Source organism: Mesorhizobium sp. WSM4808 (genome assembly GCF_055811675.1).
In genome coordinates this window covers 300,448-349,063 of the sequence record NZ_JBVVQX010000007.1, presented here as the reverse complement: position 1 = coordinate 349,063, position 48,616 = coordinate 300,448, and the positions used below count along the sequence as shown (strand labels likewise).

Annotated in this window: 48 protein-coding genes and 1 pseudogene (1 of these 49 cut by a window edge); 23 read left to right on the top strand and 26 right to left on the bottom strand. The window is 63.8% G+C overall.

Annotation, left to right across the window (positions count from 1 at the left end; all coding sequences use genetic code 11):
* The 3 genes from AC0L2U_RS15860 to AC0L2U_RS15850 form a co-directional block, all read right to left on the bottom strand.
* A partial coding sequence (locus AC0L2U_RS15860; RefSeq protein WP_473602166.1) for a biotin/lipoyl-containing protein occupies positions 1-464 on the bottom strand: 464 nt, incomplete at its 3' end.
* 1 nt (position 465) lies between these two features.
* Positions 466-1,479 (bottom strand): alpha-ketoacid dehydrogenase subunit beta, encoded by a 1,014-nt coding sequence (locus tag AC0L2U_RS15855; RefSeq protein WP_292661450.1) that lies wholly within the window; start codon positions 1,477-1,479, stop codon positions 466-468.
* 3 nt (positions 1,480-1,482) lie between these two features.
* On the bottom strand, positions 1,483-2,715 hold the full coding sequence (locus tag AC0L2U_RS15850; protein WP_292661452.1) for a 3-methyl-2-oxobutanoate dehydrogenase (2-methylpropanoyl-transferring) subunit alpha: 1,233 nt from the start codon (positions 2,713-2,715) through the stop codon (positions 1,483-1,485).
* Between the two features lie 447 nt (positions 2,716-3,162).
* On the opposite strand from AC0L2U_RS15850, the gene holA reads away from it, so the two are divergent.
* Positions 3,163-4,209 carry a DNA polymerase III subunit delta gene (holA, locus tag AC0L2U_RS15845; RefSeq protein ID WP_292696911.1) on the top strand — a complete coding sequence of 349 codons (1,047 nt, stop codon included), beginning with the start codon at positions 3,163-3,165 and terminating at the stop codon, positions 4,207-4,209.
* Between the two features lie 209 nt (positions 4,210-4,418).
* Here the strand turns inward: holA and AC0L2U_RS15840 are convergent, their stop codons facing one another.
* The 5 genes from AC0L2U_RS15840 to mnmE all read right to left on the bottom strand — a co-directional run bounded on the left by AC0L2U_RS15840 (position 4,419) and on the right by mnmE (position 10,544).
* Positions 4,419-5,309, bottom strand: a complete 891-nt coding sequence (locus AC0L2U_RS15840; RefSeq protein ID WP_292661455.1) for a ParB/RepB/Spo0J family partition protein — start codon at positions 5,307-5,309, stop codon at positions 4,419-4,421.
* A 69-nt stretch (positions 5,310-5,378) separates the two neighbouring features.
* Positions 5,379-6,179 carry a ParA family protein gene (locus tag AC0L2U_RS15835; protein WP_081738757.1) on the bottom strand — a complete coding sequence of 267 codons (801 nt, stop codon included), beginning with the start codon at positions 6,177-6,179 and terminating at the stop codon, positions 5,379-5,381.
* A gap of 52 nt (positions 6,180-6,231) precedes the next feature.
* Positions 6,232-6,864, bottom strand: coding sequence for a 16S rRNA (guanine(527)-N(7))-methyltransferase RsmG (gene rsmG, locus AC0L2U_RS15830; RefSeq protein WP_128363698.1), 633 nt, complete (start codon positions 6,862-6,864; stop codon positions 6,232-6,234).
* Positions 6,861-8,741, bottom strand: coding sequence for a tRNA uridine-5-carboxymethylaminomethyl(34) synthesis enzyme MnmG (gene mnmG / locus AC0L2U_RS15825; RefSeq protein ID WP_473602165.1), 1,881 nt, complete (start codon positions 8,739-8,741; stop codon positions 6,861-6,863). The genes rsmG and mnmG overlap by 4 nt, the downstream gene beginning before the upstream one ends.
* A 471-nt stretch (positions 8,742-9,212) precedes the next feature.
* Positions 9,213-10,544, bottom strand: a complete 1,332-nt coding sequence (mnmE, locus tag AC0L2U_RS15820; protein WP_473602164.1) for a tRNA uridine-5-carboxymethylaminomethyl(34) synthesis GTPase MnmE — start codon at positions 10,542-10,544, stop codon at positions 9,213-9,215.
* A gap of 64 nt (positions 10,545-10,608) precedes the next feature.
* On the opposite strand from mnmE, the gene AC0L2U_RS15815 reads away from it, so the two are divergent.
* A complete protein-coding gene (locus tag AC0L2U_RS15815; RefSeq protein ID WP_473602163.1) occupies positions 10,609-12,627 on the top strand; it encodes a thioredoxin domain-containing protein in 2,019 nt (672 codons plus the stop codon).
* 241 nt (positions 12,628-12,868) lie between these two features.
* Here the strand turns inward: AC0L2U_RS15815 and rho are convergent, their stop codons facing one another.
* From rho to hemE, 3 genes are all read right to left on the bottom strand, one after another.
* Positions 12,869-14,134, bottom strand: coding sequence for a transcription termination factor Rho (gene rho / locus AC0L2U_RS15810; protein ID WP_127268017.1), 1,266 nt, complete (start codon positions 14,132-14,134; stop codon positions 12,869-12,871).
* Between the two features lie 230 nt (positions 14,135-14,364).
* Positions 14,365-14,901, bottom strand: coding sequence for a protoporphyrinogen oxidase HemJ (gene hemJ / locus AC0L2U_RS15805; protein WP_473602162.1), 537 nt, complete (start codon positions 14,899-14,901; stop codon positions 14,365-14,367).
* The gene (gene hemE / locus AC0L2U_RS15800) at positions 14,901-15,932 is read right to left on the bottom strand and encodes a uroporphyrinogen decarboxylase (protein ID WP_473602161.1); all 1,032 of its coding nucleotides are present in this window, start codon (positions 15,930-15,932) and stop codon (positions 14,901-14,903) included. Before hemE ends, hemJ begins: the two co-directional genes overlap by 1 nt.
* 405 nt (positions 15,933-16,337) lie before the next feature.
* Between hemE and AC0L2U_RS15795 the strand changes: the two genes are divergently transcribed.
* The 5 genes from AC0L2U_RS15795 to dnaQ all read left to right on the top strand — a co-directional run bounded on the left by AC0L2U_RS15795 (position 16,338) and on the right by dnaQ (position 20,465).
* Positions 16,338-17,159, top strand: a complete 822-nt coding sequence (locus AC0L2U_RS15795; RefSeq protein ID WP_127320737.1) for a pyruvate, water dikinase regulatory protein — start codon at positions 16,338-16,340, stop codon at positions 17,157-17,159.
* 284 nt (positions 17,160-17,443) lie between these two features.
* Positions 17,444-18,043 carry a Maf-like protein gene (locus AC0L2U_RS15790; protein ID WP_473602160.1) on the top strand — a complete coding sequence of 200 codons (600 nt, stop codon included), beginning with the start codon at positions 17,444-17,446 and terminating at the stop codon, positions 18,041-18,043.
* The gene (locus AC0L2U_RS15785; protein WP_473602159.1) at positions 18,036-18,878 is read left to right on the top strand and encodes a shikimate dehydrogenase; all 843 of its coding nucleotides are present in this window, start codon (positions 18,036-18,038) and stop codon (positions 18,876-18,878) included. Before AC0L2U_RS15790 ends, AC0L2U_RS15785 begins: the two co-directional genes overlap by 8 nt.
* Positions 18,875-19,474 carry a dephospho-CoA kinase gene (gene coaE / locus AC0L2U_RS15780; RefSeq protein ID WP_473602158.1) on the top strand — a complete coding sequence of 200 codons (600 nt, stop codon included), beginning with the start codon at positions 18,875-18,877 and terminating at the stop codon, positions 19,472-19,474. Before AC0L2U_RS15785 ends, coaE begins: the two co-directional genes overlap by 4 nt.
* A gap of 289 nt (positions 19,475-19,763) precedes the next feature.
* Positions 19,764-20,465 carry a DNA polymerase III subunit epsilon gene (gene dnaQ, locus AC0L2U_RS15775; RefSeq protein ID WP_473602157.1) on the top strand — a complete coding sequence of 234 codons (702 nt, stop codon included), beginning with the start codon at positions 19,764-19,766 and terminating at the stop codon, positions 20,463-20,465.
* 131 nt (positions 20,466-20,596) lie between these two features.
* Here the strand turns inward: dnaQ and AC0L2U_RS15770 are convergent, their stop codons facing one another.
* Positions 20,597-20,884, bottom strand: coding sequence for a GIY-YIG nuclease family protein (locus AC0L2U_RS15770; RefSeq protein ID WP_292337956.1), 288 nt, complete (start codon positions 20,882-20,884; stop codon positions 20,597-20,599).
* 253 nt (positions 20,885-21,137) lie between these two features.
* Positions 21,138-21,635 carry a protein-export chaperone SecB gene (secB, locus tag AC0L2U_RS15765; RefSeq protein ID WP_023813420.1) on the bottom strand — a complete coding sequence of 166 codons (498 nt, stop codon included), beginning with the start codon at positions 21,633-21,635 and terminating at the stop codon, positions 21,138-21,140.
* Between the two features lie 176 nt (positions 21,636-21,811).
* On the opposite strand from secB, the gene AC0L2U_RS15760 reads away from it, so the two are divergent.
* Positions 21,812-22,285, top strand: coding sequence for a hypothetical protein (locus AC0L2U_RS15760; RefSeq protein WP_127331952.1), 474 nt, complete (start codon positions 21,812-21,814; stop codon positions 22,283-22,285).
* A 31-nt stretch (positions 22,286-22,316) separates the two neighbouring features.
* On the opposite strand, the gene AC0L2U_RS15755 is transcribed toward AC0L2U_RS15760, so the two are convergent.
* Positions 22,317-22,814, bottom strand: a complete 498-nt coding sequence (locus AC0L2U_RS15755; RefSeq protein WP_128308818.1) for an FxsA family protein — start codon at positions 22,812-22,814, stop codon at positions 22,317-22,319.
* Between the two features lie 217 nt (positions 22,815-23,031).
* On the opposite strand from AC0L2U_RS15755, the gene AC0L2U_RS15750 reads away from it, so the two are divergent.
* From AC0L2U_RS15750 to AC0L2U_RS15735, 4 genes are read left to right on the top strand one after another with little or no spacing between them, the layout of a single operon-like run.
* A complete protein-coding gene (locus tag AC0L2U_RS15750; protein WP_023813422.1) occupies positions 23,032-23,739 on the top strand; it encodes a Tim44/TimA family putative adaptor protein in 708 nt (235 codons plus the stop codon).
* A gap of 25 nt (positions 23,740-23,764) precedes the next feature.
* Positions 23,765-24,889 (top strand): murein transglycosylase A, encoded by a 1,125-nt coding sequence (mltA, locus tag AC0L2U_RS15745; protein ID WP_473602156.1) that lies wholly within the window; start codon positions 23,765-23,767, stop codon positions 24,887-24,889.
* The gene (locus AC0L2U_RS15740) at positions 24,886-25,416 is read left to right on the top strand and encodes a Smr/MutS family protein (protein WP_292337959.1); all 531 of its coding nucleotides are present in this window, start codon (positions 24,886-24,888) and stop codon (positions 25,414-25,416) included. Before mltA ends, AC0L2U_RS15740 begins: the two co-directional genes overlap by 4 nt.
* A 25-nt stretch (positions 25,417-25,441) precedes the next feature.
* The gene (locus tag AC0L2U_RS15735) at positions 25,442-25,810 is read left to right on the top strand and encodes a helix-turn-helix domain-containing protein (RefSeq protein WP_027040326.1); all 369 of its coding nucleotides are present in this window, start codon (positions 25,442-25,444) and stop codon (positions 25,808-25,810) included.
* 84 nt (positions 25,811-25,894) lie between these two features.
* Here the strand turns inward: AC0L2U_RS15735 and AC0L2U_RS15730 are convergent, their stop codons facing one another.
* The 4 genes from AC0L2U_RS15730 to AC0L2U_RS15715 all read right to left on the bottom strand — a co-directional run bounded on the left by AC0L2U_RS15730 (position 25,895) and on the right by AC0L2U_RS15715 (position 29,414).
* Positions 25,895-26,122, bottom strand: a complete 228-nt coding sequence (locus tag AC0L2U_RS15730) for a hypothetical protein (RefSeq protein WP_127414144.1) — start codon at positions 26,120-26,122, stop codon at positions 25,895-25,897.
* 571 nt (positions 26,123-26,693) lie between these two features.
* Entirely contained in the window at positions 26,694-27,311 is a 618-nt protein-coding gene (locus AC0L2U_RS15725) for a transglutaminase-like cysteine peptidase (protein WP_027040328.1), read from the bottom strand.
* Between the two features lie 232 nt (positions 27,312-27,543).
* Complete coding sequence (locus tag AC0L2U_RS15720; RefSeq protein WP_128364337.1) at positions 27,544-28,821, bottom strand: polyhydroxyalkanoate depolymerase; 1,278 nt, start codon at positions 28,819-28,821, stop codon at positions 27,544-27,546.
* Between the two features lie 233 nt (positions 28,822-29,054).
* On the bottom strand, positions 29,055-29,414 hold the full coding sequence (locus tag AC0L2U_RS15715) for a septal ring lytic transglycosylase RlpA family protein (RefSeq protein ID WP_127268049.1): 360 nt from the start codon (positions 29,412-29,414) through the stop codon (positions 29,055-29,057).
* Positions 29,415-29,723: 309 nt separating this feature from the next.
* On the opposite strand from AC0L2U_RS15715, the gene AC0L2U_RS15710 reads away from it, so the two are divergent.
* Positions 29,724-29,909 (top strand): hypothetical protein, encoded by a 186-nt coding sequence (locus AC0L2U_RS15710; RefSeq protein WP_164781829.1) that lies wholly within the window; start codon positions 29,724-29,726, stop codon positions 29,907-29,909.
* A gap of 56 nt (positions 29,910-29,965) precedes the next feature.
* On the opposite strand, the gene AC0L2U_RS15705 is transcribed toward AC0L2U_RS15710, so the two are convergent.
* The 4 genes from AC0L2U_RS15705 to AC0L2U_RS15690 form a co-directional block, all read right to left on the bottom strand.
* Positions 29,966-30,757, bottom strand: a complete 792-nt coding sequence (locus AC0L2U_RS15705) for an ATP-binding cassette domain-containing protein (protein WP_127808561.1) — start codon at positions 30,755-30,757, stop codon at positions 29,966-29,968.
* A gap of 10 nt (positions 30,758-30,767) precedes the next feature.
* Positions 30,768-31,544 (bottom strand): ABC transporter permease subunit, encoded by a 777-nt coding sequence (locus AC0L2U_RS15700; RefSeq protein ID WP_127808559.1) that lies wholly within the window; start codon positions 31,542-31,544, stop codon positions 30,768-30,770.
* On the bottom strand, positions 31,541-32,704 hold the full coding sequence (gene ssuD, locus AC0L2U_RS15695) for an FMNH2-dependent alkanesulfonate monooxygenase (RefSeq protein ID WP_164749061.1): 1,164 nt from the start codon (positions 32,702-32,704) through the stop codon (positions 31,541-31,543). Before ssuD ends, AC0L2U_RS15700 begins: the two co-directional genes overlap by 4 nt.
* A gap of 91 nt (positions 32,705-32,795) precedes the next feature.
* Positions 32,796-33,749, bottom strand: a complete 954-nt coding sequence (locus tag AC0L2U_RS15690) for a sulfonate ABC transporter substrate-binding protein (RefSeq protein ID WP_128289781.1) — start codon at positions 33,747-33,749, stop codon at positions 32,796-32,798.
* Between the two features lie 284 nt (positions 33,750-34,033).
* On the opposite strand from AC0L2U_RS15690, the pseudogene AC0L2U_RS15685 reads away from it, so the two are divergent.
* A pseudogene (locus AC0L2U_RS15685) lies at positions 34,034-34,320 on the top strand (GIY-YIG nuclease family protein).
* Between the two features lie 150 nt (positions 34,321-34,470).
* Here the strand turns inward: AC0L2U_RS15685 and AC0L2U_RS15680 are convergent.
* The 4 genes from AC0L2U_RS15680 to tauA all read right to left on the bottom strand — a co-directional run bounded on the left by AC0L2U_RS15680 (position 34,471) and on the right by tauA (position 37,530).
* On the bottom strand, positions 34,471-34,656 hold the full coding sequence (locus AC0L2U_RS15680) for a hypothetical protein (RefSeq protein ID WP_127269227.1): 186 nt from the start codon (positions 34,654-34,656) through the stop codon (positions 34,471-34,473).
* Between the two features lie 31 nt (positions 34,657-34,687).
* Positions 34,688-35,548, bottom strand: coding sequence for an ABC transporter permease subunit (locus tag AC0L2U_RS15675; protein ID WP_128364610.1), 861 nt, complete (start codon positions 35,546-35,548; stop codon positions 34,688-34,690).
* Complete coding sequence (locus AC0L2U_RS15670) at positions 35,545-36,354, bottom strand: taurine ABC transporter ATP-binding protein (protein ID WP_292702429.1); 810 nt, start codon at positions 36,352-36,354, stop codon at positions 35,545-35,547. Before AC0L2U_RS15670 ends, AC0L2U_RS15675 begins: the two co-directional genes overlap by 4 nt.
* Before the next feature lie 162 nt (positions 36,355-36,516).
* Positions 36,517-37,530 carry a taurine ABC transporter substrate-binding protein gene (tauA, locus tag AC0L2U_RS15665; protein WP_128289784.1) on the bottom strand — a complete coding sequence of 338 codons (1,014 nt, stop codon included), beginning with the start codon at positions 37,528-37,530 and terminating at the stop codon, positions 36,517-36,519.
* A gap of 693 nt (positions 37,531-38,223) precedes the next feature.
* Here tauA and AC0L2U_RS15660 point away from each other — a divergent pair.
* The 9 genes from AC0L2U_RS15660 to AC0L2U_RS15620 form a co-directional block, all read left to right on the top strand.
* On the top strand, positions 38,224-38,700 hold the full coding sequence (locus tag AC0L2U_RS15660) for an RrF2 family transcriptional regulator (protein WP_127398778.1): 477 nt from the start codon (positions 38,224-38,226) through the stop codon (positions 38,698-38,700).
* Positions 38,701-38,731: 31 nt separating this feature from the next.
* Entirely contained in the window at positions 38,732-40,066 is a 1,335-nt protein-coding gene (locus AC0L2U_RS15655) for an FAD/NAD(P)-binding protein (protein WP_127808551.1), read from the top strand.
* Positions 40,067-40,478: 412 nt separating this feature from the next.
* Positions 40,479-41,900 (top strand): pyridoxal-phosphate dependent enzyme, encoded by a 1,422-nt coding sequence (locus tag AC0L2U_RS15650; RefSeq protein WP_127269717.1) that lies wholly within the window; start codon positions 40,479-40,481, stop codon positions 41,898-41,900.
* Positions 41,897-43,078, top strand: a complete 1,182-nt coding sequence (locus AC0L2U_RS15645) for a trans-sulfuration enzyme family protein (protein WP_473602154.1) — start codon at positions 41,897-41,899, stop codon at positions 43,076-43,078. The genes AC0L2U_RS15650 and AC0L2U_RS15645 overlap by 4 nt, the downstream gene beginning before the upstream one ends.
* A gap of 246 nt (positions 43,079-43,324) precedes the next feature.
* Positions 43,325-44,296 (top strand): GlxA family transcriptional regulator, encoded by a 972-nt coding sequence (locus AC0L2U_RS15640; RefSeq protein ID WP_292702422.1) that lies wholly within the window; start codon positions 43,325-43,327, stop codon positions 44,294-44,296.
* A 322-nt stretch (positions 44,297-44,618) separates the two neighbouring features.
* A complete protein-coding gene (locus AC0L2U_RS15635) occupies positions 44,619-45,923 on the top strand; it encodes a M24 family metallopeptidase (RefSeq protein WP_473564950.1) in 1,305 nt (434 codons plus the stop codon).
* A gap of 355 nt (positions 45,924-46,278) precedes the next feature.
* Positions 46,279-46,959 carry an isochorismatase family protein gene (locus AC0L2U_RS15630; protein ID WP_128289838.1) on the top strand — a complete coding sequence of 227 codons (681 nt, stop codon included), beginning with the start codon at positions 46,279-46,281 and terminating at the stop codon, positions 46,957-46,959.
* Positions 46,956-47,912, top strand: coding sequence for an alpha/beta hydrolase (locus AC0L2U_RS15625; RefSeq protein WP_128289834.1), 957 nt, complete (start codon positions 46,956-46,958; stop codon positions 47,910-47,912). Before AC0L2U_RS15630 ends, AC0L2U_RS15625 begins: the two co-directional genes overlap by 4 nt.
* Before the next feature lie 424 nt (positions 47,913-48,336).
* Positions 48,337-48,616, top strand: partial view of an ABC transporter substrate-binding protein gene (locus tag AC0L2U_RS15620; RefSeq protein ID WP_473602153.1) — the beginning only. 1,361 nt of this gene lie beyond the right edge of the window; 280 of the gene's 1,641 nt are visible here — the first part of the coding sequence; its start codon is at positions 48,337-48,339; the stop codon falls past the right edge of the window.

The following is a 48,616-nucleotide window of genomic DNA, read 5'->3' as shown; positions in this document are numbered from 1 at the left end:
CCCCCACCCCTAACCCCTCCCCACAAGGGGGAGGGGGATTCGGTCGCCGCCGCTTCCCCGCCTTCGATTCCTTTGGGATTTGCTGATGACGATGAGGTAGGTTTTGCTCCGCCCTTGGAAGCTGTGGCGCCTCCTCCTCCCCCTTGTGGGGAGGGGTTAGGGGTGGGGGTAGATGCCGCTGTGACCTCTGGCGATTTCGTGTCTGCGACAACATTCCCCTCGCCCGCCACCTTCAGCCGCACGATGGGCGAGCCGATCGCCACCGTGTCGCCGATCTCGGCGCCCAGCCACAGGATTTCGCCATCGACCGGCGATGGGATTTCGACCGTCGCCTTGTCGGTCATGACGGCGGCAAGCACAGTGTCCTCGCGCACCATGTCGCCGATCTTGACGTGCCATTCGACCAGCTCGGCCTCGGCGACACCTTCGCCGACATCGGGCAGCTTGATGATGTGTTCGCCCATCTCAGGCTCCCATGGTTTCAAGCAGGGCACGGCCGACCCGGGCGGGACCGGGGAAATAATCCCACTCCTGCGCATGCGGATAGGGCGTGTCCCAGCCGGCGACCCGCGCCACCGGCGCTTCGAGGTGATAAAAACAGTTTTCCTGCACCAGCGCCGACAGTTCGGCGCCGAAGCCGGACGTCAGCGTCGCCTCATGCACGATGACGCAGCGCCCGGTCTTCTTGACCGAGGCGACGATCGTGTCGAGGTCGAGCGGCAAAAGCGTCCTGAGATCGATGATCTCGGCATCGATGCCCGTTTCTTCGACGGCCGCCTGCGCGACATAGACCATGGTGCCGTAGGCGAGCACCGTGATGGCGGAACCCGGCCGGCGGATCGCCGCCTTGCCGAGCGGCACAGTGTAGTGGCCGTCGGCGACCTCGCCGAGCTCATGTTTCGACCACGGCGTCACCGGCCGGTCGTGATGGCCGTCGAACGGACCATTGTAGAGCCGCTTCGGTTCGAGGAAGATCACCGGATCGGGGTCTTCGATCGCCGCGATCAAGAGCCCCTTGGCGTCGTGCGGGTTGGACGGCACCACGGTCTTCAGCCCCGACACATGGGTGAACAACGCTTCCGGGCTCTGGCTGTGCGTCTGGCCGCCGAAGATGCCGCCGCCGGTCGGCATGCGCACCACGATCGGGCAGGTGAAATCGCCATTGGAGCGGTAGCGAAGACGCGCTGCTTCCTGGGTCAGCTGGTCGTAGGCCGGATACATGTAGTCGGCAAACTGAATCTCCACGCACGGCTTCAGCCCATAGGCGGCCATGCCGATGGCCGAGCCGACAATGCCGGATTCGTTGATCGGCGCATCGAAGCAGCGGCTCTTGCCGTATTTGGCCTGCAGGCCCTGCGTGCAGCGGAAGACGCCGCCGAAGAAGCCGACATCTTCGCCGAACACGACGACTTTGTCGTCGCGCCCCATCGATACATCCATGGCCTCGCGAATGGCCTCGATCATGGTCCGTCTCGGCATGGCTCAGACTCCCGCCTGCTGGCGCTGGCGTCTGAGATGCGGCGGCATCTCGGCATAGAGCCCTTCGAACATGTCGCGCGTCGACGGCTTGCCGCCGGCATGCAGCGTGCCGTGGCTTTCCGCTTCCTTCTGCGCGGCGATGACCGTGTCGAGGATTTCCGCCTCGGCCTGCGCGTGCCTCTCGTCCGACCAGACGCCGAGCGCGATGAGATGGTTCTTCAGCCGCACGATAGGATCGCCGAGTGGCCAGGCGTCGGATTCGGTCTTCGGCCGATAGGCCGAGGGGTCGTCCGAGCTCGAATGCGCGCCGGTGCGGTAGGTGACATATTCGACCAGCGTCGGCCCGAGATTCTTCCTCGCCCGCTCCGCCGCCCATTTGGCCACCGCATGGACGGCGAGATAGTCGTTGCCGTCGACGCGCAGCGACGGGATGCCGAAGCCTAGGCCACGGGCGGCGAACGTGCCGGAACCGCCGCGCGCGATGCCTTGAAAGGTCGAGATCGCCCACTGGTTGTTGACGACGTTGAGCACCACGGGCGCCTTGTAGGTGGAGGCGAACACCAGCGCCGAATGGAAATCGGATTCGGCGGTCGAGCCGTCGCCGATCCAGGCGGCTGCGATGCGCGAATCGTTCGAGATCGCCGAGGCCATCGCCCAACCGACCGCCTGGATGTACTGCGTTGCCAGATTGCCGGAGATCGAGAAGAAGCCGTGCTCCTTCGACGAATACATGACCGGCAATTGCCGGCCCTTCAGCGGGTCGGCCTCGTTGGAATAGATCTGGTTCATCATCGTGACCATCGGGTAGCCATCGGCGATCAGCAGCCCGGCCTGGCGATAGGTCGGAAAGTTCATGTCGCCGGGTTCGAGCGCCTTGCGGAAGGCACAAGCGACAGCCTCTTCGCCCAGATGCTGCATGTAGAAGGAGGTCTTGCCCTGCCGCTGCGCCATCTGCATGCGCGCATCGAAGGTCCGCAGCGTCATCATGTGGCGCAGGCCGGCCAAAAGTTCCTCATCGGAAAGCAGTCCGGCCCAGGGACCGACGGCCTCGCCAGTGCGGTTCAGCACGCGGATGATCGAGAAGGCATGATCGCGGATGGTACGCGGATCGACATCGATCTCGGGGCGCGGCACCGAGCCGGCCTTCGGGATCGGCACATTGGAAAAATCGGGCGTTCCGCCCGGCCGCACTTCCGGTTCCGGAACGTGAAAACGCAACATCCCAGCATCGGCCATGACCTTTGTCCTCCAATGTTGCCTGGTGCCGATATTTGCATATCTGCACCGCCAGGCCAGTGCGAATTCGTCGGGTAGCCTTCGGACGTCGGTTCCGGCCGCGCCGGCCGATCCAGCCTCCCGCGCACCAAGATGAAGATATGTCCGCGAAATTTCTTGTCGATGTTGGGCGCCGGCGCGCAATTAGAGAGAAGGTCGGGCCGGGTTTGCCGGCAGATAAGGTGATTGGGGAAGCGCGAAGCGTAATCTCCCCCCTTGAGGGGGAGATGTCGCCGAAGGCGACAGAGGGGGTCGCCGCGCATGGAGCGCCAACTTCTTCTTTCGGCGCATGAATGTCGCATCCAGTCGAACCGACCCCCTTTGGCCTGCCGGCCATCTCCCCCTCGAGGGGGGAGATCACGCACACCCCGGTTCACCCCACGCCCGCATCATGCTAACCAACCCGCCATGGCACAGAAGAAAGCGTACGAGGTCGACGGCTGGCTCGCGAAGCCGGACCAGCGCATTTCGATCGTCCTGCTTTACGGCCCCGATCGCGGCCTCGTCTCCGAGCGGGCGAAGGCGTTTGCCGGCAAGACCGGCCTGCCGCTCGACGATCCCTTCTCGGTGGTCAGGCTGGAGGGTTCGGAGGTCGACCGCGACGAGGGCCGGCTGCTCGACGAAGCCCGCACCGTGCCGATGTTTTCCGACCGGCGGCTGCTGTGGGTGCGCAATGCCAGCGGCCAGAAGGCATTGGCCGACGACGTCAAGGCGCTGACGGCGGAGCCTGCGCGCGATGCGATCATTCTCATCGAGGCCGGCGATCTCAAGAAAGGCGTCGGATTGCGCGCCATCGTCGAGGCGGCCGACAACGCCATGGCGCTGCCTTGCTATGCCGATGAAGCGCGCGACATCGACGGCGTCATCGACGCCGAACTGAGCAAGGCCGGCATGTCGATGACCATGGAGGCGAGACAGGCGCTGCGCCGCAATCTCGGCGGCGACCGGCTGGCCTCGCGCGGCGAGATCGAGAAGCTCGTGCTCTACGCCCATGGCCAGAGCGAGATCGGGCTGGAGGAGGTCAAGGCGATGTCGGGCGACGTCTCCGGCGCGTCTTTCGACGACGCGGTCGACGCGCTCCTCGAAGGCAAGATCGGCGACTTCGACATCGCCTTCACTCGCCATTGCCAGTCCGGCGGCCAGCCCTTCCTGGTGCTGTCCTCGGCGATGCGGCAGTTGCAGCAGATCCAGATCATGCGCGGCCAGATGGAGTCCGGCAACCGCAACGCCGCCTCGGTCGTCGCCGCCGCCCGCCCGCCGGTGTTTTTCTCCAGGCGCAAGCTGGTCGAGAAGGCGCTGGAGCGCTGGAGCACCGACGCGCTCGGCCGCGCCCTGACCCGGCTGCAGACGGCGGTGCTACAGACACGGCGACGGCCGGACCTTGCCGTGGCGCTGGCACGGCAGGCGCTGCTGGGGATTGCGGTGGAAAGCAGTAGGTTGGCGCAGCGCGGCTGATCTCCCCCCTCGAGGGGGAGATGTCGCCGAAGGCGACAGAGGGGGTCGTTGCGCGTGGAGCGCTGGCCTCCTATTCGTTTCCACAAGGGCGCCGGCGCTTGGTGTGAGGCGACCCCCTCTGGCCTGCCGGCCATCTCCCCCTCAAGGAGGGAGATTAGCGGCGTCGCCGATTTCGCCAAAACCCGGCCTGAAGATAATTCGCCGGCTAATTATCGTTCCTGCTTCAGCCGCCTGCACAACTCATCGAGCTGTTCCAGCGAGCGATAGGCTACCCGCAGCGTGCCGCCTCTGCCCTTGTGATCCACCGACACGATCATGCCGATCGTATCGGTCAACAGTTTTTCCAGCGCCAGCGTGTCGGCGTCCTTTTCGTCAGGACTTGGCGCCGGCCTGGCTTCCCTGGCGCTGCTGGTGCCGGCCGGCATCTGCGCCAGCGCTTCGGCCTGGCGCACCGAAAGTCCTTCTTCGACGATGCGCTTGGCAAGGCCCGCCGGATCTTCCGCCGTCACCAGCGTGCGGGCATGACCCGCCGACAGCGCGCCGTCGACCAGCATGTCGCGAATCACGTCCGGCAGCTTCAAGAGCCTGAGCGTGTTGGCGACATGGCTGCGGCTTTTGCCGATCACCTGGCCGAGATCGGCCTGGGTGTAGCCGTGCTCGTCGATCAGCTGCTGATAGCCGAGCGCTTCCTCGACCGCGTTGAGATCGGTGCGCTGGACGTTCTCGATGATCGCCAGTTCGAGTGCGGTGCGATCGTTGACCTCACGGATGATGACCGGGATCTCGGACAGCCCGGCGCGCTGCGCTGCACGCCAGCGCCGCTCGCCGGCGATGATCTCGTAGCGTCCGGCCTGTATCGGCGAAGGCCGCGCCACCACCGGCTGGACGACGCCGTGTTCGCGGATCGACTGGGCGAGGTCGGTCAGCTCGGCGTCGCCGAAATGCCGGCGCGGATTCTTCGGATTGGGGGTCAGGAACTCGATCGGCACCTTGCCGTCGGCGCTCATGCCAGGTTTTTCAGGCGCTACTGGGCGATCGATCTCGCCGATCAGCGCCGCTAGCCCACGCCCAAGTCTCTTTCTCGAAAGATCTTCGCTCATCTTTATTCCAGTTGGCTATTCCAAATCGTTTCGGTATCGAATCGGCTCTTAACTATGCATCCGGCCTCATCAAGCGGCGCGTAACTTGCGCTCGCGGCGGATCACTTCCGATGCCAGTTGCAGATAGGCCTGGCTGCCCGAGCATTTCAAATCGTAGAGGATCGCCGGCTTGCCGTAGGACGGCGCCTCGGACACCCGCACATTGCGCGGGATGATGGTCTCGTAGACCTTGTCGCCCATATGCGCCCGCACATCCTGCACGACCTGGTTGGCGAGATTGTTGCGGCCGTCATACATGGTCAGCACGATGCCTTGGATGGTGAGATCCGGATTGATCGAGCGGCGCACCTGCTCGACCGTCTCCAGCAACTGGCTGAGACCTTCGAGCGCGAAGAACTCGCATTGCAGCGGCACGAGAACAGAATCGGCCGCGGCCATTGAATTCAACGTCAAAAGGTTGAGCGATGGCGGGCAGTCGATCAGCACATAGCCGAACGGTGCGCCGCGCTCGGTCGCGGCGCGCAGCGCATTGCGCAGCTTCAGCACCCGGTCGGGCGCGGAGGCGATTTCCATTTCGATGCCGAGCAGGTCGAGCGTCGACGGCACGATCGACAGGCCCGGCACGGCTGTGGGGATGGCCGCGGCTTCCAGCTCCAGCTCGCCGGTCAGCACGTCATAGGACGACACCGTCCGGTCCTTGCGGTCGATGCCCAGGCCGGTGCTGGCATTTCCCTGCGGATCGAGATCGACGATCAGCACCTTTTCGCCGATCGCAGCCAGCGCGGTCGCCAGATTGATGGCGGTCGTCGTCTTGCCAACACCGCCCTTCTGGTTGGCTACGGTGATGATTCGGGGGCCATTCTTCATCATGGGTTTATGCCAGAAATTCATTTTGGGCGCCAAATCGCCTGTCAGTGACGGATCAGACAGGTCGCAGGTTAGACAATTCCAGGATGACGCCGCCAACGTCGGTCACACTTGGATGTTCTACCAGATCGAAGGACCATCGGTGAACGCTTTCTTGCACTTCGGTGCGGTAATCCCGGCCTTTGTGGAACAGGCCGCGCCCGCCGGAAATCAGCCAGGGCGCCGACAGCTCCAGCAAGGTCGAAAGCGGAGCCAGCGCCCGCGCCGTGACGATTTGCGGCGTCGAAACAAGCGCGTGGCTGTCATCTATGCGGCGCGCCACGACCCGCGCCGGCAGGCTGAACTGGCCGACGACGGTCTGCAGGAAGGACGCCTTTTTGCGATTGCTTTCAACTAGGTCGATGCTGGCGCCGTCGCGTTCGGCCAGCAGGAACGCCATCACAAGGCCTGGAAATCCACCGCCCGAGCCGAGATCCACCCAGCGTGTGGCAACGGGTTCTATGCGCCCGAGTTGGGCGCTGTCCAGGATATGGCGCTGCCAGACATCGCCCGACGTCGACTGCGCCACCAGGTTGATGCTGCGGTTCCATTTTTGGAACATCTGCTCGAACGCCACCAGCCGATCGAATGTTTCACGTGAAACCGGGCCTGCCGCGTCCTGCAGGCTCCCTAGGGAAATACTACTCACGCAACATCCTTTTGTAGGCGCTGGGCGCTCTCTGCATGGCGGACATGCGCGACAATGATCGCCAGCGCCGCCGGCGTCATGCCTTCCATGCGCTGGGCATCGGCGATGGAGCGCGGCCGCCGCGCCTGCATCTTCTGCTTCAGCTCGTTCGACAGACCCGGCACTCCGGCGAAATCGACCGTCTCGGGGATCAGCCGGCTCTCCTCATGACGGATCTGCGCCACGTCGGTCTTCTGGCGATCAAGATAGACAGAATACTTCGCTTCCGTCTCGAGGCGCTCCGCCGTCTTGCCGTCGATCGCCGCAAAGCGCGGATCGACGCCAGCCAGCCAAGCGACGTCGACGTCGGGATAGGAAAGCAATTCATAGCCGGACCGGCGCACGCCATCCCGGTTGATGTCCAGCCCGTGCCGCGCCGCCTCATTCGGCGTCATGGCGAGCGACTTCGCCAAATCCCGCGCCTCATCCAGGCTTTGCATGACCTGCCCGTAGCGCTGCATGCGCTGTGCCGAGGCGATGCCCAGTTTCGCAGCCATAGGCGTCAGTCGCTCATCGGCATTGTCGGCACGCAGCGATAGCCGGAACTCGGCCCGTGACGTGAACATCCGGTAGGGCTCTGCGATGCCGCGGCTGGTCAAATCGTCGACCATCACGCCGATATACGCCTCGGTGCGGCTGAGCACGATTTGCTCGCTCCCCGCCGCCCGCCGCGCCGCGTTGAGGCCTGCGAGCAGACCTTGCCCGGCTGCTTCCTCATAGCCGGTCGTGCCGTTGATCTGCCCGGCGAGGAAGAGACCACCGATGCGCTTCGTCTCCAGCGTCTGATGCAGTTCGCGCGGATCGACATGATCATACTCGATGGCATAGCCGGGCTGCAGCATGATTGCGCGCTCCAGCCCCGGAATGGTTTTCAATATATCGAGCTGCACATCTTCGGGCAACGAGGTGGAAATCCCATTGGGATAGACGGTATCATCGTCCAGCCCTTCCGGCTCCAGAAAGATCTGGTGCCCGTCCCTATCGCCGAACTTGACGATCTTGTCCTCGATCGACGGGCAATAACGCGGCCCGACGCCCTCGATCGAGCCGGAATACATGGCCGAGCGGCCAAGATTGGCGCGGATCAACTCATGCGTGGCCGGCGTCGTGCGGGTGATGCCGCACTCGATCTGCGGCCTGGTGATGCAGTCGGTCATCAGCGAGAACGGCACCGGATTCTCATCCGCGGCCTGGCTTTCCAGCGTCGTCCAGTCGATGGTCCGGCCATCGAGCCGCGGCGGCGTCCCGGTCTTCAGCCGTCCAAGCTTGAAGCCTGCGCGGTCCATCGTCGCCGAGAGCCCAAGGCTGGCCTGCTCGTTCATGCGGCCGGCGACAATCTTCTTCTCGCCAATATGAATGAGGCCGCGCAGAAAAGTCCCGGTCGTCAGGACGACCGCACCGCAGGCAAGCCGCCTGCCGTCGGCCAGGAGAACAGCCGTGATCCGCCCATCGGCGATCTCAAAATCCAGAACCTCGCCTTCAACCACGTCGAGATCGTTCTGCTGCCGAATCGCTTCCTGCATGGCAAGACGATAAAGCTTCCGGTCGGCCTGCGTACGAGGGCCGCGCACGGCGGGACCCTTGCGGCGGTTGAGCAGGCGGAACTGAATGCCGGCCGCGTCCGCCACGCGGCCCATCAGGCCATCCATGGCATCGATCTCGCGCACCAGGTGGCCCTTGCCGAGCCCGCCGATCGCCGGATTGCAGGACATGACCCCGATCGTATCAAAGCGCAGCGTCACCAGCGCGGTCTTGGCACCAGCGCGCGCGGCAGCGCTGGCCGCCTCGCAACCCGCGTGACCGCCGCCCACCACAACCACATCATAGTGATTGGTCATTTCCAAACGTCCCAGACTCAAAAGATTTGAGGGACACATGTCCCCGCGAGCCTTTGCTGTCAAGAAAACTCCGCGAGTCGTTTCACGTGAAACAGCCTTGCACCGCCATCGCGTGTGTTTCACGTGAGTCATCGGGGCACCGATGTTTCACGTGAGTCGCACCTTGCCGCTGCTCGAAGGTCTTACCCAAGCGTTCGCAACGTTCGTCATCCTAGGGCAAAGCAGGAGCGAAGCGACGTCGCGGAGACCCTAGGATCCATGCCGTGATCTTGGCCAAAGAGTACAGCGGATCAGAATTCTGCACCGTGGCGCGCGCTCAGAAGTCGCGGCATGGATCCTCGGGTCTGCGCCGCGTCGCTACGCTCCTTGCTCCGCCCGTGGATGACGAAGCGATGGGGCGTTCCAACGGTCCATCAAAATCTCTGCATCGACAACTGAGTCATTTTACGAAAGCGCATTGTTTCACGTGAGTCATTTCCCAATGCAGAACTGTGAGAAAATCACGTCCAGCATGTCCTCGACGTCGATGGCGCCGACAATACGGCCCAGGCGATCTGCTGCAAGCCGCAACTCCTCGGCGCGCAATTCCTGCCCGACAGTCCGGCCGTCGGTTGCGCGACGCAGGTGGCTATTCGCTTCGCCGAGCAATTCGACGTGGCGCAGGCGCGACGGCAGGACATCGCCGACGCTGCCGGCTGCTTTCGCTGCCCGCCGGCCGATTTCCCCCAGCAGTTCCTCGACGCCCGTCCCGTTCTTTACCGAAATGACAAGGGCATTATCCTCCGTCGCGTCGCTCGCCGCGCGGTTTTCCAACAGATCGAGCTTGGTGCCGACGCGCAAGGTCGGCGCCACACTCGGCAGCTCGCCGACATCTCGTGGGTTCGCGATGTCCTGCAGCAAGAGCAAGAGATCGGCGCCATGCGCCTTGGCCCTGGCCTTCTCGATGCCGATAGCCTCGACCTTTCCCGGCGCATCGTGCAGCCCGGCCGTATCTGTAAGCCGGACCCGCAGCCCCTGGAGATCAAGTGTCACTTCAAGCAGATCCCGCGTCGTGCCGGGTTCATCCGTTACTATAGCGGCATCCCGCCGCGCCAGGGCGTTGAACAGACTCGACTTGCCGGCGTTGGGCGCGCCAAGGATAACGACCTCGAAGCCGTCACGGATGATTTCGGCAGCACGAAATCCGGCAATGTGCCGGTCGATCTCGCCGATCATAGTTTTGACATCGGACCAAACCGTATCCGAAACGGAACCGGGGACATCGTCTTCATCGGCAAAATCGATCTCCGCCTCGATCATGGCGCGGGCGTGAACCAACCTGCGACGCCAGCCGAGATAGAGTTCGCTCTGAGCGCCTTCGGCATTTTGGACAGCAAAACGCCGCTGCGCCTCGGTTTCAGCGTTGACGAGATCCGCCAGGGCCTCGGTCTCAACCAGGTCGACCTTGCCGTTGAGAAAGGCGCGGCGCGTGAATTCGCCCGGTTCCGCGTGCCTGACGCCGTCGAAACCAGTAATCGTCTCCAGCATCCTGCCCACCACGGCGCGTCCGCCATGAACGTGGAATTCCGCCACATCCTCGCCGGTGAAACTGGCCGGATTGGGAAAGAAAACGACCAAGCCGTTATCGAGCACGGTTCCATCGGGCGCCCTGAATCTGCGCAAGACCGCGACGCGGGGCTTAACCATACCCCCGGCGATCGTTTCGACTACGAATCGAGTCTGTGGGCCGGAAATACGGATGACGGCGACGCCGGCCGGCAGCCGGCCGCTCGACAGCGCTACGATGGAATCGCCTGAAATCATTTGCCCGCTCTACCGAACCGCCCTAGCTTTACGCCCATCAGCCAATCGCACCCGAGTTTGCCCAGTGACGCTGCCAGCGCAAAACCTGCTTGCCGAAGAAGCCAGCCCCTATTTGCAGCAGCACAGCGGCAATCCCGTCCACTGGCGGGCCTGGTCGCCGGCTTCGCTCGAGGAGGCGAAGGCGCTGGACAGGCCGATCCTGCTCTCGGTCGGCTATGCCGCCTGCCACTGGTGCCACGTCATGGCGCATGAAAGCTTCGAGGACGATGGTGTCGCCGCCGTCATGAACCGTCTGTTCGTCAATATCAAGGTCGACCGCGAGGAACGCCCCGACATCGACCAGATCTATATGGCGGCGCTGTCCTCGATGGGCGAGCAGGGTGGCTGGCCGCTGACCATGTTCCTGACGCCGGACGGCAAGCCGTTCTGGGGCGGCACCTACTTTCCGCGCGAGCCACGCTACGGCCGCCCCGGTTTCATCCAGGTGATGGAGGCGGTGGACAAGGCCTGGCGCGAGAAGCGGGCGAGCCTCAACCAGAGCGCCGACGGCCTGACCACACATGTCCAGGCACGGCTCGCCGGCTCGCACGCGAAAACAGGGCTCGATCGCGACACGCTGGCTGAGCTTGCCAAGGGCATAGACGGCATGATCGACCGCGATCTGGGCGGCTTGCGTGGCGCGCCGAAATTTCCCAATGCACCGTTCATGCAAACGCTGTGGCTGTCCTGGCTGCGCGACGGCAACGCCAGCCATCGCGACGACGTTCTCAACAGCCTCGAACAGATGGTCAGCGGCGGCATCTACGACCATGTCGGCGGCGGGCTCAGCCGTTACTCGACCGATGCCGAATGGCTGGTGCCGCATTTCGAAAAGATGCTCTACGACAATGCCCAGCTGATCCGCTTCTGCAACTGGGCCCATGTCGCAAGCGGCAACGAGTTGTTCCGGGTCCGAATCGAAGAGACGATCGGCTGGCTGCTGCGCGAGATGCGCGTCGACGGCGGCGCCTTTGCCGCCAGTCTCGATGCCGACAGCGACGGCGAGGAAGGGCTGTTCTACACCTGGAGCCAAGACGAGATCGAGGCCGCCCTCGGCGACGATTCCGCCTTGTTTTTCAAACACTTCACGCTCTCCAGCCCGCACGGCTGGGAAGGCAAGCCGGTCGTCCACCAAACCCTGTCCCAGCAATCGCACTATGTGATCGATCGCGAAGAGATCGGCCCGCTCAAGGCGAAACTCCTCACCGTGCGGGAACAGCGGGTCAGGCCCGGTCTTGACGCAAAGACCCTCACCGACTGGAACGGCCAGATGATCGCAGCGCTTGCAGAGGCCGGCCGGTCGCTGGCGCGGCCCGACTGGATCGACGCGGCGGCAAAGGCCTTTGCCCACATCAGCACCGCCGGCCGCGACGGCCGTCTGCCGCATTCGATGCTCGGCGCCAGAAAACTATTCCCTGCTTTGTCCAGCGACTATGCCGCCATGGCCAACGCAGCGATCTCGCTGTTCGAGGCCACTGGGAATTGGAGCTATGTCGACCAGGCCGGCCAGTTTATCGAGCAGCTCGACCATTGGCACGCCGATACCGAAAAGACAGGTTATTACCTGACCGCCTCGGACAGCACCGACGTGCCGATCCGCATCCGCGGCGATGTCGACGAGGCCATTCCCTCCGCCACCGGCCAGATCATCGAGGCACTGGTCCGGCTGGCCTCCGTCACCGGCAATGTCGACCTGCAGGAAAGGGCCTGGCAAGTTGCCGAGCACGCCGCCGGCCGCGCGGCGCACCAGGCCTATGGCCAGGCCGGCATCGTCAACGCCTGCGCGCTGGCGATCGAGCCACTCAAACTGGTCATCGTCGATGCGCTTGACGATCCAAAGCTCGTTCCGATTGCGAATCGAAGTCCGGACCCCCGCCGCGTCGACGTTGTCGTGCCGATCGGTACGGGTACGAATCGACCCTTGCTGCCTGGCGGAATCCTGCCGCCGACCAACGAGGCGGGTGCATGGTTGTGTACTGGGCAGGTGTGTTTGCCGGTCGTGACGGATGCTGAAGAGTTGGAACGATTGTTGCGAGGGCTATAAGGGCAACGCTGCTCGATCAGCCCAAAATTGCGGCGCTGGCGCCGCCCCTCATTGCCCTGCCGGGCATTTCTCCCGTATAGGGACGGGGAGAAAGACGCCGTCATGGACGGTTTCGCCAATTTTCAAACGAGCGCCGAGGGTGCAGCCATCTCCCTTCTCCCCGTCACTATACGGGGAGAAGGTGCCGGCAGGCGGATGAGGGGCAGCGCAAGCAGTTGCCCGTTGGCCCTCGCCAGTCCTCTTACGTGTTCATCGAATCGAAGAAATCCGCATTGGTCTTGGTCTGCTTGAGCTTGTCGATCAGGAACTCGATTGCGTCGGTGGTTCCCATCGGCGCCAGGATGCGGCGCAGCACGAAGATCTTCTGCAGATCCTGCTTGGAAACCAGCAGGTCTTCCTTGCGGGTGCCGGACTTCAAGATGTCCATGGCCGGATAGATGCGCTTGTCGGCCACCTTGCGGTCGAGCTGGATTTCGCAGTTGCCGGTGCCCTTGAACTCTTCGAAGATGACTTCGTCCATGCGGCTGCCGGTATCGATCAGCGCGGTGGCGATGATGGTCAGCGAACCGCCTTCCTCGATGTTGCGGGCGGCGCCGAAGAAGCGCTTCGGCCGCTGCAGCGCGTTGGCGTCGACACCGCCGGTCAGCACCTTGCCGGATGACGGCACGACGGTGTTGTAGGCGCGGCCGAGGCGGGTGATCGAATCGAGCAGGATGACGACGTCGCGGCCATGCTCGACCAGGCGCTTGGCCTTCTCGATGACCATTTCGGCGACCTGCACGTGGCGCACCGCCGGCTCGTCGAAGGTCGAGGAGATCACCTCGCCCTTCACCGAGCGCTGCATGTCGGTCACTTCTTCCGGCCGCTCGTCGATCAGCAGCACGATTAGATAGCATTCCGGATGGTTGGCGGTGATCGAGTGGGCGATGTTCTGCATCAGAACCGTCTTGCCGGTACGCGGCTGCGCGTTGATCAGAGCGCGCTGTCCCTTGCCGATCGGCGCGACCAGGTCGATCACACGCGGCGAGATGTCCTTGGTGGTCGCATTCTCGATCTCCATCTTCAGCCGCTTGGTCGGATAGAGCGGCGTCAGATTGTCGAAGTGGATCTTGTGGCGGATCTTTTCGGGATCGTCGAAATTGATGGTGTTGACCTTCAGCAGCGCGAAATAGCGCTCGCCCTCTTTCGGGCTGCGGATCGGCCCTTCGACCGTATCGCCGGTCTTCAGCGAAAAGCGCCGGATCTGCGACGGCGAAATATAGATGTCGTCGGGACCTGGCAGATAATTGGCATTGGCGGAGCGCAGGAAGCCGAAACCGTCCTGCAGCACCTCGACCACGCCATCACCGATGATCTCGATCTCCTGGGCGGCCAGCTTCTTCAGGATCGCAAACATCAGCTCCTGCTTGCGCATGACGCTGGCGTTTTCGACCTCGAGCGATTCGGCATAAGCGATCAGCTCTGGCGGTTTCTTGTTCTTGAACTCGGCGAGTTTCATTTCTTGCATAGACGGACCTTGAATAGATGGAGTCTGGGTAGGCTTTGGGAAAATATCGGCGGGATGCGACAAATGCCGGGCGCGGCCGAAAACAATGAGGGGCGGCGCATGACGGGAAGGAAGACCCGTCTTTTATCGTCGGTCGGGTGAAAGAGCAAGCTGCGTTTTGCGTGACCTATGAAGGCTTGAAACGCATCACTGCCCGTCGTTGTCTCCTGGCCGTTTTTGAGCAGCATGCATCAGAACGGCTTGACCACCACCAGGATGACGATTGCGATCATCAGCAATGTGGGGATCTCGTTGATCATCCGCCAGTGCCTGGCCGGTTTTTCATTGCGGTCCTCGGCGAATTTGCGCACCGCGCCGGCCAGATATCCGTGAACTGCGGACAGCAAAAGCACCGCACCGATCTTGGCATGCAGCCAGCCGCCCTGGAAACCAAAACCCTTCCAGGCGAGCCACAGGCCGAACACCCAGGTGACGATCATCGCCGGGTTGATGATGCCGCGCAGCAGGCGCCGCTCCATCACCTTGAAGGTCTCCGATTGCACCGAGCCCTTCTCGGCATCGGCATGATAGACCAGCAGCCGCGGCAGATAGAGCATGCCCGCCATCCATGAGATGACGGCGAGGATATGGATCGCCTTTGCCCAGAGATAGAAGCTGTCGGGTGCCGCGAAATACAAAAGCGCGGTGAGAACGACCAGCACCGCGATACCTGACATCATCCGCATCATCGCCTGACCGGTGCTGTTCGTGTTTTTCATCTCAGCCATCAGCGTGTCGCGCTCCGCACCTGATTCACCATCGCCTCGACATGGGCGATCGGCGTCTCCGGCGTGATGCCGTGACCGAGATTGAAGATCAGCGGTCCGTCTCCCAGCGCTCCCAGGATCGCCTCGACGCCGTCGGATAGCGCCTTGCCGCCAGCCACGAGGCGCAAGGGATCGAGATTGCCCTGAACCGCACCCGAGCGCTGCAATTCCTTCGCTGCGATCAGGGGTACCGTCCAGTCGATCCCCAGCGCCGTCACGCCGGTCTTCTGTCGATAGGTCCGGTAGCGCGAACCGGCACCCTTGGGAAAACCGATGATCGGAACATCGGGATGAACCGCCCGCACCCGGCCAACGATCTCGGCCATTGGCTGAACGCAGAACAGGTCGAAACTCTCATCGTCCAGCACGCCGGACCAGGAATCGAATATCTGCACCACATCCGCACCCGCTTCGATCTGGCGGATGAGATAGGCGGCCGAATGTTCGGCAAGCACCTTCAGCAATCGTTGAAAGGCCACCGGTTCGCGATAGGCGAAAAGCCGCGCCGGCGCCTGGTCGGGCGTGCCATGACCGGCGATCATGTAGGTCGCCACCGTCCACGGCGCGCCGCAGAAGCCTATCAGGGTTGTCTCTTCGGGCAGTTTGGCCCGCAACCGGCGAACCGTCTCGTAGACCGGTTCGAGATTCACGTGAAACACCTTGCTTTCCAGAGCCAAAATCTCCGGCGCGGTGATCGGCGTCAGCAGCGGCCCTCTGCCCTCTTCGAAGCGGACGTCACGGCCAAGCGCATGCGGAACCACAAGGATATCGGAAAACAGGATCGAGGCATCGAAACCAAAACGCTCGATCGGCTGCAAGGTCACTTCGACCGCAAGGTCGGGATCATAGCAGAGGTCCAGGAACGAGCCCGCGCGTTTGCGTGTCTCCCGATACTCCGGCAGATAGCGTCCGGCCTGACGCATCATCCAGAGCGGAGGCGGAAAATGAGCCTTGCCCTTCAGGACATCCAGCATGATCCGGTTCTGGGGCATCGGGCGCTCGCTTCTCCCAGCCTCTTCTATAATCAAAGATTCTTATATCTAAGATTCTTCTGATTCTAAGAGTCTGTTGGTTCTGGTGGTTGTCACCTGTCCCGCTTTGCCCCGGAAAACACCAGCCAACATATTGTCGCGTGCTTCTTTTTCCCAGATGTAGGGTTCTGGGGATAGCTCTGAATCGATCAATCGAGTCAAAGTGTTAGGCACAGTGGTGAAAGGCAGGTCCTGTGGACGGACCGTAGTCGAAAAAAGCCGTCCCCAAACTTGTCCCCAGTCGCCCGACGAAGCTGACAGCGCATCGAATTGTGGACAAACTGCCATCTGATACAGTCGCCTCCGACAGGCCAGTCTTTTCATCCCGCTTTATCCACAGAAGCCCACAGCCCCAGGTGACCCCCTGTGAACAAACCCCAGAGCTTCTTCCACCTGCACCTGATTTCGGACGCGACCGGCGAAACGCTGCTTGCCGCCGGTCGGGCAGCTTCGGCGCAATACAAGGACGCGCGCGCCATCGAGCATATCTATCCGCTGATCCGCACCGAAAAGCAGGTGGCGAAGGTGTTCGAGGACATCGAGGAGGAGCCGGGCATCATCCTCTATACGGTCGTCGACCAAAAGCTGGCGCGTGGCATCGACGAGCGCTGCGCGGCCATGGGCCTGCCCTGTGTATCGGTGCTGGAGCCGGTGCTGACCGTGTTCCAGTCCTATCTCGGCACCCCGGCCGGCCGCCGCGTCGGCGCCCAGCATGTCCTCGACGCCGAATATTTCCGCCGCATCGACGCGCTCAATTTCACCATGGACCATGATGACGGCCAGTTGCCGCTCAACATGGACGATGCCGATGTGGTGCTGATCGGCATTTCTCGCACGTCGAAGACGCCGACCAGCATCTATCTCGCCAACCGCGGCATCAAGACCGCCAACATCCCGATCGTGCTTGGCGTGCCGGTGCCGGAAAGCCTGGTTGCCGCCAGCAAGCCGCTCATCGTCGGGCTGATCGCCACCGCCGAGCGCATCTCGCATGTCCGGCAAAACCGCATCCTCGGCAACAGCGGCTCGTATGAGGCATCGGATTATGTCGACCGCGCCGCAATCGGCGAAGAGCTCGCCTATGCCCGCAAGATCTGCACGCGCCATGGCTGGCCGATGATCGACGTCAGCCGCCGCTCGATCGAGGAAACGGCGGCGGCCATCGTTGCCCTACGGGGGAAGAATAGATAGATGAGCGAGGAGTGCGTTTTCCGAGTCTTCCCTGGCGGAAATTCGGCGCCGCCCCTCACCTGCCTGCCGGCATCCTCTCCCCGTATGGAGACGGGGAGAGGGGCGCTGTCGCCGATGGTATCGCCAATCACCAGCGTAGCCGGAAAGAGCGCCCGAGCTGAAGCTGCCCTTTCTCCCCGTCTCTATACGGGGAGAAATGTCCGGCAGGACAATGAGGGGCGGCGCCAACGCTACAGATTAGAGCTCAAACTCCAACCGCGCCTGTGTCTGCGCCCGAGTGCAAAATGACCGAAAAACTCATCCTCGCTTCCGGCAGTCCGTTCCGCAAGGCGATGCTGGTCAATGCCGGCGTCGACGTCGAGGCGGTGCCGGCCGATGTCGACGAGCGCGCGCTCGAGGGGCCTTTGCAGGATAGCGGCGTCTCGCCCGAGGACGTCGCCCTGGTGCTGGCCGAGGCCAAGGCCACAGAAGTCAGCGAGCGCAGGCCGTGCGCCCTGGTGCTGGGCTGCGACCAGACGCTGTCGCTTGGCGACGAGGTGTTCCACAAGCCGGCTGACATGGAAGGTGCCCGCCGTCATCTGCTGGCGCTGTCGGGCGGGACCCATCAGCTCAACAGCGCCGCGGTGCTGGTCCGCGACGGCAAGGTTTTGTGGCGGCATGTCGGCGTCGCCTCGATGACCATGCGCAAGCTCGACCCGGCCTTCATCGGCCGCCACCTCGCCCGCGTCGGCGCCAAGGCGCTGGGGAGCGTCGGCGCTTATCAGATCGAAGGCGAAGGCATTCAATTGTTCGAGAAAATCGAGGGCGATCATTTCACGATTGTCGGCCTGCCGCTTCTGCCGCTGCTGGCCGAACTGCGTGACCTGGGGGCGATCGATGGCTGAGGCGTCGAAAAAAGCCTTCGTGTCGGGCCATCCGGTCAAGCATTCGCGCTCGCCGAAGATCCATGGCCACTGGCTGGCCAAACATGGCATCGACGGAAGCTACCAAGCCATCGATGTCGCGCCGCAGGATTTTGCCGAGTTCGTGAAAACGTTGCAGGCAAACAATTACCGCGGCGGCAACATCACCATCCCGCACAAGGAAGCGGCCTTCGCATTGGCCGAACGCCGCGACCAGGCGGCGCAGGAAATCGGCGCCGTCAACACGCTGTGGTTCGAGGACGGCGTCCTGTGGGCCGGCAACACCGACGGTCACGGCTTTGCCGCCAACCTCGACGATCATGCACCGGGCTGGGCAAGCAAGGGTCCGGCGGTGGTGCTCGGCGCCGGCGGCGCGTCGCGCGCCGTCATCCATGCGCTGAAGCAGCGCGGCGTTGCCGACATCCGCATCGTCAACCGCACTGTGGCCCGGGCTATAGAGTTGCGCGATCGTTTCGGCGCCGGCGTGTCGGCGCATGGCATGGCGGCGACCGATGAACTGCTCGGCGATGCCGGCCTGCTGGTCAACACCACCGCGCTCGGCATGCATGGCAATGAAGGCCTGTCGGCCGATCCCGCCCGGCTGCCCGACCATGCCATCGTCACCGACATCGTCTATGTGCCGCTGGAGACGCCGCTTCTCGTGGCCGCCCGCGCGCGAAATCTGAAGGCGGTCGACGGCCTCGGCATGCTGCTGCATCAGGCCGTGCCCGGCTTCGAGCGCTGGTTCGGCGTCAGGCCGCGGGTGACGGCCGAACTCCGGGCGATGATCGTCGCCGATCTGGTGCCGAAGCCATGATCGTGCTCGGCCTCACCGGTTCGATCGGTATGGGCAAGTCGACTACAGCCAGGATGTTCACTGATGCCGGCGTGCCGGTCCATGATTCCGACGAGACGGTGCATCGCCTCTATGCCGGCAAGGCAGCCCCGTTGGTCGAGGCCGCCTTTCCCGGCACCACATCTGCCGGGGTGGTCGACCGGGCAAAGCTTGGCGCGCGCGTGCTCGGTGACGCCGCCGCGCTGAAGCGGCTCGAGGCGATCATCCATCCGCTGGTGCGCGCCGACGCCGATGCCTTTCTGGCCAGGCATCGTGGATCAGGCGCGCCGATCGCCGTCCTCGATATCCCCCTGCTGTTCGAAACCGGCGGCCGCAACCGCGTCGACAAGGTCGTTGTCGTCACTGCGCCGGCCGAGACCCAGCGCGCCCGCGTGCTGGCGCGGCCTGGCATGACGGAGGAAAAGCTGGCGTCGATCCTGGCCAAGCAGGTGCCGGATGCGGAAAAGCGGCGTCAGGCCGATTTCATCGTCGACACCGGCCAGGGGCTGGACGCCGCGCGCGCGGCGGTCAATGCGATCATCAGGCAGCTGATAGGAGTCGGCAAACCAGGCCGCTGACACTGGCTGATGTCGGCGCCGCCCCTCATCTGCCTGCCGGCATCTTCTCCCCGTATAGTGACGGGGAGAAGGACGCTGTTGCAAAGGATTTCGCCAATCTCCAAGGTTTCGGAAAGGGAGCCGAGGTTGCGGCCAGCCCCTTCTCCCCGTCACTATACGGGGAGAAGTGCCCGGCAGGGCGATGAGGGGCAGCGCAAACCTGTGGCGATTGTCCTAGGCAACGCCGTTTCTCATTGCCATTTTGTTCCGTTGTATGAATCTGCTCCCTTGGAGCGGAGCGACTGATTCGATGCGTGAGATCATCTTCGACACGGAGACCACCGGCCTCGATTCGCGCGACGACCGCGTCATCGAGCTTGGCGGCGTCGAGCTGGTCAACCGCTTTCCGACCGGCAGGACCTTCCACCACTACATCAACCCGCAAGGCCGCGCGATCCACGCCGAGGCGCAGGCGGTGCACGGCATCAGCGCGGCGGACCTCGCGGGCAAGCCGACCTTTGCCGAGATTGTGCAGGAGTGGCTGGACTTCACCGACGGCGCCAAGCTGGTCGCCCACAACGCCACCTTCGATGTCGGCTTCCTCAACGTCGAATTCGGCCGGCTTGGTCACCCGGTCATAGACAATGGTCTCGTCGTCGACACGCTGGCGCTGGCGCGCCGCAAGCACCCGATGGGTCCGAATTCGCTCGATGCGCTCTGCCGGCGCTACGGCATCGACAACACCAAGCGCACCAAGCACGGCGCCCTGCTCGATTCCGAATTGCTGGCCGAGGTCTATATCGAGCTGATCGGCGGCAAGCAGGCGGCCCTCGTCCTCGACAGCGCCACCGCACCGGCGCAAGGCGAGAATGTCCGCCAGATCGAAATCATCATCAGCCAGCGCCCGGCACCCCTGCCGCCGCGTGTCACCGAAGCCGAACGCGCCGCGCACACCGGCATGGTCGGGACGCTTGGCGAAAAGGCGCTGTGGCTGAAGGTTGCGGTTGGCTGAGCAACTACTGACCGAAACCCTCGCGTCTTCGTCATCCTAGGGCGGAGCAGGAGCGAAGCGACGTTGCGGAGACCCTAGGATCCATGCCGTGAAGTGGTGCAGTGCTCCGGCGGTGCAAGAAACCGAAACGGCTACCACCCCGTCCCGCGAAACAGCTCGAACCATTCCGGATTGGTCTTTTCGATCAATTCGATCTTCCATTGGCGCGGCCAGCGTTTCAGCGACTTCTCGTGCTGGATGGCATCGGTGATATCGAAAAATTCTTCGTACCAGACCAGCCGCTGAACACCGTAGCGGCTGGTGAAGCGCGAGCCCTCACCGGATTTGTGCTCCGGCATGCGGCGACCGAGATCGTTGGTGACACCGATATAGATGGTGCCGGCCTTCTGGCTCGCAGTCATGTAGACGTAGCCGGTCATCGTTTTAGCGTAGCGAGCATAGGCGCGGGGGCAAGCGCCATTCTGATCCGTTGCATTCTAAGGCGCACGTCACGGCATGGATCCTAGGGTCTGCGCTGCGTCGCTTCGCTCCTTGCTTCGCCCTAGGATGACGAAGACGGGAGGGCTAGGCCATTCGAAGGGCGCCGGCGCCTCAGCTATCTCTCCAGCACCTCAAACAGAAAACCCGGCGCGAGGCCGGGTTCTCAGAAAACAACAGCGATGGCAGCCGAGCTCAGCTCACCTTGACCTTGGACGCCTCGTCCTCGGCCAGCTTCTGCTGGAACATCTGTGCGAAGTCGATGGGGTCGAGCATCAGCGGCGGGAAGCCGCCATTGCGGGTTGCCTCGGCGATGATCTGGCGGGCGAACGGGAACAAAAGGCGCGGGCATTCGATGAACAGGATCGGCAGCATGTGCTCCTGCGGAAAACCTGCGATGGCGAACACGCCGCCATAGACCAACTCGACATTGAACAGCACTTCCTGGTCGAAGGACGCCTTGGCGTTCAGCGTCAGATTGACGTCGAACTGCTTGTCGGAGAGCGGGTTGGCGTTGACGTTGACGTTGATGGCGATGCCCGGCGCCTTGTCGCGACCGCGCAGCGAATTGGGCGCGCCGGGGCTTTCGAAGGACAGGTCCTTCACATATTGCGCCAGAACGTTGAGCGACGGCTGCGCCGCATTGCCGTTTCCGTTGGCTGCGCCGACCGGCGCGTCATCTTTGCTGGCCATAAGCCTTGTCCTCTTGCCTGGGCAGCGTCGCTGACCGAATTGAAATCGGGCGTTCGCTACCATGGCAGGGATGACAAGACAAGGTTTGCCGCCTTGCGGTAGTGGGTAGCGTCACATTTGATTTTCAGTTTCAATCACATGGCGTCAAACTGCTATTCTGCGCGTCGAGGGTCCAGATGATCACACCCAAAAATTTGACGGCCAAGCTGCGGTCGGTACCGCAAGCCAAGTCTATTTTCGACAAGATGGCTGAGTTGCCCCTTTGGGATGCCGCATACCTTCTCCTGAGGTCCGAATTTTTGCTCAATATGATTGAGTTCGATGCCGGACTTCGCAACGCGCCTTTCGTCGAAGATACTGCCGTGCCGCCTAAGCCGCTTATCGGCCCGCGCCGTACCATATTGAGATTCAATCCGCATGAAATGATGGTCCTTCGACTGAAGGCCGCCCACCCCGCCGCAACCGACGCCTGCCTCCTGGAAGCCATCGAGGCAGCCCGCGAGTTGCAAAGCCAAAAAGCATGGAAACTGATGATGGACGCCGATTTCTCTAGGGCGCGCTCAGCGACTACGTTGCAAGAGGAATGGCCCGGTTTCGAACAGAAGACCTACGAGTTGGCCTATCATGATTTCCGAGTGGCGAACCGATGATAGGTAGGGGTCTGCCGTCTTGGACGGCGCCCTAGTCGTCCTTCAGCCGCCGCCACGGCGAGTTGTGATCCGGGCCGCGCTTGAAATCGTCCTCGCGTGAATAATCGCCATCGTCGAGGTCGATGACCCTGTCGCGCCGGCCACGAAAACCGCCGGTCGAGAAATCGGTGGCGACGACAATGCGGCCCTTGAACCGGCTCCAGGCAAAATCGCGCAATGGCGGCAGGAACAGCAGCAGGCCGATGATGTCTGATATGAAGCCGGGGATGATCAGGAGGATCGCCGCAACCACGATCATGGCGCCGTGCGCAAGGTGGCGGCTGGGGTTCTGGCCGGCGGCCATCTCGGTGCGGATGCGGGCCATCACACCAAAGCCCTGGTATCGGAGCAAAAGCACGCCGGCGATGCTCGAGGCCAGCACGAGGCCGACCGTCGCCAGCGCGCCGACCTCGCGGCCGACGATGACGAAACCGGCGATTTCCAGCAGCGGAAGCGCGAGGAGAAAGAAGGGAAGCAGCGAAATGCGCAAGTCTTGCCAACCTTTTTCGATTGTTAGGATCGTTTCGATTGTTTTGGCCGCCAGCGAGCAATCGCCGCTGGCACTGAGGCTGTTAGATAGGTATGCCTGCCTTTGATTTGAATGATTGCGCCTTGCGTTCTATATGCTTTGAATGTTGAACGCTATGCGACCGTGGCCATTGGGCCTGACGGTCCGGCCACAGGGCAGGGATTGATTGGCGGAAGATATGGGATTCTTCGACTTCGGCACGATTTTCTTCCTGATTGCGGCGGTGGTCATCTTTTTCCAGCTGCGCAATGTGCTGGGCCGCCGCACCGGCAGCGAACGGCCGCCCTTCGATCCCTATTCGGCGGCTCGCACCGGCGACAAGGATGCCGCCCAGAAATCCGAAAACGTCGTCTCGCTGCCGCGCAAGCGCCCGCCAGGCGAGCCGGCTCCCGACACCTATGCCGCGATCGACGCTTTCGCCAAGCCCGATACCGACCTCAACAAGGGCCTGCGCACGATCAAGGACAATGATCCGTCCTTCGAGCCGAAGGGTTTCGTCGACGGCGCCAAGATGGCTTACGAGATGATCGTCATGGCCTATGCCGACGGCGACCGCAAAACGCTGAAGAACCTGTTGTCGCGCGAGGTCTATGACGGTTTTGTCGCAGCCATCGGCGAGCGCGAGGCCAAGGCGGAAAAGATCCAGTCCTCCTTCGTCGGCATCGACAAGGCCGACATCGTCTCGGCCGAGATGAAGGGCGGCGAGGCGCATGTCACGCTGCGCATCATCAGCGAGTTGATTTCGGCGACCCGCGACAAGGCAGGCGCGGTCATCGACGGCGACCCGGAAACCGTCGCCGAGGTCAAGGATGTCTGGACCTTCGCCCGCGACACGCGCTCGCGCGATCCGAATTGGAAGCTCGTCGCCACCGAGGAAGAAGACTAGTTCGGAAACACGCGGCGAGGCTCCGGTGTCGCTATCGCCTCTTTTTGTCGAGAAAGCCTTTGGCGACCTGCCCGGCTGGGACGATGACGACCATCTGGCGGCCTTCGCCGCCTTTCGCCGCTCGGCCTTCCATGTGCTGACCAAACCCTATCGCAGCGGTGCGCTCGGCGTCGGCTTCCAAGCTTTTGCCGATGCCTACGCGGAGGCGCGGACCGTTTCGCCGGCGAATCGGTCGCCGGTTTTGGCCCGCGAGGAAGCCCGCGCCTTCTTCGAGCGCCATTTTTTCCCGGCGCTTATCCCTGCCGAAAATGCCGGCGCCGGGCTCGTCACCGGTTTCTATGAACCGCAAGTCGAGGCGTCACCGGTGCGCACGGACCGATTTTCGGTGCCGTTGCTGTCGCGCCCGGCCGATCTCGTCGATATCGACGACGGAAACCGGCCGCCCGGCCAGGATCCCTACCTCGCTTTCGCGCGCCAGACGCCGAACGGGCCGGTCGAGTATCCCGACCGCGGCGAGATCGAGCGCGGCGCGCTCGACGGCAAGGGCCTGGAAATCGCCTGGCTGGCCGACAAGGTCGATGCCTTCTTCATTCACGTGCAAGGTGCCGCACGCCTCGCCATGACCGACGGCCGGCTTGTCCGCGTCACCTATGCCGCCAAATCCGGCCAGCGCTTCACCGGGCCCGGCAAGATCCTGAGCGAGATTGGCGAGATCCCGCTGGCGGAGGTGACGATGCAGTCGATCCGCGCCTGGTTCAAGGCGCATCCGGACCGCGTCGACGAGATCCTGTGGCAGAACCGCTCCTACATCTTCTTCCGCCCGGCCGATGTCGAGGACGCCGCCCTTGGCCCGATCGCCGCCGCCAAGGTGCCGCTGACGCCGGGCCGCTCGATCGCCGTCGACCGCCTGCTGCATACATTCGGCACGCCGTTTTACATCGACGCGCCGACGCTGACTGCTTTCGACGCAAAACCGTTCCGCCGCCTGATGATCGCGCAGGACACCGGCTCGGCCATCACCGGACCGGCGCGGGGCGACCTGTTCGCCGGTTCGGGCGATGCCGCGGGCGAGATCGCCGGCGTGGTCCGCAATGCCGCGGATTTTTATGCGCTGGTGCCGCGCGCGCTCGTTGCGGGTGCGGTCCGATGACCCGGCGCCCGGACAAGCTCAGCGAGGATGACCGGGTTCTTTGGAACCTGGTGGCGCGCACGGCCAAGCCGCTGAAGGGCAAATTCGCCGTCGACATCCCCGACATTGCCGCCGAGGCCAGGCCAAATCAGCCGCAGCCGGCGCTGGCCTCTGCCAACGCCGCAGGAGCCGCAAAGCCGAAGGCTCAGCATGTCACGCACCGCCTCGACGAGCCGACGCTGGACAAATTGTCGAAAGGCCGGCTGCCGATCGAGGGCCGTGTCGACCTGCACGGCATGACCCAGGACGAGGCTTATTCGCTGCTGTTTTCGTTCCTGCACCGGGCGCATGCCGGCGGCGTCCGCTATGTCCTGGTCATCACCGGCAAGGGCTCGTCCTCCGGCGGCGATGGCGTGTTGCGTCGCGCGGTACCGGCCTGGCTGTCGACGCCCGCCTTCCGGCCGCTCGTCTCCAGCCACGACCATGCCGCCCGCAACCATGGCGGTTCGGGTGCGCTCTATATCCGCCTGCGGCGGGCGCGCCTGTGAGGAGTTCTATCATGAGGGCGGGGACATGACCCCGTTCGGAGAGAAGCTGCGCACGCTACGAGGCGAACGCGGTGTCCGCCAGAAGGACATGGCGGCGGCGATCGGCGTCAGCGCCGCCTACCTGTCGGCGCTCGAACATGGCAGGCGCGGTGCCCCGACCTGGACGCTGATCCAGAAGATCATCGGCTATTTCAACATCATCTGGGACGATGCCGAGGAACTGGCGCGGCTGGCCGAGGCCTCGCACCCGCGTGTAAAACTCGACACGTCGGGTCTTTCCCCCGCCGCCACCGAGCTTGCCAATCTGCTGGCGGAAAACATCGAGAAACTCGACGAGGCGGAGCTTCGCCGCATCACCGCATCGATCCGCGCGGCGTTAAACCAGCGGCCGTAGTCTGACGGCCCGCGCCGGTGCAAAATTCGCCTGCTCACGAGGAAACTGCCCGCCGGCGGACCGCCAGCGGGCACAGTGGTGAGATCACTTCTTGCCGGCCGTGCCGCCATTACCGCCCCGGCCGTGATCGCCGTGGCCGTTGTTTCCACCACCCAGGCAGTCCGACGCCCCGGCATCACCGCAACAGCGGCCGGCCCAGAGGTCGTTGAGGTTGGTTTTGGAACAGCTGGTGGTCTGATCGGCCATGGCGGATCCGGCCATGCTCGACACCGCGAGAGCGGCAAGAAGGGTGTTTCGCAGAAAAGCAGTCATCTGAAGTCTCCATGGTTGGTTTCGGTTCACGGCTGTGTGTCGCAGGCCGGAGCGAAATGGTTCACGGAGAAATGCGAGATTATTAGAGGATGCGCGCGGCGCCGGGCCACGAGCGAGACGCTGGCGGGACAGCGCCCCCCTCTGCCCTGCCGGGCATCTCCCCCTCGTGGGCAGGGCTATCGGATATGGAACTCCTGAGATGTCTGCTTGGCACGGACCCCCACCCCTAACCCCTCCCCACAAGGGGGAGGGAGACTCCGGTCGGCGCTGACAACGGCAAACTGCCAATGTTTCAGACGCCAAAAGGATTGGATTGGAGTGCGCGGCAGCGTTCCCTCCCCCTTGTGGGGAGGGTTAGGGTGGGGTCCTTCTTCGCAAGAACCCATATGCGATAGCCCTGCCCGCAAGGGGGGAGATGGCGGCTTCGCGCCGGATCGCCTCTTCAACATTATTCAACGCAGGAAATTGGCGAAAGCGAAGGTAACATCCGATCTTCCCCCTTGAGGGGGAGATGTCCGGCAGGACAGAGGGGGGGCCAAGGATCGCCGATGCCGCCCTGTTCGCGCAGAAGCTACTGAACCGCGCCGACCAGAACCTGCTGGCCACCGCGGATCGAGACCCAGCGGCCGGTGTTGTCGATCGCCTGCCGCTTGAGGAAGCGGTAACCGGTCGCGTCCCATGGTTTGACCTTGTCGGTCAGATTGTCGAGCACATAGTCGCCCTCGTCGGTGCGCACCGTCAGCACGGCGTGGCCCTCGCCGTCGGGCTTGCGCACGACGGTGATCAGCAGATCGGCAAGCGATATGCTCATGCGTGAAAGCTGGCGCCGCTTTTCCAGCACATAGTCCTCGCAATCGCCGACGCCCTTGTCGGGATAGGCCCAGACCTCGTCCTTGCCGTAGATGTCCATGTCGCTCATCGGCTTGACGGCGGCGTTGACCCTGGCGGTGACATTGAGGAGCTTGCGCATCAGCCCGTCGCTCATCGGAGCCGGCGCCAGATTGGTCGGGCGGATCGAGCACTCGCCCGGATGCAGCTTGCAGAAATCATAGTGGCCGATCGGCTGCGAGGTGAGCCCCCCGGTCGCCATCGCTCCACCCGCCAAAGCCGGTGCCACCCAGCCTGCCGTCACTGCCAGCCCGGCCGCCACATACACGCGCAGCCGTTGCGCCATCGATGAGGAAATCATTGTCCCCGCTCACCCTTTGTTATTAACGAAAGGTTAAGGGGGATTTACAGTCCGTGTCAATTACGACGACGATCGGATTGTCGGCATGGTTACCCGAGGGGCTGGACAGCGGCACTTGTGCAACAGAATCGGCCAGCCAGCCGGCTTTTACCGGTCAATCTCACGGTTTGTCGCCGTTAAGCTTGGTTCTATGCAGGTCATCGTCCAAAATCCGCAATTTGGGCGACTTGCATTATCTCTTGGCGGCGCGGACCAGCTTCGGTTTCACCGCGACACGCTCCTGGCGGCCATAGCTGGTGATGAAGTCGACGATGCGCGGCACGATTTCGGAACGGAAGCGCGAACCGTTGAACACGCCGTAATGGCCAACCGCCGGCTGCATGTAGTGGGCATGCCGCTCAGCCGGGATATTGGGGCACAGATCATGCGCCGCCTTGGTCTGGCCAAGGCCCGATATGTCGTCGTTCTCGCCTTCGACCGTGAACAGCGCGACGTTGCGGATCGCCGACGGATCGATCCTGGTGCCGCGATGCGTCATCTCGCCCTTGGGCAAGGCCTGGCGCACGAAGACGGTATCGACGGTCTGCAGATAAAACTCCGCCGTCAGGTCCATGACAGCAAGGTACTCGTCGTAGAAATCGCGGTGCTTCTCGGCATTGTCGCCATCATGCTTCACCAGATGCATGAAGAAGTCCTTGTGGGCGATGATGTGGCGGTCGAGATTCATGCTCATGAAGCCGGACAGCTGCAGGAAACCGGGATAGACCTCGCGGCCGAAGCCCCGCACCGGCCAGGGCGCATGCATCACGACATTGTCGCGGAACCAGTCGATGCCCTTTTCCTGCGCCAGCAGATTTACCGCAGTCGGATTGCTGCGGGTGTCGATCGGGCCGCCCATCAAGGTCATGGTCGAGGGCACGAAGGGGTCGCCCTTCGTTTCCATCAGCGCCACGGCGGCCAGCACCGGCACCGAAGGCTGGCACACCGCCATCACATGCGTGTCCGGCCCCAGCGTGTGCAGCATGTCGATGACGTAATCAATGTAGTCGTCGAGATCGAATTGGCCGTCGGCAAGCGGCACCATGCGGGCATCGACCCAGTCGGTGATGTGCACGTCGGCATAGGGCAGCATCGCTTCCACCGTGCCGCGCAGCAGCGTCGCATAATGGCCCGACATCGGCGCCACGATCAGAAGCTTCGGATCGGGCTTGCGCCCGGCGGGCACGGCACGCTCGAAGCGGACGAGATTGCAGAACGGCTTCGACCAGACGGTCTTCTCGGCGACCTCGACGCTCTTCCAGTCGACCACGGTCTTGCTCAGGCCGAAGGCCGGCTTGCCGTAGCGGCGCGTGGTGCGCTCGAACAGTTCGGCCGTCGCCGCGATCGAACGGCCCCATTGCGTGTGGGAAAACGGATTGAGCGGATTGGAATAGAACATCCGCACCGCGTCGGCATAGAGGCGCGCGGGCTGCAAGGCGGCGTGGTTCATTTCATAGAGCTGGTAGAACATCGAGAACCCCGCTGCTGCCTGCGACCGAAGGGACGACGAGCAGCGCCGAGCCCTAGATGTCTCGCGGGGAAGTTAACAACTAATTGCTGCGATGCAATACGTCACGCTGCGTGACCAATGCATCTTTGGTTCAGGCCATGGAAATCGGGGCCGAACGGCGCCAGCCGGCTCAGTGTGCGGCTGCGAAATGTGTAGGTAATGTGTCCGGCCCCTCTTGCCGGACACAGGGAGCTCTAGACGCGCGCCATGCACACGGAAGTATGGCCGGAGCCGATGAAGCCGAGCTGGCCGGCGGCACCCTTCGACAGGTCGAGCACGCGCCCCTTGATGAACGGACCGCGATCGTTGATGCGCACGACGACGCTGCGGCCGTTGTTCTTGTTGGTCACCTTGAGCTTGGTGCCGAAAGGCAAGGTGCGATGCGCGGCGGTCAGCGCCGACGGGTTCATGCGCTCGCCCGAGGCGGTCTTGGAGTGCAGGGCATACCACGAGGCGCGGCCGCACTGGGCGGCGGCGGTCGCCGAAGAAGCGCCGACCATCAGGCCAGCAGCGATCGTTACCGCGACAAGCGCGGTCTGTTTTGGGTTCTTCATATTTGGGGGATGGCTCCGTTTTTGACAGACCCCAGCCGTTAGGTGCCAAATAAGGCGCGAAATGCGGCAGTGATCTGGCGGTTCCGTGGCAATGGCACACGTTTGGAGTCGCTGGGTAACAGTCTGTCAGGGATTTTCCGGCACGCGATGGTCAATCAATGATGATCTTTGTGCTGCGGTCAGACGTCCGTTTGACAAGATCGAACATTAATATCCAAGTAGAGACCGGCATGGTCGGGCCACTTCCTTCGGCTCTTTTATCGCTGCCCCGATGCTCCAACCAATCGACTTCGAAAGCGAGATCCGGCAATGAGGCTGACCAAAAATCTTCTGGCGTTGATTGCCCTTGCCATCGGCGCGCTGTGGTCGCTGCAAGGCGTCGGCGTGGTCGGCGGCAGCTTCATGACCGGCCAGTCGCAATGGCTGTATATCGGTGTCGTCACCATGCTGGTCGGGCTGGGGGGATTGGTGTGGGCGAACCGTTCTCGAGGGTGAGCTTCGAAGAAAGGTCGACCCCCACTCCGCCAATTGCGGCGCCGCCCCCAACAAACCTACCCGAACAGCCGATCCAGGATCTTGCCCTCCAGCCGGGCCAACTCCACCGAACCGCGCCGGCGCGGCCGTTCGACCGGGACATCCAGATCAAGCGCGATCCGGCCTTCGCTGATCACCACGACCCGATCGGCCAGCGCGACCGCTTCGGCGACATCATGCGTGACCAGCACGGCGGTGAACTTCTGCGCGAGCCAGATTCGTTCCAGAAGCTGCTGCATCTCGATGCGGGTCAGGGCGTCGAGTGCGCCGAGCGGCTCGTCGAGAGCCAGGATCTGCGGGTGGCCGACCAGCGCGCGGGCCAAGGCCACGCGCTGCTTCTGACCTCCCGACAGCACCGAAGGCCATTCGTCGGAACGGTCGGCAAGCCCGACCTCGCCTAGAATGTCGAGCGCGCGTTGCCTTGCCTCCGCGCCGGAAGCAATCCCGGTCAGCCCGACCTCGACGTTTTTCACCACGCTGGCCCAAGGCAGGAGCCGTGGCTCCTGGAACATGAAGCGCGTGCGGCTGTGTCCTTCCTCTTCGACGCCGAATGTCAGCGATCCCGATGTCGGCCGGTCGAGCCCGGCCAGAAGCCGCAAAAGCGTGCTCTTGCCGCAGCCGCTCTTGCCGATGACGGCAAGGAACTGTCCGGCCGGCACGTCCAGGTCGATGCCGTCGAGCACGGTCTTGTCGCCGAAGCGCTTGCCGGCTTGCCTGAAGGCAAAGGCCCGCTGCCCTTCGACGGAGCCGATCGGCCGCACCGGCGTGGCGACGAAGGAACGGGGTGCGGTCAGGCTGGCGGCGGTCATGGGCAATCTCTCATCCGTTCTGGAAGGCCGGATGCCAGCCGAGCGACAGCCGCTCGAGCAGGCGGGCGAGGCTGTCGGCGAGCTTGCCGAGCAGCGCGTAGATCAGGATCGACAGCACGACGACGTCGATCAGCAGGAATTCGCGCGCCTGCATGGCCATGTAGCCGAGGCCCGAACTGGCCGAAATGGTTTCGGCGACGATCAGCGTCAGCCACATGATGCCCAGGGCATAGCGCAGGCCGACGAAGATCGCCGGCAGCGCACCGGGCAGGATGACGCGGAAGAACAGGGCGCGCCGGTCCATGCCGTAGACGCGGCCCATCTCGACCAGTTGCGGGTCGACGCTCTGGATGCCGAGCAGCGTGTTGACGTAGATCGGAAAGAACACGCCGAGCGCCACCAGGAACAGTTTGGCTTCCTCGTCGATGCCGAACCACAGGATGACCAGCGGGATCAGCGCCAGGTGCGGGATGTTGCGGATCATCTGCAGCGTCGTGTCGGTCAGGCCGCGGCTGAGCGTCGACAGCCCGTTGGCAAGGCCAAGCGCAAAGCCGATCGAGCCGCCGATGGCGAAGCCGGCAAGGGCGCGCGCGGTCGAAACGCCGATGTTGCGGACCAGTTCGCCCGACAGCGTCAGCCGCCAGAAGGCCTCGGCGACCGCACTTGGCGCCGGCAGCACGTTGGCGGGCATGACGCCCGCGCGGCTGGCAATCTCCCAGCCGGCAATAACCAGCGCCGGGAGCAACCAGCCGATGGCATTGCCATGCAGGCGCGTGGCAAAGCTCATGACGAAGCCTGCAGGCGGTTGGCGCCATGGAAGCCGACCGAGAATTCGTTGGCGATGTTCTCATGCGCCCGCTGCCGCCTGGTGCCGAGCCCGAGTTTCGGGAACAGAAGCTCGGCGACGCGGTACGCTTCCTCGAGATGCGGATAGCCCGAGCCGATGATGGTATCGATGCCGATCGCCTGGTATTCGCGGATGCGCTCGGTGATCTGTTCCGGCGTGCCGACCAGCGCCGTGCCGGCGCCGCCGCGCACCAGCCCGACACCGGCCCACAGATTGGGCGAGACGACCAGCCTGTCACGGCGTCCGCCATGCAATTGCGCCATACGGCGCTGGCCGACCGAATCCATCTGGTTGAGGAAGCGCGCCTGCGCATTTTCGATCTGGGCGTCGGTGACATGGCTGATCAGCCGGTCGGCGGCGCGCCAGGCTTCGTCCTCGGTCTCGCGAACGATGAAATGCAGCCTGATGCCGAAGCGCAGTTTTCTGCCGCGCAGTGCCGCTTTTGCGCGCGCCGCGGCCAGCTTCTCGGCAACCTGCGCCGGCGGTTCGCCCCAGGTCAGATACATGTCGACGAGGTCGGCGGCGAGGTCCTGGCCTGCGTCCGACGACCCGCCGAAATAGAGCGGCGGCCGCTCCTGGTGCGGCAGAAGGTCGAGGCGGCCATTCTCGACGCGGTAATATTTGCCGTCGAAATTGACCCGCTCGCCGGACACCAGGCCGCGCCAGATGGTCAGGAACTCATGCGCCTGGGCATAGCGCTCGTCATGCGGCAGGAAGACGCCGTCGCCGGCGAGCTCGGTCGGGTTGCCGCCGACCACGACATTGAGCAGCAGGCGGCCATTGCTCAAGCGATCGAGGGCGGCGGTCTGGCGCGCGGCGAAAGTCGGCAGCGTGACGCCCGGCCGCAGCGCAACGAGAAACTTCAGCTTTTCGGTCAGCGTCGCGAGACCTGTCGCGGTGATCCAGGAATCTTCGCAGTTCTGACCCGTGGGCAGCAGCACGCCGGGAAAGCCGAGCCGGTCGACCGCTTGCGCGATCTCCTTGAAGTAGCCGAATTCGGGCGGTCGCTGCTGCTCCTCGGAACCGAGATAGGAACCGTCGCCATGCGTCGGGATGAACCAGAAGAAATCGAGCGGTGCGGTGCTGGCAGGCGCGGTCATGTCTGGCACAGTCACGGGCGGATCTCCTGTAGATATGGGTGCAAACGCAAATGGCGCCGGGCGTACTCACCCGGCGCCGTCAGGGGACAAGTTAGTTGCCGGGTGCCGTCCACACCGCGTCGGAGATGCGGACCGCTTTCGGGATCAGCCCGAGCTTGTAGAAGCGGTCGGCGGTGGCCTGCTGGCCGGCGATGATCTCGTCGGTGATCGGAAAGATGCCGAACTTGGTGCGGTTGGCGGCGATGATCTGCGCGTCGAGCGGCACACCGGTCACCTCATGCAGCGCCGCGGCCACCTTGTCGCGGTTCTGGTCGGCCCATTTCGCCGCCTCGCCAAGGGCCGATATCGTCGTTGTGATGGTTTCGGGGTGCGCCTTGGCGAAATCCTTGTTGGCGAGGAAATAGGTGTTGACCTTGAGCACCTCGCTGGAGCGGGCCAGCACACGCGGCAGGTAGCGGGTTTCGGCGATGGCGAAGAACGGATCCCAAACGCTCCAGGCATCGATCTGGTCGCTGGCGAAGGCTGCGGCCGCATCCGCCGGGCTGAGATAGACCGGCGTGATCTGGTCGAAGGCAATGCCAGCCTTTTCCAGTGCGGCGACAAGCAGATTATGCGCGCTGGTGCCCTTGCCGACACCGACGCGCTTGCCCTTGAGATCGGCGACGGACTGGATCGGCGACGCCGGCTTGACGAAGATCGCCTCGCCCTCGCCGTTCGACGGCAGCGCTGCCGCATAGACGATGTTGGCGCCGGCCGACTGGCCGAAGATCGGCGGTGCGTCGCCGGTCCAGCCGACATCGATGGCGCCGACATTGAGCGCCTCCACGAGCGGCGGACCGGCGGTGAACTCGACCCATTTGACCGTCACGCCCTTGTCTTCAAGGGCCTTTTCGATCACCTGCTGCTGCCTGGCGATCACCGGCAGGCCGGTCTTCTGATAGCCGATGCTGAGCTGCTTCAGCTCCTGCGCTGTGGCGCCGGATGACACGGCAACCGTCGCCGCCAGCAGGCCGATGCCGAAAACACGTCTCGTTAGATTGAACATTGATCCCTCTCCTTCGCTGCGGATCGGCGCCGGAAATGGCCTCGCCGGTTGGAAGATGGATCAGGCTAGGTAGTTCTATAAAGTTAGTAGAGGAATGATTTTGCGAGTTCGTTGCGAACGGCGGAAATATTTTCTGCAGCGACCCTTCCTTCGTCATCCTAGGGCGGAGCAAGGAGCGAAGCGACGCGGCGCAGACCCTAGGATCCATGCCGTGACGTTTGCCTTAGAACGCTACGGATCAGAATGGCGCTTGTCCGCGCACCGAGGCTTGTTACCCTGAAACCATGACCGGCTACGTCTACATGACCGCGAGTCAGAAGCGCGGTACGATCTACATCGGCGTCACCAACGATCTCGGCCGCCGCATGCCGGAGCACAAATCCGGTGAGGGCTCGCGCTTCACCAGTCGCTACGGCGTGCAACGCCTTGTCTGGTACGAGGAGTATTTCGACATCACCGATGCCATCCAGCGCGAGAAGTCACTGAAGCGCTGGCCACGTCAATGGAAGATCGATTGATCGAAAAAGCCAATCCAGAGTGGTTCGAGCTCTTTCGTGGAACCGGCTGGTAGGCGCTCGGTTTCTTTCACCGCCGGAGCATAACATCACCGTCGCGGCATGGATCCTAGGGTCTGCGCGCGTCGCTTCGCTCCTTGCTTCGCCCTAGGATGACGAAACCAGGGTTAGGCCGTCTTCGTGACATGAATCGTGCGCCACCCCCTTCACTGCGACCAATACTGCCAGGCCCAGTAAAAACTCTCGTCGCGTGGCGGCAGGCGGTCGCGCTCGGCGTCCCAGCGGACCGGCGTTGGCGATTTCGGTTGCTGTTCTGGCGGCTGGCTTTCCCTGGTCCAGGCGAGAAGCCAGTTACCGGCTTGGGCGAACAGCACGGCGGTGGAATGGGTCATCGTCATTCTCTCCTGCTCCTCTGGGCTCGGATCATTCGCGTCCCGCCCACGGGACGAGCACGCGCTCGATCCTGCGGATGGTGAATTCGAGCACGAAGGCGATGGCCGCGATCACCAATATGCCCATCACCACCACGTCGGTGACGAGGAACTGGGCGGCCGACTGGATCATGAAGCCAAGCCCGCGTGTCGCCGCCACCAGTTCGGCCGCCACCAGCGTCGACCAGCCGGCGCCGAGCGCGATGCGCAGACCGGTCAGGATCGACGGCAACGCGCTGGGCAGGATGACGTGGCGGACCACTTGGCGCTGGGTAGCGCCCAGCGAGCGCGCCGCGTTGATGCGTTCCTGCGAGACGCCGCGAACGCCGGACGCGGTCGACAGCGCCACCGGCGCCAGCATGGCAATGGCGATCACCAGGATCTTCGACGGCTCGCCGATGCCGAACCAGATGATGACCAGCGGCAGGTAGGCGAGCGGCGGGATCGGCCGCAGGAATTCCAGCAGCGGATCGAAGATGCCGCGCCCGATGGTGCTGATGCCGATGGCGAGACCAACCGGCACGCCAATGGCAAGGGCGGCGACCAGCGCGGCGAATACCCGGCCCAGGCTGGCGACGGCATGCTGCAGCAGCGTAGCATCGACGAAGCCGTCACGGGCGACGGTGATGAACTTGTTCCACACGGCGGCAGGCGAGGGCAGGAACACCGGTGACACCAGTTGCAGGCGGGCCGACAGCGCCCACAGCGCCAGCACCACCAGGATGGTCACCGCGCTGACCGCGCGCGCGGAAACGCCTTTGCGCTTCGGGCTGGGTCGTGACCACGGCACCGACAGGCCATCGGCCTCGTCGATCTTGTGCCCCGGTCGCTCCGTGTAGGAAGTAACGGTCATGCCGCCTCTCCTTCGAAGATCGCGTCGGTCAACTCGCCGCGCGCCATCGCAAAAGCCGGATCGGCCTTGATGGTGCGGACGGCTTCGCCCGATGCGTAGCGCCTGGAGAAGCCGGGTTCAAAAGTCCGCACCACGCGGCCCGGACCGGGCGCCAGCACGAGGATGCGGGTGGCCAGCACCAGCGCCTCCTCGATGCCATGCGTCACCATCAGCACGCCGACCTCGCTTGCCGTCCATAAATCGAGCAGCGTCGTCTGCATGCGCTCGCGCGTCAGCGCATCGAGCGCGCCGAGCGGTTCGTCGAGCAGCAGGAATTCCGGTTCGGCGGCGAGCGCCCGGGCCAGGCCGACGCGCTGGCGCATGCCGCCGGAAAGCTCCCAGATGCGCTTGTCGCCGGCGTCGGTGAGCTTCACCAGCGCCAGCAACTCATCGGCGCGCCGCGCCCGCTCGGCTGGCCTGACACCGCGCAGCCTGAGCGCGAAGGCAACGTTTTCGCGCGCCGTCAGCCATGGAAACAGCGCGTCGTTCTGGAACACCACCGCCCGGTCCGAACCAGGTGCGGTGATCGGCTTGCCGTTGATGGAGGCGCGCCCGCGTGCCGGCGCGACAAGGCCGGCGGCGACGTTGAGCAGCGAGGTCTTGCCGCAGCCGGACCGGCCCACCAGCACGACGAAATCGCCCTTGGCGACATCGATCGACACAAGCTCGACGGCAGGCTCCGCCTGGCCGTCATAGTGGATCGAGACCTTGTCCAGCACGAGATGGGGGTCCAGTACGAGATGGGGGTCGAGCACGAGATGCGGCATGGATGCCTCGCAATTTCGTTGAAATCCGACGGCCCCGGCGCTCGTCAGCGGTTCCGGGGCAGTCAACACGCGGCGTCAGGGAAGAAGCGCGCGGGCCGGGTTCAGAGCAATTCCAGGAAAAGTGTGAAGCGGTTTTCCGTCCGGAATTGCGTTAAGCGAGTACTAGTTCGAGGCAAGCGCCTCTGTGACGTATTTCGACGACACGTATTTCGAATAGTCCGGCAGCACGGCGTCGATCTTGCCTTGCTCCTTGAGGAAGGCGGATGTCGCTTCCACCGCCTTGACCGTGCCGCCGCCGAGGAATTTGTCGGAGGCCTGCTCTTCGAGCGTTGGGAAGACATAGCCCTTGAGCAGCTGCGGCACTTCTTCCAGCTTGGCGCCGGTGAGCTTGGCGATCGCGGCTGCCTGCGGCGACGACACCGACCAGGCGCCGGGTTTGGCGAGGAACTCGGCATAGGACGCGCCCGTCACCTTGACGAAGTCGCGCACCGCTTCCGGGTTCTTTTCGGCGAAGTCGGTGCGCACGATCCAGGCGTCGAAGGTTGGCGCGCCCCAGGCGGCGACCTGCGAGGAATCCACCACCACCTTGCCCGTCGTCTTGATCTGGCCGAGCGCCGGATCCCAGACATAAGCGGCGTCGATGTCGCCGCGCGAAAAGGCGGCGGCGATTTCCGGAGGCCTGAGATTGAGGATCTCGACCGACTTCGGATCCACGCCCTCATGCTTCAGCGCGGCGAGCAGGCTGTAGTGCGTCGTCGAGACGAAGGGCACCGCGACCTTCTTGCCGGCGAGGTCGGCGACTTTCTCGATGCCGGCGCCGTTGCGCGCCACCAGCGCCTCGGATTCGCCGATCAGGCCGACTATAAAGATGGTCTGGATCGGCAATTCGCGGCTAGCCGCCGCCGCCAGCGGGCTCGAGCCGACATAGCCGATATCGACCGAGCCGGAAGCGACTGCGGCGATGACATCGGCGCCGGAATCGAATTTGCGCCAGTCGATTACTGCCTTCGTCTCCTTTTCATAGGCGCCGTCGGCCTGCGGCACTTTCGAAGGCTCGACCACCGTTTGATAGCCGATGGTGATTTTGAGGTCGTCGGCATGGGCCGGGCCGAGGAAGGCCGCGCCGGCAAGCGCCGCCGACGAGAGGAGAACAATGCGTCGCGAAATGGTGAACATGAAGGGCTCCTGAAAGAGAAAAATCGGAATGCCCCATGATAGTCCGCTAATTCTATTAGGTTTGTAGAGTTAAATCCTTCCAACCGAGACGGGCTTGTTAGAAAAAAGCTGTCGGTGACGGAGCACCCGAGCGCATATGGCGGCTGCAACCGCCATCATCGCCCCGATGACAAATCGCATACGAACAAGAATGGCGCTCCGCGAGCCTCCCGGCTTCGTCATCCTATGGTCTGCGCGACGGAGCTTCGCTCCTGCTCCGCCCGTGAATGACGAAGTTAGGTACGCTTCGGTACTCAACTCTGTGCCGTTCACGCACGAATGATAGGTTCTTACCCAGGCCAATATCAGGCAAATCCATACCTCAAACAACGGCCCATTTAGAAAACCTATCCCGCGTGTTCGAGGGTAAGTATAGTAATCTTATCGACATTGAGACTGGAGGCGACGATGAGCAGTCACCATATCGCGACGATCGCGCCCTCAAAGTCGTGCGCTTTTGTGTCCCTGTGGGCACAAAGGCTGGCCAAAGTGGCCGGCGCGGCTTGAAAACAAAGCAAAATCAGCAGTTCTCGGCTTGTACATCATGTCACTAGAATTTATGTGTCATGCGGGCTTGGACGCGGCGGCAACGCCCGCCAGGCGTTTTGCAACCGATGGTTCCATGCCGTCGCATGCCAGAGAAATTTTGATTTCATGCTCACGAAAAAGGGTAAGTACGGCCTCAAGGCGCTTGTCCACCTCGCGCGATTGCCGGCCGGACAGCTCGCCTTCGTCAACGACATTGCCACCGGCAACAACATCCCGAAGAAATTTCTCGACGCCATCCTGGGCGAGTTGCGCAACGCCGGCTTCGTCCAGAGCCGCAAGGGCAAGGATGGCGGCTACCGCCTGGCGCGCGCTGCCGACGAAATCAAGGTCGGCCATGTCGTGCGCGTCCTCGACGGTCCGCTGGCGCCGATCCCCTGCGCCAGCCGCACCCAGTACCAGCGCTGTGAAGATTGCAACGAGGCGACATGCCAAGTCCGATATCTGATGCTCGAGGTCCGGCAGGCGATCGCCGAGGTGCTCGATCAGCGCAGCCTCGCCGAAATGCGCGATATCTCTCTCGACGACCCGCCGGTTGCGAGGGACATCGGCGATCTGCCGCTCGCGGTGAAGGTCCAGGCCTGACACTGGCGTTGCGCAGAGCGAAGGCACGCCTATGACCGGGCGCGCCAACTCCATCATCATTGTCGGCGGCGGCGCCAGCGGCGTCGTGCTGGCCGCACATCTCCTGAAGTCGCCCAATCCCGACCTGCGCGTCACGCTGATCGAAAGGCGCCCGCATTTCGGCCAGGGCATCGCCTATTCGACGCTGCTGTCGGCGCATGTCTTGAATGTCAGTGCCGCCGGCATGAGCGCCTATGCCGACGATCCCGGCAATTTCTGGCGCTGGCTGCAGGAGCGCGGCCTGGCAACGGCCGAGCAGGCGCCCTTCTATGCGCCGCGCAGCATCTATGCCCGTTACCTCGGCGAGTTGCTCGACGAGCTGCAGGCGCGCGAAAAGCAGACCGGGCGGCTTCGGTTGATCCGCGAGGAAAGCCTCTCGATCACGCCCACCGCATCCGGTGTCGAAGTGGCGCTGGCCAACGGCACCAGCGTCGTTGCGCATCTCGCCGTGCTGGCCACCGGCCACGACGAGGAGCCGGCGCAAGGCCATGCCATCAGGATGGGATCGGAAGCCGATACAGCACTTCCGACCGACGCCGGCGTCATGGTGCTGGGCACCGGCCTGAGCATGGTCGATGCCTTCCTGGCGCTGGAACAGCGCGGCCATCGCGGCGACATCATAGCTGTGTCGCGGCGCGGCCTGTTGCCCTCGCCGCATCGCAAGGGCAATCCGATCAAGCTCGACGTCGCCGACATTCCGCTCGGCACGCAGCTCTCCTATTTCGTCGGCTGGTTCCGCGACCTGATCAAGGAAAACCAGAAGGCCGGCATCGACTGGCGCGACGTCGTCGACGGCCTGCGGCCGTTCAACCAGAAGATCTGGCAGAACTGGCCGGCTTCCGCCAAGCGCCGCTTCGTCGAGCACACCAAGGCCTGGTGGGACATCCACCGCCATCGCATGGCGCCCGAGGTCTACGCCCGTGTCACCGAAGCCGTGCAATCCGGCCGCATCCGCCTGGTCGCCGGCCGCGTCGTCGACATCGCGCGCAACGGCGAATTCACCGTCCAGGTCCAGTCGCGCCACACGCAGCGTCTCGAGACCTTCGAGGTCGCCCGCATCTACGATTGCTCTGGTATCGTCAGGGACATCTCGACCTCATCGAACAGCGTCGTGCGCTCGCTGGTCGACCGCGGCCTGGCACGGCCGGATCCGCTGCGCATCGGCCTCGATGTATCGGCCAAATGCGAGATCATCGCCGGCGACGGAACCATCTCGGCCAAGATCCTCGCCGTCGGCCCGCTGACGCGCGGCACCTTCTTCGAGATCGACGCCATTCCCGATATCCGCGTGCAGTGTGCGAGGCTGAGCAAGCAGCTGCTGGGGTGAGAGCTCCGCGCAAACCCCAACGCCGTCGTCATCCTAGGGCGGAGCAGGAGCGAAGCGACGTCGCGGAGACCCTAGGATCCATGCCGCGACCTGCGAGCTTTGCGGCGGTGCAAACCTGTCGATGCAGCCGGATGCTTCTAAATTAATTCTGCACCGCTGCATTCTTCGACCAATGTCACGGCATGGATCCTAGGGTCGACGCTCCGCTTCGCGTCGCTTCGCCCTAGGATGACGAACGCGCGGAGGGTTCGCCTGACTTCGAAGCGACTCTCGCCAACCCAAACCCGGAATTTCATTCCGCATCTGGCCGGTTGATTGGCACGATCTATCTTCTTTCCGACTGCAAAGGGCTGGAAAAGAGGATACGCTGCCGCCCTGCCCAGAGGCGGTCGCTTGGTCATGGAGCATCGATATGAGCGAGCATGAGATCGCCGCAGCCGACGAATTATCCCGCCTGCGTCCGCCCTACAAATCGGTGCTCGACCTGATCGGCCAGACGCCGGTTGTCGAGCTGACCAAATTCGATACCGGCAAATGCCGGCTGTTCATCAAGCTCGAAAGCCAGAACCCCGGCGGCTCGATCAAGGACCGTATCGCGCTGTCGATGATCGCCGCGGCTGAAAAGCAGGGCAAGCTCCGGCGCGGCGGCACCATCGTCGAGGCGACCGCCGGCAATACCGGCCTCGGCCTTGCCCAGGTCGGCATCCCCAAGGGCTACCGCATCGTGCTGGTCGTGCCAGACAAGATGTCGCGCGAAAAGATCCAGCATCTGCGCGCGCTCGGCGCCGAAGTGCGCATGACGCGCTCCGACGTCGGCAAGGGCCATGCCGAATATTACCAGGACATGGCCGAGAAGATCGCGGCGGAAACGCCCGGCGCCTTCTATGCCAACCAGTTCGCCAACCCGGCCAATCCGCTGGCGCATGAAACCACCACCGGCCCGGAGATCTTTTCGCAGCTCGACGGTGACGTCGATGCGGTGGTCGTCGGCGTCGGCTCCGGCGGTACGCTGACCGGGCTTGGCCGCTACTTCGCCAAAGTGTCGCCGAAGACCGAAATGGTGCTTGCCGATCCGGTCGGCTCGGTGCTGGCGCCGCTGATCAAGACCGGCAAGATGGAAGAGGCCGGCAGCTGGACCGTCGAAGGCATCGGCGAGGATTTCGTGCCGCCCAACGCCGATCTGTCGCTGGTCAAGAAGGCCTATTCGATCCCCGACAAGCAGAGCATGCTGGCGGTGCGCGACCTCTTGTCGAAGGAAGGTATCCTCGCCGGCTCATCCTCGGGCACGCTTTTGTCCGCCGCGCTGCGCTATTGCCGCGAGCAGACGGTGCCCAAACGCGTCGTCACCTTCGTCTGCGACAGCGGCAACAAATACCTGTCGAAAGTGTTCGACGATTTCTGGCTGGCGGAGCAGGGGCTGGCCGAGCACGAGCAGCATGGCGACCTGCGCGATCTGGTGATGCGCTCGCACCGCACCGGCGACACCGTCTATGTCGGCCCGGACGAAAGCCTGCTCAACGCCTATGGCCGCATGCGCCGTTCCGATGTCTCGCAGCTGCCGGTGCTCGACAATGGCAAGCTCGTCGGCATCGTCGACGAAAGCGACATCCTGGCCAAGGTCGACGGCCCCTATGACGGCCGCTGGGAGCGCTTCAACGGCCCGGTGCGCACGGCGATGACCTCCAATCTGCACACGCTGCAGGCCAGCCAGACGCTGGATGCGCTGCTGCCGGTCTTCGACCGCAACGAGGTCGCCATCATCTTCGACGGCGACGAGTTCGTCGGCCTGATTACCCGCATCGACCTGATCAACCATCTGAGGCGCGCACGATGACCGCTGAAACACCACCACCGGGCAAGAACCGCCTGGCCTTCTCGACGCGCACCATCCATGGCGGCCAGAGCCACGATCCGCTGACCGGCGCGGTGATGGTGCCGATCTACGCCACCTCGACCTTTGCCCAGCAATCGCCCGGCGTGCACAAGGGCTTTGAATACGCCCGCAGCCAGAACCCGACGCGCTTTGCCTTCGAGCGCGCCGTGGCCGACCTCGAAAGCGGTACGGCCGCCTTTGCCTTCGCGTCCGGCCTGGCGGCGATCGCCACCGTGCTGGAGCTGCTCGATTCCGGCGCCCACATCGTCGCCACCGACGACATCTATGGCGGCTCGTTCCGGCTGATGGAGCGGGTGCGCAAACGCTCGGCCAACCTGCAGGTCTCGTTCGTCGACTTCACCGACCTCGCCGCCGTCGAGGCCGCGATCCGGCCCGAGACAAAAATGCTGTGGGTCGAAACGCCGACCAACCCGCTGCTGCGCATCGTCGACCTCGAAGGCGTCGCCGCACTCGCCAAACGCAAGGGCATTTTGTCGGTCGCCGACAACACCTTCTGCAGCCCCTATATCCAGCGGCCGCTGGAGCTCGGCATCGACATCGTCGTGCATTCGACGACCAAATATCTCAACGGCCATTCCGACATGGTCGGCGGCGTCGCCGTGGTCGGCGACAACAAGGACCTCGCCGCCCAGCTGAAATTCCTGCAGAACGCCATCGGCGCCATATCGGGCCCGTTCGACAGCTTTCTGGCGCTGCGCGGGCTGAAGACGCTGGCGCTCAGGATGGAGCGTCATTCCGCCAACGGGCTGAAGATCGCGCAGTGGCTGGAAGCGCGCCGCGACGTGCGCCGCGTCATCTATCCCGGCCTCGCCAGCCACCCGCAGCACGCCGTCGCCGTCCAGCAGATGCACGCCTTCGGCGGCATGATCACAGCCGTGCTCGACCGCGACCTCGCCGGCACCAAAAAGTTCCTCGAACGCACGCAGCTGTTCACGCTGGCCGAAAGCCTCGGCGGCGTGGAGAGCCTGATCGAGCATCCGGCACTGATGACGCATGGCTCCATTCCGGCCGAGAAACGGGCCGAGATCGGCATATCGGATTCGCTGGTAAGATTGTCGGCGGGGATCGAGGATGGAGATGATCTGATCGCGGATCTGGAGCAGGCGCTGGGGGGATAGACCCTCAGATCGCCAAAATCGGCGCCGCCTCTCATTGCCCTGCCGGGCATTTCTCTCCGTATAGCGACGGGGAGAAAGACGCTAACCGCGGCCGCCGGTGATTGGCGTAAGCGCCGATAACAGTGCCCCTCGCCCCGTTTACGGGGAGAGGATGCCGGCAGGCAGGTGAGGGGCGGCGCTGACGTTCCAGGTTCAAGCATCAGCCCAATTGACCCCGCACCCCATCTGCCCGAAATGTAGCGCCCCATGGCTACACACGCCCCACCCAAACCCACCGACACTCCCCTCACCTTCGCGGTGCTGGTCTTCCCCGGCTTTCCGATGATGGCGTTCAGCTCCGTCATCGAGCCGCTGCGTGCCGCCAATGTCCTGGCGAAAAGAGAATGCTATCGCTGGATCATCGTCGGTGGCACGAAAGGCTCGGTCGAGGCCTCGAACGGCGTCGTCATCCAGCCGGGTTTTTACGCCGAGGACGCGCCCAAGGTCGACCGCATCGTCGTCTGCTCGGGCGGCGATGCCGATCACCTCGTCGCCGAGGACGCGGCACACTGGATCCGCAAGAGCCTGCGTAATGGCGCCCATATCGGCGCGGTGGCGGATGCGGCGTTCTTCCTCGCCCGCGCCGGCCTGCTCGACGGCCATGCCTGCACCTTGCACTGGACCAGCCAGGCCGCCTTCACCGAAGCCTTCTCCAACATCGAGCTCAGGCGTGACCTCTATGTCATCGACCGCAAGCGCTTCACCTCGGCCGGCGGCGTCGGCAGCCTCGACATGATGCTGGAGATCATCACCCGCGACTACGGCGTCGAGCTTGCCGCCGGCGTCGCCGAATGGTTCGTGCACAGCCAGCTGCGCTCCAGCATAGACCGCAAGATGATGCCCTTGCGGCTGCGCACCGGCGTCCGCAACGAGCTGGTGCTGTCGGCCATCGCCATCATGGAGGACGCGGTCGAGGAGCGGCTCGGCATGGCCGAGCTGACCGCAAAGCTCGGCGTCTCATCAGACAAGCTCGAGCGCAGTTTTAGGTCCGAACTCGCCATCTCGCCCAACGGCTATTATCGGCGGCTCAGGCTGAAACGCGCCGCCGATCTGCTGGCGCATTCGACGCTCGCCGTGCGCGACGTGGCGCTGGCGTGTGGGTTTGCATCGATGTCGAGTTTTGCCCGGGCGTTTCGGGAAGAGCACGGGCATCCGCCGAAACTGGCGAGACGGCATTAGGTGTCGCTCCCTGACGGGTGTGACGTTGGCGGGACAGCGCCCCCCTCTGTCCTGCCGGACATCTCCCCCTCAAGGGGGGAGATCGGACTGCATCTCTGCTTTCGCTAATCTCAGATGTTGAAGAAAAGAACGGCGGCATCGAAACTGCCAATCTCCCCCCTTGAGGGGGAGATGCCCGGCAGGGCAGAGGGGGGCGCGAAGGATCGCGACGTAACCGATTAGCCAGCGGCATCCCGCACAACACACGCGGTTTTCCGCACAATTCTCCCGCCTCTCCTGCGCCATGCTCCGACCTCGCAACCCAGCCAAGGCCGTACCCCCAATGAGCATCGTCGTTTTCGACCCCGACAGCACGCAGGACGTGGACTTCAAGGACCGCATGCGCCACCCGGCCGCGGCCGATCCGGCCGGCGGCATGTGGCTGTCGGACACCGAGCCGTCCTTCATCGATGCCGATGCCCTGCGCAAGGGCCGGCTGGCCAAGCTGCGCGGCTGGATGCGCGACGCCGGCTATGGCGGCGTCGTGTTGTTCGACCCCTACAACCAGCGCTACGCCACCGGTTCGCGCAACATGTTCGGCTATTTCCTGCGCAACTCGACCCGCTATTTCTTCATCCCGACCGAAGGGCCGATCGTGCTGTTCGAATATCCGCAGAGCTATCATGTCTCGATGGTGCTCGACACGATCGACGAGGCGCGTCCTTCCAAGCTCGTCTGGTCGTCGGTCTCCGGCCGTGACGACGAGACCGCCGGGCCGTTCGCCGACGAGATCGCCGAGCTTCTGAAGCAGCATGGTGGCGGCTCGATGAAGCTCGGGCTCGACCGCTGCAGCCATCTGCAGGCGCTCGCCCTGGAAAAGCGCGGCTGCGAGGTTCGCGATTGCCAGGGCGAGATCCTGGCGGTGCGCGCGGTGAAGACGCCCGAGGAAGTCAAATGCCTGCAGGTGTCGATGGCCGGCGCCGAGGCCGCCGTCTATGCGGTGCGCGAGGCGATCAAGCCCGGCGTCTCCGAAAACGAACTGTTCGCCATCATGTATGGCGAGGTCATCCGCCAGGGCGGCGAGTTCATCGAGACGCGGCTGCTGACATCGGGCCAGCGTACCAATCCGTGGTTCAACGAGGCCAGCGGCCGCAAGATCCGGCCCGGCGAGCTGCTGGCGCTCGATACCGACACGATCGGCTGCTACGGCTATTATTCGGATTTCTCGCGCACCTTCCGCTGCGGGCCGGGCAAGCCGACGCCCTACCAGAAGTCGCTCTACCGCATGGCGCACGACCAGGTTCAGCACAACATCTCGATCGTCAAACCCGGCATGGCGTTCCGCGAGATCGCCGAAAAGGCTTGGAAAATCCCGGACCGTTTCGTCGACCAGCGCTACACCTCGGTCATGCACGGCGTCGGCATGCATGGCGAAACGCCGTTCATCGCGCATGCCATGGATTACGAGACCTATGGCCGTGACGGCCATATCGTGCCAGGCATGGTGGTGAGCGTGGAAAGCTATATCGGCGAGAAAGGCGGCCGCGAGGGCGTCAAGCTGGAGGACGAGATCCTGATCACCGAGACGGGTACAGAGCTTCTGTCGCGCTTTCCTTATGAGGACGAGTTTCTGGAGACGCAGGTTTGAGGGCGGTTTCGTACACCGGCGCCGGATCGCGAGCCTTCGCTGCTGTCGCAGCCTTCCATCGCTTCGTCATCCTAGGGCGGAGCAAGGAGCGCAGCGACGCGGCGCAGACCCCTGGAGCTGCTTCGCAGCCCAAGGGATCCATGCCGCGACCTCTATGCACCGCAACGGTACAAGTTCTGCACCGCTGCACCATTCGATCAACGTCACGGCATGGATCCTCGGGTCTCCGCGACGGAGCTTCGCTCCTGCTCCGCCCGTGGATGACGAAGGTTGGGAGGCGCCGGCCAATCACCGCTGCTTGCGCCAGCTCGCTAAACAGAGCGGTGTCGCCCGCCCACAACCAAGGCGCATCCGCATGAAAACCCCCATCGCCATCGAACCCGGCACCGTGGCCGCGATCTTCATCGACCTGCAGGAAGAGCACCGGCAGGACCCCCGCTACCTGGTCGAGGGCTTTAGCAGCATCCTCGCCAACGTCCAGCGCTTGCAGGCGGCGGCGCGGGGCAACCATGTGCCGCTTTACCACTGGGCCTACATCGTCGATCTCGACAGCCAGGACCGGCCGTTTCATCCGCTCGGTGCGGACGGCAAGTCGGCCTTCTCCGACAAGAGCGATCCGCTGACCGAGATCTGCCGTGAGGTGGCGCCGATCAACGGCGAGGCGCTGCTGATCAAGGCCGAGGCCAGCGCCTTCCGCACCGGGCCGGCGGCGCGCGACATCAAGTCTTCAGGCATCGAATGGTTGGTCATATCAGGTGTCTGGACCGAGGCCTGCATCGACGCGTCGGTCAAGGATGCGGTGGCCAAGGGCTTTCGCGTGCTGCTGGTCAAGGATGCCTGCGGCAGCGGCAGCGCGGCCATGCACCAGACCGGCATCCTCAACCTCGCCAACCGGCTCTATGGCGGCGCCGTCACCGATACCGATGGCGCCTGCCGGCTGCTGGCCGGCGAGACCGTCACCGCCTGGCAGGTCGAGGGCTCGGTGCCGCTGCGCTTCTCCTTCGACAACGCGGCCGCGCTCTACGCCGACCTATGACGCGCGGCCCCTACGAAACACGGCTCGACCCGGCCCTTTGGGCCTATATCGACGCCGTCAACGGCTGGTATCCGCCCGAAATCCTCGGCCTGCCGATCGACAAGCAGCGCGCCGTCTATGACCATATGAGCCGCGCCTTCCACCAGGGCCGCCCGCCTGGCGTCAAGGCCAGCGATGGCCTGATCGCCGCCGCCGGCCGCGGCATCCCGATCCGCCTTTACCGGCTTGCCGGCAAGGCCGCCAAGGCGATGGTGATCTACTACCACGGCGGCGGCTTCATCCTCGGCGGGCTGGAAAGCCATGACGACATTTGCGCCGAGCTCTGCGCCGGCACCGGTTTCGACCTGCTGTCGGTCGACTACCGGCTGGCCCCGGAGCACGTCCACCCCGCCGCCTTCGACGATGCCGTCGCCGCCTTCGAATGGGCGGCGGCCACATCAGGCCTGCCGCTGGTCCTGTGTGGCGAAAGCGCTGGCGGCAATCTCGCTGCCGCCGTGGCGCAGGCGACGCGCCGCCATATCAGAGCTGCGGTCGGGCAAGTGCTGATCTATCCCGAACTCGGCGGCGACGAGACCGCAGGCTCCTATGTCGAACACGCCGAGGCGCCGCTGCTATCCGTGGCCGACATCGCCTTCTACCGCGACGTCCGCTCGGCCAGGCGGCAATCGCCCGACGACCCGACCTTCTCGCCGCTGCGCGACACCGATTTCTCCGGCCTGCCGCCGACGGTGATCGTCACGGCGCAATGCGACCCGCTGTCGTCGGATGGCGAGACCTACCGCGACCGCATTGTGGCCGCCGGCGGCAAGGCCTGGTGGCACGAGGAACCGAGGCTGGTGCACAGCTTCCTGCGCGCACGCAGGACGGTGCCGGCGGCGGCGGCGGCGTTTGCGCGGATTGTTGGTGCGGTCGGCGCGCTGGGCCGAGGTGAGTGGCCGACGGTGGAACGCTAATCTCCCCCTTGAGGGGGAGATGTCGCCGAAGGCGACAGAGGGGGTCGTCGCGCGTAGAGCGCTAGCATCATCTTTTTGAAAGTAGGAGGTCGAGTCCCGTCGTACCGACCCCCTCTGGCCTGCCGGCCATCTCCCCCTCAAGGAGGGAGATTGCGCCGCGCCGTTGGCACATCTCCTCCCAGCGCGGCTGCAAAGCATAAGCGCACTGCCGAATCCCACTGCGGAACCCCGCACAATTACTGCGGATTCCCGAACACTCCCTAGCGTCACCCCGCTCTATCATTCCCGCTCAGGCAACGGCGCCCCGGCGGTCGCGTCCGCCCCCGCGTCCGTCGATCGGCCGGGGCGATTTTTCTGTGCATGCCGTTGTCCCAAAACCGCTGGGCACTTTTGGGCGGCATGCATCAACAACAGGGGAACGACGATGAAATTCATGCTGACCGACCGCAAACTCCACCCGCAAGCCAAACCCGTCGCCGAGGACTTCAAGGCCGGCGGCATCAACCGCCGCGAATATCTGGCGCTGATGGCCGGGCTCGGTGTCAGCGCCGCCGGCGCGGTGGCGCTGGCCGGGCTCAGCACGACCCCTGCCCGCGCGGCAGAACCGAAGAAAGGCGGCGCCCTGCGCGTCGCCATGAACGTCAAGGGCTTCAAGGACCCGCGCACCTTCGACGGCGTCGAGATGTCCAACATCGCCCGCCACT

What these genes read in the sequence shown, in the direction of transcription:
- AC0L2U_RS15855 (WP_292661450.1), bottom strand. Translation starts at nt 1,479, where the DNA reads ATGCCGAGACGGACCATGATCGAGGCCATTCGCGAGGCCATGGATGTA.
- AC0L2U_RS15850 (WP_292661452.1), bottom strand. Translation starts at nt 2,715, where the DNA reads ATGGCCGATGCTGGGATGTTGCGTTTTCACGTTCCGGAACCGGAAGTG.
- holA (WP_292696911.1), top strand. Translation starts at nt 3,163, where the DNA reads ATGGCACAGAAGAAAGCGTACGAGGTCGACGGCTGGCTCGCGAAGCCG.
- AC0L2U_RS15840 (WP_292661455.1), bottom strand. Translation starts at nt 5,309, where the DNA reads ATGAGCGAAGATCTTTCGAGAAAGAGACTTGGGCGTGGGCTAGCGGCG.
- AC0L2U_RS15835 (WP_081738757.1), bottom strand. Translation starts at nt 6,179, where the DNA reads ATGATGAAGAATGGCCCCCGAATCATCACCGTAGCCAACCAGAAGGGC.
- mnmG (WP_473602165.1), bottom strand. Translation starts at nt 8,741, where the DNA reads ATGACCAATCACTATGATGTGGTTGTGGTGGGCGGCGGTCACGCGGGT.
- mnmE (WP_473602164.1), bottom strand. Translation starts at nt 10,544, where the DNA reads ATGATTTCAGGCGATTCCATCGTAGCGCTGTCGAGCGGCCGGCTGCCG.
- rho (WP_127268017.1), bottom strand. Translation starts at nt 14,134, where the DNA reads ATGCAAGAAATGAAACTCGCCGAGTTCAAGAACAAGAAACCGCCAGAG.
- hemJ (WP_473602162.1), bottom strand. Translation starts at nt 14,901, where the DNA reads ATGGCTGAGATGAAAAACACGAACAGCACCGGTCAGGCGATGATGCGG.
- hemE (WP_473602161.1), bottom strand. Translation starts at nt 15,932, where the DNA reads ATGCCCCAGAACCGGATCATGCTGGATGTCCTGAAGGGCAAGGCTCAT.
- AC0L2U_RS15790 (WP_473602160.1), top strand. Translation starts at nt 17,444, where the DNA reads ATGACCGAAAAACTCATCCTCGCTTCCGGCAGTCCGTTCCGCAAGGCG.
- AC0L2U_RS15785 (WP_473602159.1), top strand. Translation starts at nt 18,036, where the DNA reads ATGGCTGAGGCGTCGAAAAAAGCCTTCGTGTCGGGCCATCCGGTCAAG.
- coaE (WP_473602158.1), top strand. Translation starts at nt 18,875, where the DNA reads ATGATCGTGCTCGGCCTCACCGGTTCGATCGGTATGGGCAAGTCGACT.
- dnaQ (WP_473602157.1), top strand. Translation starts at nt 19,764, where the DNA reads ATGCGTGAGATCATCTTCGACACGGAGACCACCGGCCTCGATTCGCGC.
- AC0L2U_RS15770 (WP_292337956.1), bottom strand. Translation starts at nt 20,884, where the DNA reads ATGACCGGCTACGTCTACATGACTGCGAGCCAGAAGGCCGGCACCATC.
- secB (WP_023813420.1), bottom strand. Translation starts at nt 21,635, where the DNA reads ATGGCCAGCAAAGATGACGCGCCGGTCGGCGCAGCCAACGGAAACGGC.
- AC0L2U_RS15760 (WP_127331952.1), top strand. Translation starts at nt 21,812, where the DNA reads ATGATCACACCCAAAAATTTGACGGCCAAGCTGCGGTCGGTACCGCAA.
- AC0L2U_RS15750 (WP_023813422.1), top strand. Translation starts at nt 23,032, where the DNA reads ATGGGATTCTTCGACTTCGGCACGATTTTCTTCCTGATTGCGGCGGTG.
- AC0L2U_RS15740 (WP_292337959.1), top strand. Translation starts at nt 24,886, where the DNA reads ATGACCCGGCGCCCGGACAAGCTCAGCGAGGATGACCGGGTTCTTTGG.
- AC0L2U_RS15735 (WP_027040326.1), top strand. Translation starts at nt 25,442, where the DNA reads ATGACCCCGTTCGGAGAGAAGCTGCGCACGCTACGAGGCGAACGCGGT.
- AC0L2U_RS15730 (WP_127414144.1), bottom strand. Translation starts at nt 26,122, where the DNA reads ATGACTGCTTTTCTGCGAAACACCCTTCTTGCCGCTCTCGCGGTGTCG.
- AC0L2U_RS15725 (WP_027040328.1), bottom strand. Translation starts at nt 27,311, where the DNA reads ATGATTTCCTCATCGATGGCGCAACGGCTGCGCGTGTATGTGGCGGCC.
- AC0L2U_RS15720 (WP_128364337.1), bottom strand. Translation starts at nt 28,821, where the DNA reads ATGTTCTACCAGCTCTATGAAATGAACCACGCCGCCTTGCAGCCCGCG.
- AC0L2U_RS15715 (WP_127268049.1), bottom strand. Translation starts at nt 29,414, where the DNA reads ATGAAGAACCCAAAACAGACCGCGCTTGTCGCGGTAACGATCGCTGCT.
- AC0L2U_RS15710 (WP_164781829.1), top strand. Translation starts at nt 29,724, where the DNA reads ATGAGGCTGACCAAAAATCTTCTGGCGTTGATTGCCCTTGCCATCGGC.
- AC0L2U_RS15705 (WP_127808561.1), bottom strand. Translation starts at nt 30,757, where the DNA reads ATGACCGCCGCCAGCCTGACCGCACCCCGTTCCTTCGTCGCCACGCCG.
- AC0L2U_RS15700 (WP_127808559.1), bottom strand. Translation starts at nt 31,544, where the DNA reads ATGAGCTTTGCCACGCGCCTGCATGGCAATGCCATCGGCTGGTTGCTC.
- ssuD (WP_164749061.1), bottom strand. Translation starts at nt 32,704, where the DNA reads ATGACCGCGCCTGCCAGCACCGCACCGCTCGATTTCTTCTGGTTCATC.
- AC0L2U_RS15690 (WP_128289781.1), bottom strand. Translation starts at nt 33,749, where the DNA reads ATGTTCAATCTAACGAGACGTGTTTTCGGCATCGGCCTGCTGGCGGCG.
- AC0L2U_RS15680 (WP_127269227.1), bottom strand. Translation starts at nt 34,656, where the DNA reads ATGACCCATTCCACCGCCGTGCTGTTCGCCCAAGCCGGTAACTGGCTT.
- AC0L2U_RS15675 (WP_128364610.1), bottom strand. Translation starts at nt 35,548, where the DNA reads ATGACCGTTACTTCCTACACGGAGCGACCGGGGCACAAGATCGACGAG.
- AC0L2U_RS15670 (WP_292702429.1), bottom strand. Translation starts at nt 36,354, where the DNA reads ATGCCGCATCTCGTGCTCGACCCCCATCTCGTACTGGACCCCCATCTC.
- tauA (WP_128289784.1), bottom strand. Translation starts at nt 37,530, where the DNA reads ATGTTCACCATTTCGCGACGCATTGTTCTCCTCTCGTCGGCGGCGCTT.
- AC0L2U_RS15660 (WP_127398778.1), top strand. Translation starts at nt 38,224, where the DNA reads ATGCTCACGAAAAAGGGTAAGTACGGCCTCAAGGCGCTTGTCCACCTC.
- AC0L2U_RS15655 (WP_127808551.1), top strand. Translation starts at nt 38,732, where the DNA reads ATGACCGGGCGCGCCAACTCCATCATCATTGTCGGCGGCGGCGCCAGC.
- AC0L2U_RS15650 (WP_127269717.1), top strand. Translation starts at nt 40,479, where the DNA reads ATGAGCGAGCATGAGATCGCCGCAGCCGACGAATTATCCCGCCTGCGT.
- AC0L2U_RS15645 (WP_473602154.1), top strand. Translation starts at nt 41,897, where the DNA reads ATGACCGCTGAAACACCACCACCGGGCAAGAACCGCCTGGCCTTCTCG.
- AC0L2U_RS15640 (WP_292702422.1), top strand. Translation starts at nt 43,325, where the DNA reads ATGGCTACACACGCCCCACCCAAACCCACCGACACTCCCCTCACCTTC.
- AC0L2U_RS15635 (WP_473564950.1), top strand. Translation starts at nt 44,619, where the DNA reads ATGAGCATCGTCGTTTTCGACCCCGACAGCACGCAGGACGTGGACTTC.
- AC0L2U_RS15630 (WP_128289838.1), top strand. Translation starts at nt 46,279, where the DNA reads ATGAAAACCCCCATCGCCATCGAACCCGGCACCGTGGCCGCGATCTTC.
- AC0L2U_RS15625 (WP_128289834.1), top strand. Translation starts at nt 46,956, where the DNA reads ATGACGCGCGGCCCCTACGAAACACGGCTCGACCCGGCCCTTTGGGCC.